This is a genomic window from Vibrio sp. Isolate23 (assembly GCF_022398095.1).
GTDB classification, from domain to species: domain Bacteria; phylum Pseudomonadota; class Gammaproteobacteria; order Enterobacterales; family Vibrionaceae; genus Vibrio; species Vibrio coralliilyticus_A.
This window is the reverse complement of the sequence record NZ_JAKEUV010000006.1, coordinates 173014-230684: the sequence shown is the minus strand read 5'-3', so window position 1 is coordinate 230684 and position 57671 is coordinate 173014. Positions and strand designations below refer to the sequence as shown.

Sequence of the window (57671 nt, the reverse complement as noted above, 5' to 3'; positions counted from 1 at the left end):
TGCGCAGTAATCTGCTGCGTAGTAAGCACTTGGGCGTAAGTTACCCGAAGCACCTGGACCACCGAATGGTGCATCACCGCTTGCGCCAGTTAGCTGACGGTTGCGATTGACGATACCTGCGCGAATGTGGTCAACAAAGTAATCCCACTCACTGTCATCGGTTGAAACCAGCCCCGCCGATAAGCCAAAGCGCGTATCGTTTGCCAGTTCAACGGCTTTCTCTAAGCCTTGGTAACGCACCACTTGCAGTAGTGGTCCAAAATACTCTTCATCTGGCAGATCAGCGATTGGTGTTACATCAATGATGCCAGGAGAAACGAACGCTGCTTCACCCGCTTTCGCTTCTAGCAAGCTCACACCGCCAAGGCTTTGCAAGTTTGTTTGCGCATTAAGAATAAAGTCAGCCGCTGCTTTAGAAATCTGAGGGCCCATAAATGGCGCAGGCTCAGCAAATGGCTGATCAACACGAATCTTTTGTGTTGCTTCAACCAGCTTGCTCACCAGTTGATCACCTTTCTCACCAACAGGTACGTACAGGCGACGGGCACAAGTACAACGTTGACCAGCACTGATGAAAGCAGACTGAATAATGGTATACACGGTTGCATCCAACTCGCCATAGTTCTCAGAGATCACCATAGGGTTGTTACCACCCATTTCTAGCGCCAACATTTTACCCGGCTGCCCTGCAAACTGACGGTGCAGGATATGACCTGTGTTTGCACTACCCGTGAACAATACGCCATCAATGCCTTTCGAATCCGCCAGCGCAACACCGGTTTCCTTCGCGCCCTGAACAAGGTTAATAACGCCCGCTGGTAAGCCCGCTTGCTGCCATAGTTTCATTGCGAACTCGCCAGTGAGTGGCGTTTGCTCTGAAGGCTTAAACACAACCGTGTTACCAGCAAGCAGTGCCGGAACAATGTGACCATTTGGCAAATGGCCTGGGAAGTTATAAGGGCCGAATACTGCCATCACACCTAGAGGACGATGACGTAGAACAATCTGGTTGCCTGCCGCTTCACATGTTGCTTCACCCGTACGCTCATGGTAAGCACGGATAGAAATCCCGATCTTACCCGCCATCGCAGCCGCTTCTGTGCGTGTTTCCCAAATAGGCTTTCCGGTTTCTTTTGCAATGATTTCAGCGATTTGCTCGCTGTTTTCTTTAACTTTTTCGGCAAAGGCCAGAACAATAGCCTCACGCTCAGCATAAGTCATTTTCTTCCAGCTAAGGAAGGCGCTGCGTGCTGCACTGACGGCCGCTTCAACCTGCGCAGGTGACGCACTGTCACCTTGCCAGATTACTTCATTGTTGTATGGGCTGGTCGAGTTCATCGCTTCGCCTTGCCCTGCAAGCCACTCGCCTGCAATCCAATGTGTCATGTTTCTATTCCTTTCGATTACTGAGCTAGCATGCGAACGTATTCGCCTTCGTTGACTTCCAATGCTTTGGCAACATCCGGTGATAGAATCACAGACTCAGAAGCTTGGTCATACGCGGCTTTAGCAGCCACGGCACGGAAGTTTTCAAACGACGTGTTTGAGATAAGGTAATCTTGCGAGCTGGTGTGCTCGGCAATGGTGATTTTCGCGCGGAATGAGTGGCGGACCGACTCGATATTACGCACATCACACTCTACCGATGGGCCGCCATCAAAGATGTCGACGTAGTTACGGCAAGTGAAGCCTTCTTTCTCAAGCAAACGCAATGCAGGCTTGGTATTTTCATGTACCTGACCAATCACCGCCTGAGCTTCTTTGCTCAGCAAGTTGATATAAATCGGCAACTTAGGCATTAGGTCGGCGATAAAGCCTTTCTTGCCGATACCCGTCAGGTAATCGGCCATAGTGAAATCAATCGAGAAGAAATGCTCTTGCAACCACTGCCAGAATGGCGAGTTACCATTTTCATCGGACACGCCGCGCATCTCAGCAAACACCGTTTTAGAGAAACGATGTGGGTGCTCTGCCATCATGAGAAAACGACATTTAGACATCAAACGGCCATTTAAGCCACCACGGAAATTCGGGCGCAAGAACAAAGTACAGATCTCACTGCAACCCGTGTAGTTATTACCGAAGGTCAACAGTTTAACCACATTATTCACCCCCAATTTTGGCGATGAATGCACTATGGTACTGATGTGGTAAGAATAAAATGGAACATCCCAACCAATTGAAGCTTCAATACCAGTACAACCAGCCACTTCACCAGTTTCACTATCGAAACCGACCATTAAGTAACCTTCGTCACCCGGTTCCGTTACATTAGGCTTGGCAAAGCTGTACTCAGAGTGAGTAATACGGTTGGTTAACAGTTCCTCGTTAACCGGAAGAGATGTGAATCCATGACCCGACTCAACTGCACAAGTGTGCAGCGCATCGTAGTCCGACATTGCTATAGGGCGAACAACCAGCATCGATACTCCCTCCTGATGCAGGATACCAATGCTATCGGTCATCTATTTGTTGTTGCTGGCAAATCGCTAATCACTACGTTGTAGTTTTTGAAGTTAGGCTCGCTAGCTTGCTGCAAGCTACGCCTTGTTCTAAGCAATTTTTCCTGAGTAACTACCCAAACACATGACCGATAGCACTGGTATTGGGAGAACTGTTGCGATACAGCTCTCCCAGTTTGTTTATTTATTATTTAACTAGAGTGGCGAGTGCTTTATCTAGTTTTGCTAATCCTTCTGCGATTTCTTCTTTGGTGATAACCAGTGAAGGCGTAAAGCGAACCACATTTGCGCCAGCCACTAGCACCATCAGGCCTTCTTTGCCTGCTGCAACCAGTACATCACGCGCGCGGCCCTGCCATTCATCATTCAGAGCAGCACCAAGTAGAAGACCTTTACCACGTACTTCAGCGAAGATTTGGTATTTATCATTAAGTTTAGTTAATCCGTCACGGAACAGCGCTTCACGCTCTGCAACACCCGCTAGAGTTTCTGGTGTGCTGACAACATCAACAACCGCTTCAGCAACCGCACACGCGAGTGGGTTACCACCGTACGTTGAGCCGTGCGTACCAATTTTCAGATGTTTAGCCAGCTCTGTAGTTGTCAACATCGCGCCGATAGGGAAACCACCACCGAGCGATTTCGCTGTGCTCAGAATATCTGGTGTGACACCCAGACCTTGGTAAGCATAGAAGTGACCAGTACGACCGTTACCCGTCTGAACTTCGTCAAAGATAAGCAGCGCGTTGTGCTTATCACACAATTCACGAACCGTTTGAACGAACTCATCAGTTGGAGAGATGATACCGCCTTCACCTTGAAGCGGTTCCATCATGATCGCACAAGTACGGTCAGAAATGTGCGCGCGTAGTGCTTCCACATCATTGTATGGCAGATGAGTAACATCGCCAGGCTTAGGACCAAAACCGTCCGAGTAAGCCTCTTGGCCACCCACTGTGACAGTAAAGAAAGTACGACCGTGGAAGCCTTGCTTGAACGCGATGATTTCAGATTTCTCAGGACCAAACTTGTCAGCCGCATAGCGACGTGCCAGCTTTAGAGCCGCTTCGTTTGCTTCTGCGCCTGAATTAGCGAAGAACACTTTTTCTGCAAAGCTCACCTCTGTCAGCTTCTTCGCCAAGCGAAGCGCAGGTTCGTTTGTCATGACATTACTGAGATGCCACAGTTTTTTGCCTTGCTCCGTCAGAGCGTTAACCATTGCAGGGTGACAATGACCCAGACAGCTCACGGCTATACCACCAGCAAAGTCGATGTACTCTTTGCCTTCCTGATCCCAAACACGAGCGCCTTCGCCCTTGACTGGAACCATTTCCATTGGGTTATAACAAGGGACCATCACCTCATCAAACAAACCGCGTTCTACTTTATTTTCGACTGTCATTGCACATTCCCTCTCGATACCGCATGCCAGGTAATTTTTGCATCCTTGCTTTCATTTAACGAAAGCACATATTGTTTTGCATTTCAGCAATTGCGGCATTGTATTTACATTTAATTAACCATTTCAATAGTGAATTATTCTTTTTACTTCACCACTAAAAGCCTGTTCTGCATCAGCGTTGAGTATTTATGCATTAAGCCACTGCTTTTATGAAGCAATATATTCTTATAACAAAGATAAGCTGTAGTTAAGCATAGTAATAACAAGGGCGCAGAGTCAGACAGGACAATGCCTGCGAATAGTTTTTCACATAATATCCGTGCGCAAAAATATGAAAGAAATGTTAAAAAAAGTGATCTCAATCAGAGTTTATTGAGTCAAAAAGAGAGGGTTAGCGACATAAAAAGTTAGCAAGTAGCTCATGCCCTTGCTCGGTTTTGATCGATTCAGGGTGAAATTGCACCGCATCAATAGGTAATGTCTTATGCTGATAGCCCATAATTTCGTCCATCGAGCCATCTTCTCGTTCCGTCCAAGCGGTGAGCTCAAAACACTCGGGTAGCGTACCGTTTTGTACCACCAGCGAATGATAGCGCGTAACTGTGAGAGGGTTCTTCAAACCAGTAAAGACGCTACGGCCGTTGTGTCGAATTGGGGAAGTTTTTCCATGCATCACCTGACGAGCTCGCACCACTTTACCACCAAACACCTGAGCAATCGCCTGATGGCCTAAACACACACCAAGTATCGGCAGCTTACCGGCAAAGTGTTCAATCACTTTCAGGGTGATCCCTGCTTCATTGGGAGTACACGGCCCTGGTGAGATCACTAGATGAGTCGGCTGCATCGCTTCAATCGCCGCAATGTCTATTTCATCGTTACGCACAACTTTTACCTCTACACCCAACTCGCAAAAGTACTGGTACAGGTTATAAGTAAAGGAATCGTAGTTATCGATGATTAACAGCATGGGTCTGGATTGGTAGTAATACAATTGGCTCGTCAGGGGCGGTATTGTGCAATACTAAGACGGAAAGGCAAGCAATAACTCCGCAAACGATAAAAATAACGCCAGCGTAAGCTGGCGTTATGGGTTTACAGTCATATTGGCTAGCGATCTATTTTATCGTTGCTCCTTTAGCAATAAAAACACCTGATGCCAAAGCAAAGCTAGATAATACAGCAAGGGCTAAGAATGCGATCCCGCGTATCATTTTATTATTCACCCTTAATACCAACATAAATAGGACCAGGTGCACCGCCATAACGAGGAAGGTTGCTACAAGTATATTTATCACCACTGTAATAAGTTATAATAGTCTTACCTGTTGATTGCGCTGTCAGTAATACGCTTAACATCCCTTGACATGCTTCAGGGCTGACCCCTTTCCAATGTTTCTCGATATTACACATCACGGTATAATCACCCCGATATGACGTATACACATTGATATTACCGTTAGCATATTGAAGAACATTCTTAACGGTTCCATAACAAGTAATATCTGCCATGGAATGAGTACTAAATAGAATTGCTGTTAGTAACAGTATTTTTTTCATTATTGTTTCCTAGTTTACCGGCGGTGGGTTTCCAAGCGTGATGTACCTTGCTTTATAGTTGCCAGCGTATTTAACAGAGTCGTCAAAAGAGACCGATACCTCTTTACCTGCCATAAACGCGCCTAAAATCATTGAATAAGCAGAACTGTCGGTCGCTGCAAATAACACCGTATTACTAGAAGGCCGTACATAACACTCTCCTGCTTTATCTGCGCCTTTTAACGTAAACCAGAATGCGGGTGGCTTCCATGAAGGGATTGCATCGCCATCATGAGTGCGAATATATTCGATTTCACCCTTTACAAATCCTCGCTCTGCATTCGCTAACACAGAGAAAAATACTAAAGGGACAAGAAAAATTAACTTATATAATGTTTTCATATTTTCACTTAAGGGGTTAATAAATTATTACTTAATTATATCTGAATGTTTTTATGCTTACTTCCCCCTACCATCAATAAAGCTTATTTTTGAGAAGAAAAAGCAATAGTTGCCAACATCATTAATCATTAAATAACTAATTCTCATCATTGATTCCACTGGGTAGAATACCCAGGAACAGTGTCCTTAGAATGGTTAGCCGATACACCATTCAACACGTTAGGGATTAAACTGGCAGGGCTCGATACAATAGTCGTATTGGGACGAACTATCGACATTAGGGCAGTGCCACAAATTAAGTCCAGAGAGGCACAGGACCCACGGCTCCCTGCAGCCGGATAGGCAAATCCCGGCAGTGAAAGAAGATAAGAAGACTTAATATAGCCATGCCGCTGTAAATTATTGGTTCTCCAAGCGCCTAACGAATGACCAATCAAGTGACCGTTTTTTGTCCCTTCTCTAACAATTTGAGATGAGACCGCGTCCAGTAAACCTTGAACGTTTAGTAGTGAGTCATTGATATCCCAAAACACACCTAATCCTGGCTTAATAAACCGGCTCGTAAAGCCTTCTACATGTGATTTATTACTGTATGAGCCTCCGGCAATAGACAAGCCCGCTTTCGAATTTAGTCCAAGAATTAAATTAAACTCTTCTAAGCTCATTCCCCAACGAGCCGCATGCCGTTGTAGCTCTGCTTGAGCTAAGTATTGCAACGAACTACCCACGCCATTTTGAACCATGGTCCCGATGCTTGCTCCCCAGTTACCCTGAAGAAACATTAAGGCTTGCCCTAACTTTGGATCTTGCGAGCCAGCGACCATAGTGCCCGCTTTTATCGCAGCTTGTTGTACTGTTAAATCCGCACCTGAGCTACCGAAAACCCATTGCGCACCTCCGGCTACGGCTGCCGATTTAAGTGAATCTGAAGAGGAAACACCATGAGCTCTATTAACTTCATAAGTCCCAACTGCTGCACATGCTGGTGCCCATGGCCCGCAGAATGCAGAGCCAGCAGTAATAATGGCTCTAGCAATGCCATAATCTATTTTCTTAATCACTCTCCTTACTATTTTTTTCAAGGATTTGAAAAAGTAGCCACTTGGATCGGTATAACTCAGCGGATTATTAAGCACATAGCTATATCGATTGAAACTGCCAACTGTATAAAGCTGTTGAACAAATGGGTCCGGGCTAATAAATCGACCCAACTCTTGATCGTAGACTCGTCCATTCATATGAACTAAACCAACTTCGGTAATGTCTTCATGTCCGGTATAACCGCGGTTGGTAATGGCGTTTTGTACCACCTCCAACGGCCCGTTATCAGACCACGCGACGTTACGCTGCTTACCCCAAGTATCGTAACTACGGCGCTCTACCACTAAACCGTAACCATCGGTGATCATATCGACTGAGTTCAACGCATCGTAATGCAGGTAGCGGACTTGTTTATCTTTAAGCTGGCTCTCACCATCGTCAGTGTGAGTATTCAGAGCAATCAACTTGCCATCGGCATAAACAAAGTGTTTGTGTTGAACAACCCCTGTATTGGTATCCTTGACTCGCTCATAGCTCTTGCCAAAGTAGAAGGTTTCAATGCCGTCGCTGTTCTTCTTCAGATAACGATTATGGTTAGCATCATAGAAAAACTCGACGGTTTTACCGTTGCGGGTGATCTTGTTTGGTTTGTTGAATTCCGTCCATTCCAGCTCTCGTTCGTTGGTCGAGTTGCCATCCGCCCATGCGCGCAGCATGTTACCGTTATCGTCATATTGGTAATTTAGCCCATTGGCTTTTGTCACGGCGTGTGGCCCTGCCTGCTGGCCGCTGTAGTGGTAGTCTCCAATGTCGGATTTATGGATCAGATTGCCCAGCTTGTCATAACGATAATGAAACGGCCCCGCTAAGTCTGGGTTGTCTACACCGTGTTGTGTTTTATTCGCCAAACTGATGGTATTGCTGGTGACGCGATCTAAACCATCGTACGTCCAAGTATCGGTGATGCCCAACTGCTCATCGTATCGGTAGGTCACGTTGTTGTGATTGTCATAGCGATACTGAATAAAGCGGACATTACGCCCTTGGCTGGTACTTGCAGAGAGGCGTGGATCAAACAACACATTCGCTTTATGGGTGGTAATATAATTCGGTCGACCGGTATTGGTATCATGGCTGTAGGTGTTAACCAATCCATTACCCAGTGTTTCCGACAACGTATGATCATAAGCATCGGTTTCACGACGTTGCCAATAGTAAAGGTAGGCAGGGTTATCTAATGACGCTTCCATTTCTGACTGAGTCAGAATCATATTGAGGTGATCAGCTTGGCTAGATTGCTGCGTGTTCTCACAATGATTACGAGAAGAGGCCTCTAGCTGATCCCCGCCTAACTGATTCGCATATTCACAGTTCAAACCACTCAACTCTGCCACTTTTTCTGACAGGCTAATCAACTGGCTTGCAAGGTCGGTGTAGAACTTATAGCGAGTGTTTGCCACTGTTTCAGCTTCAGATAAGTCATCAGCAGCAAACAACAGTTCGCCACGTGTTTCACTATCCGCCTGAGCAATATAGATATCATTATTGCTCATTAAATCTTTCTGACCGTTACTGTCATAGTCAGTCAGTAAGAAGTCATGTGAGGCACTCAAGCTTTGCGCATTAAACTCCGAAGCTGGCACCGTATGGACGGTCGCATTGTAGTTACGCACTCCCGGTTGGGTGTTGGCTAAGGTGGTCGTCAGGCGATAAATTGCGCCTTCCAACGTAATATCCAGCGGGATAGACACATCATCATGAAGCAGTACCCAAGTTGCTGGACGTAAATAACATTCGCCTTGGTCGTTACACCACTGCTTATAGCGATAACCATCACCCAACAAGGCTTGTGAGGAGGCATCCAGATTGTGCACATTGACGGTTTTGCTGTTGTACTCAGCCGCCTTAGTGGTAAAGAAGCTTTCCTGAGTAGCGTAGCGTTCTGCCTTAGTGAGGTAAACATTGGCTTGTGCAATTGCATCATTCAGCAGCTCACGAATACCTTCACGGAAACTGGCACTGGTAAAGACTTCATCTGCATAATTTCGCGGACTGCGTACCCCTGCGACGTAGCCATAAGGGTTATAAACATATTCAACCGCTAGGCGATCATTGCTGTTGGTGCTGCTCAATAACTTGGCCGCACCGGCAAGCGTGGTATCGATGCCGTTTGGTCGAACTTCCCTAGCAACACGCTCGAACTTATCGTAGAAATAATGGGTACTGAACTTCTCGTCACCAACTTGAACGGCGACTTCTTCAGTAAGACCTGCAGAGTTGTAGTAATAGTCCGTTTCACTGCCATTGCCAGTAAAGCCTGATAGGGTGCCAAGCGCTCCGCGTTCATCATAGCGCCAGGTAGATACATTACTCCCTTCGGTCTGCTTCACTTTTCGGCCAAGACTATCGTACTCAATCGTGGTGATCGTTCCTTTCGCATCACGCTTATAAACCAGCTCACCCGCGGCGTTGTAGTTGTAAGTCCACTGGCCCATATCTGGGTCATCCAACGAATGACGATGACCTAAATTATCATAGCGAATTTGGGTCGTGTTACCTGCGGAATCCGTGCTTGAACGTAGTTTTCCATCCGGATAGTACTGATAGGTTTGGTAGGCACTATCTGGCTCTTCTTTACGTAAAATATGACCCATCACATTCGTTACTGTCGTATGAATAAAGCCTCGTGCATCTTTAACACTGGTCGTGTATCCATCATAACTTGTGTCGAAAGTGGCGATTCCCCCAGCATTGGCAGGCTCTTGCTTTTGAATTTCTCGGTTTAAGGCATCATAAGTAAAAGCCACTCGAGGTGCCGAGGCTTTGCTACCAACAAACTGAGGTCGAGAAAGGCTAACTTTTCGACCATTGCGATCCCACCGAGTATCGACCACGACTAACTGACCGCTAAAGCCAGTGTGCAGTTTACGAATTTTTCGGCCTGCATAGTCAAAAAATGTCATCACCTGGCCACCAGAAGCGGGGTTAAGAGTAACGCAGCTCACCGTCTGACTTGTTGAGTGCGGACCACATTGCTCCCCCAGTTGGTATTGGGTGTGATTGGTATTCCCCGTACCGGGCAGAGATTCACTAATTACACGACCAAAAGCGTCATAAGTAAGGCTCTTGGTACGGCCTTTCAATGCACCAATTGATTGGCTCAGCAAGCCTTGAGCATTAAATTGAGTAAATGAGACATGCCCTAACGCATTGGCAGATTCTGTAACGTATAACCCTTGACTGTCATATTGAGTGGTTGAGATTCGCGCAACAAGGTCAGAGCCTTCTACGCTTTGCGACACAACATTGCCCCATTGATCATTATGATAGCGATTAGTAACGCTTTTACCGCCTGACGTAGTATCACTGCTTGACTCATAGTCAGAGCTATTCACAGAACTGGAAATCAAAAAGCCATGGTTATCGTAGTGATAACTATTACTGGTCGTACGGTTCAGTTGAGTTGTATCGTCGGTTATCGTAGCTGTTGACGTGACCACAGCGCCAATTTTCCAAAAGCTATCACCCGTTTCCGTGACCAGTTCAGTACGTGTCGTCCTTGAGGTAGTGAACTCCATATTTCCATCACCGTCAAAATCACCAATCACGTAGCTACCACATGATTTCGGGTTAGCGGTATTAAAATCTGCGGCGGAAGAGTGAATTAACGTTCCAGCGTACACCGTGAGCCCATCTAGATCAGTGCTAGATTCTGTGACTTGATACTTAAAGTAAGAGTCATAACGTTGTAGCACTAAAGGAATATCGACATCACTATGAATGAGCACGATATGATCATTGGCTTTAAAGTAAACGTCACCGTTCGCGGCACAATAACGCCCAAGCCCTGCTTTAAAAGAGCTCAGCACGGCCGCTAGATTATCGATGTTGCTGACTGCCGAAATATCATAGATATGATGATTGTTGTTCACACCAGTTGAGAGGTAATCAAGCTTATTCGTTCGAGTAAATTGACCTGCGCCATCAAGCTCACTTGAAATAACGGTTGTCTCTTCAAGCAAATTCCCAAAGCGGTCCATGATACTGCTCATGGTCTCTTTTCTTTCGACCACATCACTGTTCAAGCCAAACTGACTTTTAACAACTTTGTCTGCGTACACTTGGTAGTACTTAGCGTTATAGCCTTGACGAGTATGCAATTTGTATTGGTAACGATTCTCAGCGACTTTCTTACTATTTTTAAAGATTTCGACCTCAAGTGGCTTGCTGGCTATCGCAAGATCTTCTTGCTCAAACGTGGTTTTAGTGGTCGTGATAACATCCGCATTTTCTGTTTCAGTCATCATTTTAAAACCTAAGAAGCCTCCTCCATTAAGATGCGTCTTCGCGTCTTGATATTGGTAGCGATGGTGAGTCGTAGCATAGCCTTTTGGCGCTTTAACCATACTCGCGACTAAATAGCGCCTTGGCGTTATCACTTGAAATGGGTACGAGCTGGTATTAGAAGCCGTGTAAACACTGTTGTCACTGGCAGCTTTGTAAGTCACCGTATAATCAACACCTACTTCAGAAAAATGCGTAATTTTGTCTTGGGCATGCTGCGAGGAATAGCGAATATGAGCTTTAGCATTGTTACCATCAGCACGAGTTAATACATCCGGCCAGCCATCGCCATTCACATCTTGAACCGAATAAATCTTTTCGCTGGCATCGAGAAATACGCTGGTCGAAAACTGGTTATTCTGAGTGTTTTGGTAGAAGTAACGGCCATAGCCCAATTCTGGGTAACCGTCATTATTTAAGTCGGAGAAGTAGATACTCTCATCGTGTGAGACGCTATGACTAATAGCAAAAGGAGAATTAAATGATTTACCATTAAACAGGTGAATGTAGAGTTTACCTTTCGATGTTCCTGAGCCCATCACCACATCAAGATAACCATCAGCATTCACATCAGCAAACGACTTTAAAACTCGTCCCTCCGCAGAGGACAACGTTTGCCAAGCCCCTCCCGTTATTCGATAACGATATCCGCCATTTGCCACATCAAACTTATGTAAGTCATCAATCCCATCACCATTGATATCAATGGTTGCGTAACCTTTTTGATAGGTCTCAACACCATCACCATTAAAGTCACCATAATTCACGCCATTGGAAGCATATTTGCAGCTATCACCTGAACAGGTATTAAACTGACAATAGTGACCTAATTGACCATTCCCCTTGTTATACGAACTTGCGGTATTGATACTACATTGGTTCAAAGCAACACTAGGCGAGATGACACTACCACTCAAGCTGTATGACTTCACATTGGTATGTGTTACACCGTTTAAACCTCTAACTGACATGGTGCCATTGCTGTTACGGCTCAACTCACCGTACGTTTTTACTTGCCCATTTACCTCCAAGTATCTGGGGCTATTAAAACCTGTACTTGTCGCCCCACCTAGCCCCGGATGACTTCGACCAGTCCAAGTAAAGCGAATATCACTAGAGCACTGGCCTTCAGCACAGTAATTAATCTTGGTCAGTTGGCTGCGAGAAGTCGTAGGAGACGTCTGATAAATGAGATCATATGTGCCAATTTTCTCCCCTTTGCTGTCAAAGGTTTCGAGCTGCTTTAGTCGCTCTGTTCTATTAAGTTGCTTACCGCCAAGATAGTGAGAAGTTGTATCTGAGCGGTTTTCATAAACAAGGTTAACTTTTCCCCCTACGTAGGTGATCTGTGTGAGCTTATGTTTACCCGCCCCATTGTCTTCGCTGTAAACAAAATCGATATGATTTGCCTTACTGGCATCCGTGATTCGATTCAGCGCCCATTTATATACATCGAGTTGTGTGGGGAGTTCGACTCGCGAGTCTTCCGTTACACCATATTCATAAATAGAGCCGTCCTTGTACCAAACCTTAAAGCTCGATGGCCCCTTTCCTACGCGACCAAACGACACAATCTTGGCATAGCCATTATTTTCCACTCGATATTCCGTCAGGTCTTCGCCGTCCCTACCTGAAATCGCGATCAACCTTTGTCCATCAAGGCAGAATCGGTCATTGTCATCAAAATTCACCCCGCCCCGACGACCGTCTTTATATAAGCTCTTACCACAACGAGAAATCGAAGATAACCCGCCTAAGCTCCACCCAATTCCAAGCATGCCATTAGGGGAATCACTGCGATACTCGATACTTAACCTAGGTTGATGGCCCGCTCGGCCCGGTGCTACTGAGATGGGCAATGAGTAGCTTGCTTGGCTGCCTGAGACCGAAAAGTCACCTGATAGTTTGATGCTTTTTCCAGCCTCTAAGGTGAGAGCCAAAGCAGAATAAGAAAAGACGACTGCTAGAAGTAAAACTACATGTACTGCATAAATATGAGGAAAACGATTCGATTTCATATAAGCCACTGCGGTTATTTTCTTGATTTGGATTTGTTGACCACTCTAAAAACTCAGAAAGCTATCAATTTGAGCTGTGTATGAGGCATTTCTGAAGCAAACGGTAAGGAAAATCACTGCATTTTATTTTGGGGACGGCTTTCGACGGTTTTTATTCAAGCCCAAGCCATAAATTGACGATAAAAATAAAGGCGCTGAGTGTATGGTGTGTAAGGCAGTGGTAATAAAAACGAGTAAAACCACGATAGTGAGATAGTGTATTTGAGTCATCATTGATTTCACTCTGGTGAAAAGTGGAAATGGGCTACACTTCCACCCCATATTGTTATCTAATTAGCAGGAAAAATCATAATACTCATGAATAATAATCAACCTTTAAATAGATTCAAATCGAAAAAACATAGATACGATTCAAATCACAACGAATATGAAAAAATGGTACTTTGGTTTAGTGAGTCAAATAAATCCCGTTAAGATCTGTGCTCTACTCTATAAAATGCTTTAATTTGATACTCGCTGTTGAATACTCAGGCAGGAACCAGCGTAACCGACCTGTTAATTCAAATAAGAAATGGAAAAGCGGTATGGTTACCACAAGTTCGCTCTGAAACAGCCTTATACAACCTGAAGCACCTGTTAGGCGGGAAAGCTTAAATTGATGATCTCAGCTCCATGGTTAAAGAGCTGGCTATGCATTGTTCATCATCCAGCTTGTCGTTACTCATATTTTCAGATAATGACATGTAAACATTGTTCAAGCCCCAAGCTATAACTTGGGGGTTGTGTATAAGAGGCAAATTACTCAGCTTCCATTTGAATGACATAATCCATGCGAAAGTGCCCGCTATCTTGACAAACTCCACGCGCTTTTATTGCCTTACCAGTAGCCTGAGATGCCAGAACAAGACTCAGCACCGCGTCTGCAGCAACGGCTTCGTTTTTATGTAAGAAGACATAAGCCGCTTTTTTACAACTCTCAGCCCCCCACCCATCGGCCACTTTAAAATAGTATGTACCATTAGTGGTGATATGGACTCGCTCTACTACATGTGGTTCTGTCCACTCTAAAGAATAAGCAACCGAACTCATTAGGGAACACACAATAAAAAATAATCGCTTCATTATATAGCCTTTAATAGTTGATTTATAAGTGGTTAACTATTTAATCTTAAATATAACCACCACTCGTAGATACAACTCAAATCACAACCAATATGAAAAAATGGTACTTTGGTTTAGTGAGTAAAATAAATTCCGTTAAGATCTGAGCTCTACTCTATGTACAACTCTTTAATCCGATACCATCCACCTTCACACCCTTCTATCACAATTTTTACCGTATCTTGCGTCGCTTTCGCTGAGAGTAATGCGGATTTAAAAATATTTTCCGATGTCCCTAACCCAGCCCATCCATTGCTGTTTGCGCACTGACCTGATGTTTTTGCATTCGGGATACCTTACTGAAGACTCACTGCAATCGTTCCATTAGGTTTAACAAAAACACCTTTTATAGTGCCAACATCCATTGAGGATCCAGCAAAAGTGGATGACGATATAAGCAAAAGAGCCAAAAGGCGTTTTTTCATAATTAATTCCTTATGTAATTTATAAAACGCTAATAAATAACCATATAATCAAGCTGACAATCGTTGGAGCCTTCAACAATACGGGCAAATACCTGTTTCTCTGATGAGTGAGCTGTGAGCAACATACTGTAAGTATTTTTAAAGTGAGGATGAGATTGTTTTAAAACGAAATAAACACCTTCTCCTAACTTACAATTAAGCTCACTGGGTACATCTCCAAACACTTTTCCTGGTGGTGGGAACTTAATACTTCCATCTCGGTGCAGGTAAATAGAGTCAATTTTTCCCACACAACCACTAGAACGACAACCTTCAAAAGGCGGCGTGCCCGCTAATGAGCTGTTAATACTGAAAAGTAAAGAGCAGAGTAAAAATAAAAATGTATAAATTTTCTTCATAGTTTCACCTTCTAGGCTAGTTTTATAAGCACTAGAAATATCAGTAAGACTTGATACTGCCCCCCTATTACGGTGTAATCTTAGATGTTAAACCTAAGTAAGATTTGGAATAGTATTTAAAACCCAAAATATCAATAATTATTATTCTCTACAGGCAATCGAATTATTAACTCCTAAAAATATAATAATAGAATAGATACAAAAAAAATAAAAATAAAACCTAAATTTTTGACTTCCAATCATATCCCCAGTAATAATCTGCTTCTTTAAGACTCTTACCAGTCTCATTAACATAAATCAAGACATCAATTTTATTATCCACAATTCTCTTATTAAACAAACCTTCTATTTCACTCTTATCACCAAAAACAATCATAATATTATCATCACTGACGTGGAAAATAGTTCTTAACTTACCATCAGAAACTATAAATTCATTTAGCAAAAGTTTAGGATATTTAAAGTACTGACTTTCATAAAATTCATCATAAGATTTAAAATTAAAATCAATCAAATCAAATCCATAACAATTAAGATAATCAGGTTCTTTTAAAATAAAGAAATCATCTGAATAAATATCATTAAATCGTTTAAAAAAATCCCCACCAAATGACACGCCCTCAATAAATATAAGTACTGAAAGGTTATTTCTATTTACCCATTCTTTGGGTATGTAGTTTTGATACGCTAAATCAATCACTGCACCACCTTCATTTTTTCTGAAGGTAAGAGCAACTAATTCCTGTAATTTTTCACACATTAATCTGATTCTTTTTTTTCATAACGAACTTTTTCTTGTTTTCCATCAGAGCTTTTTTTCGAAACTGTAGGAGGACCATTATAATCACCATCTCCCCGGCTCTTTTCTCTGTAAGTTACCATTTTCCCATCTTTTTTATCCTCAGCTATTTTCTGAACTCTACCATTTTTGCTAATGTCTTTTTCTGTTTCAGGTTTAGTAGCATCTCTAAAATCTCTATATGCATAATGGCAATGCCAATCGCACCTGTAGCAATACTAGCAGTTATACCTGTGGAATAACTGGTTAACTACACTTGTTACTTCTTCGACATGCAGGCTAATTATTTTTATTCTTCAACTCAGAATAAAAATAATCATCGGGTTCAATATCTGTTTCTTTAACTGAAATTAATAGCACCCCATCATCATCAATATATGAAAATCCTGAATAAGTCGATTTGTTAATGTTAGCCTTCATTAAAACTGTAATATTATCTAAACTTGCATTATCTAATTTTATTCGAACTTTCTCTCCTGAAAATCCCTCGCTAAACCTAGGGTTGAATTTTCCAATAAGAATCCTTAAAACAAAAGTAGCCAATCTAATTTTAGATGATGTATCTTTTAAATCATGCTCTAAGAGTTCAGGTATAGAATCAAAATTACTATTCACAGTAATCAAAACTCTTTTTTCCTCATCAATGTTAATTCTTTCGATACATAGGCTACTTTTTTTCTCAAGTTTACAACTAGGATAAAAGTCCATAACTCCTGATTTTTGTAAATCGACATCGTATGCAAATACACAAGAAGAGCCCAAAGCAAAGAAAGAGAAGAAAATACAAACTCTAAAAAAAGCATTAATCATAATCATAACTACCCAAATCCATATTACTACTAGTTTCCTTTGTACCAGCAGGCCTCACTGTAACATCAGTTTTTTCTACTTTCTCTACAACAACTTTTAGATCATGGTCTTTTTTATTTCCTGTAGAAAAGACATGTCCGGTCTTAGTATCAAGTAAACCTTCTTGGGTTGTTGTATTATAAGTTGTTTCACGAACCTCTTCACGAAGGTATTCTTCTCGATTAGAATAGTTGATACCTTGCCGAGCAGTTTCCACCGCAATTTTCTCCGGTATAGTTCTAGTAAAAAATTGCGCAGTATCAGCCAGTTTATTAGCAATATCATCAACAGAACCATCCATGGGTTTCTCTGTCACCTTTAGTACTTCTTTGACTCGATTAGATAACCGAACTATATCTACTCGCTGATATCTACCCGGAATACTATCTACGCGAGGTTTTACCTTACCTTCTCGATACTCATCGTGCTGCCAACTACCATCTTTCACTCTAACAGTATTCTCAACATTACTATCATTTTCTTTCCTATTAGGGAGCTGTGGTTCTGGAGCGAGCTTATCCTTTGCATCTACGCCTTTGTCTTCTCCATTTCTAGGACGTCTCTTTCCACCTGAACCACTTGAGTGTTCAATTCGATGAGAATGCTCATATATTTTATAGCCTGTAGGGTCTATAAACTTAATTGGGTTATTCCATACATAAGAATAACGATTGTAACTATTGGTCTCATACGGTGCCTGAATAATCGGATCCGGGCTAATAAATCGACCCAACTCTTGATCGTAGACTCGGCCATTCATATGAACTAGGTCAACTTCGGTAATTTCTTCATGTCCGGTATAACCGCGGTTAGTAATGGCGTTTTGTACCACATCCAACGGCCCGTTATCAGACCACGCGACTTTACGCTGCTTACCCCAAGTATCGTAACTGCTGCGCTCTACCACTAAACCGTAACCATCGGTGATCATATCGACCGAGTTCAAGGCATCGTAATGAAGGTAGCGAACTTGTTTGTCTTTAAGTTGCTTCTCACCATCGTCAGTTTGAGTATTCAGCGCAATCAACTTACCGTCGGCATAAATAAAGTGCTTGTGTTGAACAACTCCTGTATTGGTATCCTTCACTCGCTCATAGCTCTTGCCAAAGTAGAAGGTTTCGACACCGTCGCTGTTCTTCTTCAGGTAACGGTTATGGTTAGCATCATAGAAAAACTCGACGGTTTTACCGTTGCGGGTAATCTTGTTTGGCTTGTTAAATTCCGTCCATTCCAGCTCTCGTTCGTTGGTCGAGTTGCCATCTGCCCATGCGCGCAACATATTACCGTTATCGTCATATTGGTAATTCAGTCCATTGGCTTTTGTCACAGCATGTGGCCCTGCCTGCTGACCGCTGTAGTGGTAGTCTCCAATGTCGGATTTATGTATCAGATTACCCAGCTTGTCATACCGGTAATGGAACGGCCCCGCTAAGTCCGGATTGTTTACTCCGTGTTGCGCTTTATTAACTAGGCTGATGGTATTACTGGTAACGCGATCTAAACCATCGTACGTCCAAGTATCGGTAATGCCCAACTGCTCATCGTATCGGTAAGTCACATTATTGTGATTATCGTAGCGATACTGAATAAATCGCTTATGGCGACCAGTGTTTGTAATACCAGCAATACGTGGGTCAAACAATACATTCGCTACATGGGTAGTAATATAATTCGGGCGACCGGTATTGGCATCATGGCTGTAGGTGTTAACTAAACCATTACCCAGCGTTTCCGACAATGTATGATCGTACGCATCGGTTTCACGACGCTGCCAGTAGTAAAGGTAGGCTGGGTTATCTAATGATTCTTCCATTTTTGACTGAGTCAGAATCATATTAAGGTGATCAGCTTGGCTAGATTGCTGACTATTTGTGCAGTCCTCAGCAGAGGACTTTCTGATTTGGCTGCCACCTAGCTGATATGCATAGCCACAATACATATCACTTAAAGCTACAACCTTTTCCGATAAACTAATTAGCTGACTCGCCAACTCTGTATAAAACTTATATTGAGTATTCGCAATGACAGCAGCTTCAGATAGATCCTCAGCACTGAAAAGTAAATTTTCTCTAGTCTCACTGTCCGCCTGAGCAATATAGATATCATTACTACTCATCAGATCTTTCTGACCATTATTGTCATAATCAGCCAATAAGAAGTCATGTGAAGCATTCAAGCTTTGCGCATTAAACTCAGAAGCAGGCACCGTATGAACGGTCGCATTATAGTTGCGGATTCCCGGTTGGGTATTGGCTAAGGTGGTCGTTAGGCGATAAATCGCGCCTTCCAGCGTAATATCCAGTGGGATAGACACATCATCATGGAGTAATACCCAAGTTGCTGGACGTAAGTAACATTCGCCTTGGTCGTTACACCATTGCTTATAGCGATAGCCGTCACCCAACAAGGCTTGTGAGGAGGTATCCAAGCTGTGCACATTGACGGTTTTGCTGTTGTATTCAGCAGCCTTTCCGGCAAAGAAGCTTTCTTGTTTAGCATAACGTTCCGCTTTGACTAAGTACTCTGTTGCTTGTGCTTTTGCAGCGTCAAGTAGCTTTTCAATGTTTTCTCGGAAGCTGGCACTAGTAAAGGCTTTATCTGCATAGTTTCGCGGGCTGCGTACCCCAGCAACGTAGCCATAAGGGTTATAGACATATTCAACCGCTAGGCGATCGTTGCTGTTAATACTGCTCAATAACTTGGCCGCACCGGCAAGCGTGGTATCGATGCCGTTTGGTCGAACTTCCCTAGCAATACGCTCGAACTTATCGTAGAAGTAATGGGTACTGAACTTCTCGTCACCCACATAGACAGCCACTTCTTCAGTTAGACCAGCAGTGTTGTAGTAATAGTCCGTCTCACTGCCATTACCGGTAAAACCTGATAGGGTGCCAAGCGCGCCGCGTTCATCGTAACGCCAGGTAGACACGTTACTCCCTTCGGTCAGCTTCACTTTTCGGCCAAGACTATCGTACTCAATCGTGGTGATAGTACCCTTCGCATCGCGCTTGTAAACCAGTTCGCCCGCTGCGTTGTAGTTGTAACTCCACTGGCCCATATCTGGGTCATCCAATGAATTACGATGACCTAAATTGTCATAGCGGATATGAGTCTTGTTACCCGCGGAATCCGTGCTTGAATGTAATTTTCCATCCGGATAGTACTGATAGGTTTGGTAGGCACCATCTGGCTCATTTTTACGCAGTATATGACCCATGATATTGGTCAAAGTACTGTGTTCAAAACCTCGGGCATCAGTCACAGAAGTTAAGTAGCCTTGATAACGGGTGGTAAAGGTGGCTACACCACCGTTGCTTGCAGGCTCCGACTTAGTCAATTCACGGTTTAACTCGTCGTAGCTGAAAGTGACTATTGGCGCAGGCGATTTTTTGCTAAGGAACTGAGGTCGCGTCACGCTTACTTTACGGCCATTACGGTCCCAACGAGTATCCACTACCACAAGCTGGCCACTAAACCCTGTATGCAGTTTGCGGATTTCTCTTCCAGCGTAGTCAAAATGCGTCACTACTTTACCGCCAGTCGCAAGCGATGTCGTCACACAGCTTACGGTTTGCGACGTTCTATCTTTACATTCTCTACCCAAACCGTAGCTGGTGTGGTTGATATTGCTGGTACCCGGTAGGGTTTCTGTCAATACGCGGCTGAAAGCGTCATAGGTGTAACCTGTGGTACGGCCTTTTAGCGGACTCACAGACTGCTTAAGCCTTCCTTGAGCATCAAACTGAGTTGACGTGCGGTGACCCACAGCATTGGTGGAAGCTGTTGAGAATAAGCCTTGAGCATCAAACTGAGTGGTCGTCGTGCGTTTAGCCAAATCAGCGCCTTCTACACTTTGGCTGACAACATTGCCCCAATCATCATAGCTATATTGTGTGGTGATCGATTTCCCAGCCAAGGCAATATCACCACTTGACTCATAATCCGAACTGGTTGTTTTGTCTGAGATAAGGAAGCCATTACTACTGTAGTCATACTGGTTCGCGATGGTTCTCTTCAGGTTGGTGGTGTTATCAACAATGGTAGAGATAGAGCTGGCAACAGCGCCGATCTTCCAATAATTTTCACCCGTTTGGCCGACAGTCTGCACACGCGTCATAGACGATGTGGTGAACTCCATATTACCGTCACCATCATAGTCATTATACGAATAGCTTCCGCACGACTTAGCGTTTGAGTTGTTAAATTCGCTAGAGTTTGAGCTGGCAAGTTGGCCTTTGTAAACAGTTAAACCATCGAGGTCAACGCTGTAAGAACTGCTCTGGTATTTGAAATAACTATCGTAGCGCTCTAGAACGAGAGGAATATCAACATCACTGTGGATCAACACAATGTAGTCATTGGGCTTAAAGAACACTTCGCCGTTTTCACCACAATAGCGCCCCATACCCGCTTTATAAGTACGAAGCAGAGTGTCTAAATTGTTGACGTTACTAACGCTGGTAATGTCATAAATGTAATGGTTCTGATTAACACCCGTTGAGACGTATTGATATTGGGTGTTGCTGGTAAAGCTGCCCGCGCCTTCTAATTCACTGGATAATTCTGATTTTTCATTGATTAAGTTGCCAAAGCGATCTATTGAGCGAGTAATCACTTCCTGACGCTCAACTGCGCTGCTGCTCAAGCCGTACTTTTTCTTAACGACTTTATTAGCATAAAGCTGGTAGTACTTGGCTCCGTAACCTTGATTGGTCAACTTTTGATAGCTGTACGATGTTTCCGATACTTTCTTATTGTTTTTGAATACAGAGACAAGTTTTGGCTCACCCGCTTTTACCACATCCAGCTGTTCAAATATGGTTTCCGTGCGAGTGGTAACCTCTGCATTTTCTGTTTCGGTAATTTTTTCAAAACCAAGGAAGCCACCACCCAAATAGTGCGACTTCGCCCCTTCATACTGATAGCTGTATGAGGTGGATGCATAACCTCTAGGCTGTTTAACAACGCTAGAGACAAGGTAAGCGGTTGGGGTTGAGTTAACGTAAGGGAAACTGTAGTAACGCTTTTGTTTGTGGACGCTCTTATCAGTCGCGACTTTGTAATTAACGCGGTACTCAATCGCAAACTCTTCAATCTTGGATATTTTGTCTGTCGGGTATGCGCTGGACGTTAGCAAGTAGAGCTTGTCGTTATCATTACGAACAAAATCAACAATGCCATCGGAATTGTAATCAACCAATTGCTCAATTTTTGAAACGTTTGAACCAATGGTCTTACTGAAATTGATGTGACCGAAATTGTTTTTGTAGAAACGTCCGTTAATGTAGATTTCTGGATAGCCGTCAGCGTTGTAGTCGATGGCTTTGATTTTCTTTAGATCATCGCCATGCAAGCGCCCAGAAGTAAATCTGTGTACAAAACTATGACCATTAAATAGGTAGACGCGAATAGTGCGTTGATTACCACCTGCTGCTATCAAGTCTTTGTAACCATCGTTATTTACGTCTGCGAGAAAAGCTAAATCTGGCCGCCACTGACTTGTTTCACTACGGAACACATACTCTTTATAAGAGCGACTTGATAAATAGAAGACCAAATCACTCGTATACTTAACGTAGTAGTCATCTTTACCATCATTATCGATATCAGCAATACCAGATATAGGATAAGACGAGCCCTTTGGTGATGAGAAGAGCGTTTCTTTTCCATCTCCATTTAAATCGGCAGCGGACTGTTCTGATGTATATGTGGCTATTACCCCATTGTTGTTAGGCGAATAGGTTCTGAGTGGCTTCTTAACATCAAGGTAATGGTTGTATTTAGGTCGTTCGCGATCTGGTGGTCCAGACTCTCCGCACCATTCGCCTCTAACATAGTCATATTTTGTAGTCACTAAGTTTGGAGAATCCAAACTGCCTGAAAGAGCATAAGCAGCAATATTATTAACCGTCTCTCCCTTCAAACCTTTGGCAATTCCCGAAGGAGTCGAAGGCTTTATTCTGGTACAAATAGGGTTCTGAGCTTTTTGAGTCAATCCATATGCCTCAAAACGGCCATCTCGATTGCTATCAAAAAAGTTAACTTCTTGAAACCCTAATGAAGATGATTTTCGGCTATTGGAATGGCTATTATTCCAAGAGAAATTGATTTCTGTACTGCACTGGCCATTACTACAGTAATCTACCGTATTTAAAAGGCTTCGAGCGGTGATCCCAGAGTAAGTATATTTAAGGTTATAGCTTCCGACGGAGGCATTGCTGGCATCAAAAGTCTTGATAGTTTTTAAGCGTACATTTCGTTTTAACTGGCGACCAAACAGATATTGCGCGATTTGATCCGTTCTCGTTTCATATTCAAAGCTAACCTTACCGCCCACATAGCTAATATTTTCAATTCGATGCGTACCATTTCTATTGTCTTCACGGTAGCTGAACTGTACGTGGTTGTTTTTGCTGGTATCAGTGATCTTATTCAGTGACCATTTATAAACGTGCGACTGACCAGGCAATTCCGCTCGCGAATCGGACGTCGCACCATATTCATAAACCGAGCCGTCTTTGTACCAAACCTTGAAACTTTTAGGCCCATTTCCAGCACGGCCAAATGAGACGATCTTCGAGTAGCCGTTTGTTTCCAATCGATACTCAGTTAAGTTTTCGCCATCACGCCCAGAAACGGCAATCAAGCGTTTCCCATCAAGACAATAGCGATCATCCGCATTAAATCGAACCCCTCCCCAGCGACCATCTTTATTGAGGTTTTTACCACAACGAGAAATCGAAGAAAGCCCACCTAAGCTCCAACCCATACCGAGCATACCGTTAGGAGAGTCACTACGATATTCCAAACTCACAGAAGGTTGTAATCCTGCACGGCCCGGAGATACCGCTATGGGCAGTGAGTACGTTGCTTGACCACCAGACGCAGAAAAATCACCAGATAGCTCAATGCTTTTCCCTGCTTCTGAGGTTAAAGAAAGAGCGGGGTGTGAAAAGGCTACCGCCAGTAGTGAAACAACATACACCGCATAGGTATGAGTGAAACGATTCGATTTCATATAAGCCACTGCTGTTTATATTCTTAATTGGATTTCGCTTGTTACTCTGAAAGATCAGGTCGCGAATTGATTATTGACTGATGGATTGCAGCCTTTTTAGCCTCAGTTGCAGATTCTCAAGCTCTGCGGGGGGCTGATATTGTTCTTGGATATTGCTTTGTGAAAATTCCGCGAGATCTCCACGAAGGAGTGGGAGTTGCGCTTTCTCCACTTCAACTAGGCCATGGGCAATGGTTTGCTGAAGCTGAATCACCGGTGAAGGGAAATTGGCATCTTGACTCAATGTTATTTTTGGCAATGCATTACTACTCTTGTCACTCAGAGCAGGTACTTCATCCGTGATTGATTGAGGTGAAGGTTTGAAGAAAGTCGCATATAAGGCGCCAGCGATAGAAGCGAACAAAGCCACAACTAGGACATAGTGCTGTTTAGTCATATGAATTAAATCTCAGCCTTTAACGCGAAAACTAGGTGCGCCTACGCTTTTCGTCGTCGGACCAATGATAGACATTAAGTATAAATGAAAACTGATAATAATTAATACTTATATAAATTCAAAATATAATTTAATGGATATGAGATGAATCGCAATATAAATCAGTAAATAGCACTTTGGTTTCAGTTAGTTAAATAAGTAAAAACGAATATAAGAATCGGATAAGGGCAAGGAAAATTTGGTCGCTTAAGCCTCCATTAACTCAAGTCGTAATTGAAAATCCAAATACACTCTGATTCACACTTTCTTGCCTCTATAAAATTATCACTACACATTGATAAAACTTATAAATAAAATCCACTCTTCCTTAAGAGTTTGTCCTTAATTTCATATCAACCGAGAACAATAATGAAACTAAAACACATCGCAGTAGCGAGCCTTTCAGCGTTAGCTTTGAGCGCTTGCCAAACTACGAAGATAGAAGACTTACAACCAACAGCTAGCCAAAAAACTATTGATGTAGCAAAGGAACGGCTAAGCGAATACGAATGGTTAGAAGTCAGCGATAATGGCGTAATAAGTTATACGGAAGCATTAAGTGGCCAAGGAGGCAGATGGAAGACTTCACACGTCAAAGAGTTAGGCTATCGTTTAGCATGCGAAGAGCTACGTTGGTTTGTTGAAGCTGGAATGATCGTCCGTGTTTACTACCGCGGTTCAGGTGGCTACCTTGGTGACTATGATAAGGAACGATGTGAAACAGAAATTCCTTCTAATATATACGAATAAAAAAACCGCCACTGAATGTGGCGGTTTTTACTTGGTCTCTGTAAAAGAGTGGCTTATTTACGACGACGCCACAGTGCTAAGCCAAACAATGACATTAGCGCACCAAAACCGAACGAACCAGCCATGTTCAGTTCTAGGACTGCTGGATCGTGGTCAGAAGAGCGGAAATGATCGTTGTACTTCGGCAAATCACCTTTGTACTCATCGTTGTAATCAAATAGCGTCGATTCGCCGCCATTGATATGCCAGTCTGTCGCATCCACAAAGTGCTTCTTCAGACTTGGACTGATTAGCAGGTGGTCTAGCGCGCCCACTTCATCATTGTACGAGTAGCTCCAGCTATTTGGGTGCTTCATCGCAACGGCATTGATGTAGTTGTACCCTTCCGTAATCACCGCACCGTTGTCACCAAACTGCTCTGTGTCACCAATGAAGGTATTACGTGCCGCCTTGATCTGCTTGCCGTACTTCTCTTCACTGTAATCGGTCAGAACCAGCATCGGATCTTCCATTCCGTAAGAGTTCAAGTCACCAAGAATCACTTTATGACCTTTGATGTCTTTCAGCGCGTCGCCCAGTGCAACCGCTGCTGCAACACGGAAGTTTTCACAAGAACCTTGCTGGTCTGCATCGACACCGCCCTGACCACCTTGGTCAACAGGTGCTGCGTCTTCCCAACATTTAGAACCTTTCGATTTGAAGTGGTTAATCGCAACCGTGATCTTCTCATTGGTGCCTTTGATCTTGAACGTTGGCGCTAGAGAGTTACGCTGATAGTTCTTACCATCTTCGATCACTTTACCGTCGTCATCTAGCACTTCAGGCGCTTGCTGACTTGGCATCTCGATAACGCGTACTTCTTTTAGCTTCGCCACTTTAGAGCGGTAAATAACGCCTGTGGTGATGACGTCAGTACCAATTGAGTCGTTCTCATCCGTCACTTTATCGCCATTGCTGTCAACAGCAACGAAGTCGTAACGGTCTTTCTTCTTATCGATACGTTGGTTTAGCTGCTCAACAAGCTGACGAATAGCGCCACTATCACCAAAGCCATTGTTTTCGATTTCCATCAAACCAATGATATCAGCGTCAAGGCGTAGAATTGCGTTAACAATTTTCGCCTGCTGAACCTCGAACTCTTCATAACTGTTGGCACCACGGTTATCACCATGCTGGTTAGCGTCACCACCAAATGGGGAATTGAAGTAGTTGAGTACGTTGAATGTCGCTATACGCAGATCGCCTTCTTCCATATCGATGCCTTCAGTACGAGGATCGTTACGTACGAAGTTGTCGTTAGTTAGCGTGTTGGTGGCAATCAGACGGTAATCACCGTAGCTGTAGCTTAGGACACCTTCTAGGCCAACAATCGTATCGTCGATACGGATGTAATCTTCTGTTGAGCCATTCTGGTCCGCGTCAGTGCGGCCGAAATCTGGGTAGTAAGGAACCGTGCCATCCGCGGCCTTGGCATCAGACTCAATGAACAGGCGACGCTGTGCGTTTTCAGTGCTCTGCTGTTTCGCTTCGTCAGAACCTGCGGCAAAGTTCTGGTTAGGGTGCATGTTGATGCGGCCCTGAGCTACAACCATGTTATTACGACGCGCTGCGTAATCGTAACCAAAGGTGCGAGTCACACGCATATCCAACGCTTCAGTCGTCTTAACCAGCATGCCTTCATAGCGCTCTAGCGTCTGATCGAAGTTAGCGTCATCCGCCATCACTTCAATCGCCGTCGCCACTGGAGCAGATTGTTCGCCTTGCTTAACCCAGTTGTTGTTTTCCGCTTTTAGTTGCGTCAGGTTGTAGTTCTCTTGAACTTTACCTTTCACACAAACCACATCGCCAGGCTGAAGATCAGAGCTTGACTGGTTAGTGTGGACGAATAAACCTTCCGATGTTTTCGGGTTGTAGTCATCTTCCAGTGCTTGTAGATAGAAGCCCTTTGTTAGACCTGTAGTCACTGCACTAACCACACCTTTGACGAAGAAGTCTTCATCTGTGATGTATGGGTAGCCATTGATGAATGGAGACGTATCACCTTCACCTTGAATTTCTTGAATCGATGTAAAGACAGGTTCAGCACCATCTTGAGTACAAGCAAACGGCTCTGGTGTCTCACCGCCATCTAGTACACCTAGACCTTCGATGCTGTTTTTTGCCAGCGATGACCATTGAGAAGCGTCATAAGTAGAAGAAGGCGTCATCGCATCAACATTACGTACCAGAGTGACATCTTTTGCGAAATCTGAGCCGCCCATGTTACCCAAGATGTCATGTACGTTGCCGTCTTTCAGTAGCGCAATCGGATCATTACCGTTAAATCCGATCACTGAACCATTTAGGATGTCGCTTACTGCTTTGATTTCATCACTTGAACTTGTGTGTGCAACAACCAGAACGCTTTGTGCTTCCAGTACACGGCCACCTAGAGCCAGTTTGCTGCCCCACTCACCGCCGCCGTTGGTCGATTTCGCTAGCTCATAGCCATCCAGCGTCACTGCTGAATCACCAGTGTTGGCAATCTCAATAGCTTTATTGTTACTGCTACCTTCAACGTACTGAGAAATTACGATATCCGCCATTGCTGGAGCGGAGAGAGCACTTGCGACCACTGCTGCAAGTAAGGTTGGGGTTAGTTTTTGTTTCATTCTGTCCACCTTGCATCGCTTTCCGTGTTGTATAGGGTTGAGAAAGCGTGTTCCAAATCACCTTTTCTATTGAGAAAAGACTTATAAAGCACGACAAGTGTTTATCTTTTTCATGAAACTAAAAACAACATTCAGTGACAGTGAGATTTTGATCTCATAGATATGCTGAATATTTGAAGAGACTTCAAAGTTTAAACATAAGGTGAAACGTTTGTTGCACAAATGAGAATAGATCGCTGATTTAGTTTAGCTTTTGCTTATAAATAGAATTAAAGCTCTAGAGGCAAATACAAATAAAGGCGCTGTGACTGCGCCTTTATTTATCAGGTGTTCGCGAGGTTTTGTCCGTTAATTGAGGCGATTATTATCGTCTCCATCCTTACGTTCATATTCCCCTTCAAACGTATTACCGTCTTTAGGTTGGTGATTAAACGGGTCTTGATCAAAAGGGCCTTGTTGGAAGTTTCCAGAACCGAAGCCGCCTTGAAAACCACCACCGACAGACTGCACCGTCATCTTACTCATAAGGTATTTTGCCATCGCAGCGCGTGGTGCCGGTAATAGCACCAACATGCCAAGCGCATCGGTCATAAAGCCCGGTGTCAGCAGTAGTACCCCTGAGACGGCTAGCATCACGCCTTCAAGAATTTGCTGAGCAGGCAGCTCGCCTTGCTGCAAGCGGTTTTGCACTGACATCAAGGTCTGCAAACCTTGGCTGCGTACCAAAGACGCACCGGCAAACGCGGTGATCAGTACCAGTGCGATCGTCGGCCACAATCCTAAGTAACCGCCGACCGAAATAAACAGGCCTATTTCAATAATAGGAACGAAAATAAACATCAATAATAAGATAGGAAACACACGCCCTCCTTTGTTAAGCCCAGTGTAAGCCCAAAGCTAATTCAAGCTCAAATTAAAGCTGTAAAAAAGAGTGATAGAAATCCCAACAAACCACTACTACTTTGTAGTTATTAATACCCTGTTCATATCTTGCAAAAGTTTAACTAAACAAAAGCAAAAAAGGTGATCAAGCTACTATTTTTATCTGCTGGGTACAGTATTATGAGCCCCATAAGTCAGGACGGATTTTACAGCCAAAAATTCTGACGAAAGGATTCTTACACTGCAGAATGGCTAGCATTTTACTTTATCATCAGAATAATTATCTAAGGATCCTGTGATGGCTACCCTAACTGATACTCCTAGCACTACCGCTGCCACTCGTATCGAAGAAGACCTACTTGGCGAACGCCACGTTCCTGCCGATGCTTACTACGGCATCCACACACTACGTGCTATCGAAAACTTCAACATCTCTAATGTCACGATTTCAGATGTCCCTGAATTTGTCCGTGGCATGGTGATGACCAAGAAAGCCGCGGCGTTAGCAAACAAAGAGCTAGGCGTTATTCCTAAAGATGTCGCGAAATACGTAGTCGAAGCGTGTGATTTGATCCTTGAAACAGGTAAGTGCATGGATCAATTCCCTTCAGACGTCTTCCAAGGCGGTGCTGGCACATCAGTCAACATGAATACTAACGAAGTGATCGCCAACGTCGCACTTGAGCTGATGGGCAAGGAAAAAGGTCAGTACGAATTCATTAACCCAAATGACCATGTTAATAAGAGCCAGTCGACCAACTGTGCTTACCCAACGGGTTTCCGTATCGCCGTTTACAATAGCGTTCACACTCTGATTGAAGCGATTGAATACCTGAAAGGTGCGTTTGAACTTAAAAGCCAAGAGTTCAAAGACGTGCTTAAAATGGGTCGTACTCAGCTTCAAGACGCGGTACCAATGACAGTTGGCCAAGAATTCCACGCATGGGCGGTGACTCTGAATGAAGAAATCCGTGCCCTTGAGTACACTTCAAAACTACTGCTAGAAATCAACTTAGGTGCCACTGCGATCGGTACTGGTTTGAACGCAGCTGAAGGCTATCAGAAACTGGCAGTGAAACACTTAGCTGACGTGACAGGCCTAGATGTAGTCCCAGCAGAAGATCTGATTGAAGCGACATCAGACTGTGGTGCTTATGTAATGACACATGGTGCACTGAAGCGTTTGGCAGTCAAACTATCTAAGATCTGTAATGACCTGCGCCTGCTATCTTCTGGCCCACGTTCAGGTCTAAACGAACTTAATCTCCCAGAGCTTCAAGCAGGCTCTTCTATCATGCCAGCTAAGGTTAACCCTGTGGTACCAGAAGTGGTCAACCAAGTCTGTTTCAAAGTACTGGGTAATGACAACACTATCTCATTTGCCGCAGAAGGTGGTCAGCTACAGCTAAACGTGATGGAACCTGTCATCGCGCAAAGCATGTTCGAGTCCATTTCTCTACTGTCTAACGCGTGTGTCAACCTGCGTGATAAATGTATCGATGGCATCACAGTCAACAAAGAAATCTGTGAAGGCTACGTGTACAACTCAATCGGTATCGTGACTTACCTGAACCCATACATTGGTCACCACGAAGGTGACATCGTTGGTAAGATCTGTGCGGAAACCGGTAAGAGCGTCCGTGAAGTAGTGCTAGAACGTGGCTTGCTGACCGAAGAAGAGTTGGACGATATCTTGAACGTGGAAAACTTTATGCATCCTAAGTATAAAGCGAAACGCTACGAATAAGATTGCTACCAAGGAGGGCCCAATAGGGCCCTTTTTTAGGCACTAATACGGTTAACCACAACTTTATCAGGGTTAACTCATTCAGTGGCTCCCTCCTTCCATTATCTAAACGTTTAGACACTGAGTGTTTAGATAATCGAATTTAAGTTAACAATATGAGGTATCTATTATGGTAGCGGTCGAACTGTTAGTCGTTCTGCTCTTTATCTTTTTAGGAGCGAGAATCGGCGGTATTGGCATCGGCTTTGCGGGCGGTGCAGGCGTTATCGCATTGTCATTAATTCTTGGCGTACCGACCAGTCAGGCATACATTCCTGTGGATGTAATTCTGATCATCATGTCGGTCATCACAGCGATTGCCGCGATGCAGGTCGCCGGTGGTATGGATTGGTTAGTACAACTGGCAGAAAACTTCTTGCGCAAAAACCCAGAGCGCATCACCTTTTATGCGCCTATCGTCACTTTCCTTATGACATTAATGGCAGGTACGGGGCACACAGCATTTTCAACACTGCCTGTTATTGCGGAAGTCGCAAAAGGTCAAGGGGTGCGCCCATCGCGCCCTCTCTCTATTGCTGTGGTCGCATCGCAAATCGCGATTACCGCTTCCCCAATCTCAGCAGCCGTCGTGGCATTCGCTGCGATGCTGGCACCAATGGGGGTTGATTACCTGACACTACTTGCTGTGTGCATCCCAACCACCTTCATTGCTTGTATGATTGGCGCATTCGTCGCTAACTTTATGGGTAGTGAATTAAAAGATGACCCTATTTATCAGGAGCGCTTGGAGAAAGGTCTGATCAAACTCGCAACGGAAAAGCAGCGTGACATTCTTCCAACAGCGAAAAAAGCCACATATATCTTCCTTGCAGCAATTGGTTTCGTGGTTTGCTACGCGGCGGCCATCTCTAAATCCGTAGGCCTGATTGTTGATCCAGCACTTGGCCGTAACGAAGCCATCATGACAGTGATGCTGGCCGCAGCGGCAGCGATCGTTTTATTCACTAAGATTGATGCAGCAAAAATTCCTAACGCCTCAACGTTCCGTTCTGGCATGACCGCTTGTGTGTGTGTTCTAGGTGTGGCTTGGTTAGGTTCAACCTTCGTCAACGCGCATGTGGATGGCATTAAAGAAGTCGCAGGCGCGCTGCTGTCTGATTACCCATGGCTACTGGCGATGGTACTGTTCTTTGCTTCTATGCTGCTTTATTCGCAAGGAGCAACCACAGTAGCTCTGATGCCAGCAGCACTTGCAATTGGTGTGGCTCCGCTAACGGCAGTCGCGTCTTTCGCCGCAGTAAGCGCACTATTCGTTCTACCTACTTACCCAACTCTGCTTGCCGCAGTGGAAATGGATGACACAGGTTCAACTCGCATCGGCAGCTATGTATTTAACCACCCATTCTTTATTCCGGGTGTGGTGACAATTGCTTCAGCGGTTGGATTAGGTTTCACTTTTGGTGGTTTACTTATCTAACCAAAGGGAAGAACGAACCTCCCGACATATTCAAAAGAATAAAAAAATCCCCAAGCTAAGCTTGGGGATTTTTATTATCTTCTTAGTTCGCGATTACTCGTCAGCAGAGAAACCTGCGTTTAGCAATGCTGCAAGATTGTCAGTGGCTTGCTCTGCTGAAGGACCTTCTTGTTCTTCAGTGCGCTTAGCTTGACGATCTTGGTGGTAAGCGAAACCTGTACCTGCTGGGATTAGACGACCAACAATGACGTTTTCTTTCAGACCACGTAACTCATCACGTTTACCAGAAACTGCTGCTTCTGTTAGTACGCGAGTTGTCTCCTGGAACGATGCCGCAGAGATGAACGATTCAGTCGCTAGAGATGCCTTAGTAATACCAAGTAGCTCACGCTCGAAACGTACTAACTCTTTGCCTTCAGCTTCTAGCTGACGGTTAGCAATCTTAACGTTCGCGTATTCAACCTGTTCACCAACTAGGAACTCTGTAGAGTCACCTGCGTGAGTGATTGTACACTTACGTAGCATCTGACGAACGATAGTCTCAATGTGCTTATCATTAATCTTAACGCCTTGCAGACGGTATACTTCTTGAACTTCGTTCGCGATGTACTGAGTCACAGCGTGGATGCCACGTAGACGAAGAATGTCATGTGGAGACTCTGGACCATCTGCGATCACGTCACCACGTTCAACTTTCTCGCCTTCGAATACGTTAAGCTGACGATGCTTAGGAATCATCTCTTCGTAAGCGTCACCGCCTTCACGAGTGATTACTAGACGACGCTTACCTTTCGTTTCTTTACCAAAGCTCACAGTACCTGTGTGCTCAGCAAGGATCGCAGGCTCTTTAGGCTTACGAGCTTCGAATAGGTCAGCTACGCGTGGTAGACCACCGGTGATATCTTTGTTACCGCCAGATTTCTGAGGGATACGAGATAGCGTATCACCCACGCCTACTTCTGCGCCATCTTCGATGTTTACAATCGCTTTACCAGGTAAGAAGTAGTGAGCTGGCATATCTGTACCAGGGATCATTACATCGTTACCTTGCTCATCAACAAGTTTGATAGCTGGACGCATATCTTTACCTGCTGCTGGGCGAGCGGCAGCTTCTGTAACTTCGCTTGAAGATAGACCCGTTAGATCATCGGTTTGACGAGAAACTGTCACACCATCGATCATGTCTACAAACTGGATGCGACCTGCCACTTCAGTAATGATTGGCATGGTGTGCGCTTCCCAGTTCGCTACTGTTTCACCAGCTTCAACGGCATCGTTGTCGCCTTTAGAAAGTAGAGAACCGTATGGCAGTTTGTGCTTCTCTTTAGTACGGCCAAATTCGTCAATGATGGTTAGCTCTGATGCACGAGAAGTGATCACTAGCTTCTTATCTTTGTTGATAACGAATTTAGCGTTGTGTAGCTTAACTGTACCAGTCGTCTTAGCTTGGATGCTGTTCTCTGCTGCTGCAGTAGATGCCGCACCACCGATGTGGAACGTACGCATCGTAAGCTGTGTACCCGGCTCACCGATAGACTGAGCAGCGATAACGCCCACAGCTTCACCTTGGTTCACTAGGTGACCACGTGCTAGGTCACGACCGTAACACTGAGCACAACAACCGAAGTCTGCATCACAGGTAACTACAGAGCGCACTTTCATGCGGTCAACTGAGTTCTCTTCCATGATCTGACACCACTTCTCATCAATTAGAGTGTTACGTGGGATCAGTACATCTTCAGTACCTGGCTTCAGTACGTCTTCTGCAACTACACGACCAAGAGCCAGCTCAGAAAGTGCAACTTTAACGTCACCACCTTCGATGTGCGGCATCATGTCAACACCTTCATGGGTGCCACAGTCATGCTCGTGTACAACAACGTCTTGAGCAACGTCTACTAGACGACGAGTTAGGTAACCCGAGTTCGCTGTTTTCAGTGCCGTATCCGCAAGACCCTTACGAGCACCGTGCGTTGAGATAAAGTACTGAAGTACGTTTAGACCTTCTTTAAAGTTCGCAGTGATCGGTGTTTCGATGATTGAACCATCTGGACGTGCCATCAGACCACGCATACCTGCAAGCTGACGAATCTGAGCCGCAGAACCACGAGCGCCCGAGTCAGCCATCATATAGATGCTGTTGAACGATTCTTGCTGCTCTTCTTCACCGTCGCGGTTAACAACAGCTTCAGAAGAGAGGTTTTCCATCATCAACTTCGCTACGCGATCGTTGGTCGATGCCCAAATATCGATCACTTTATTGTAGCGCTCGCCCGCTGTTACAAGACCAGATTGGTACTGCTCTTGAATTTCGCGAACTTCTGCTTCTGCTTCTTCGATCTCAGTGTATTTCGCGTCTGGCACAACCATATCGTCGATACCAACCGAGACACCAGAAAGTGCTGCGTAAGCAAAACCTGTGTACATGATTTGGTCAGCGAAGATAACCGTATCTTTCAGACCTAGCTTACGGTACGCCTCGTTAAGTAGATGAGAGATTTGTTTCTTACCTAGCTTCTGGTTAACGATGCTGAACGGAAGACCAGATGGCACGATTTGCCATAGCATTGCACGACCGATAGTAGTATCAACTAGCTTAGTCTCTGTAGTGCTGTTGCCATCTTCATCTTTCACTGTCTCAGTGATGCGAACTTTAACGCGAGCGTGCAGCTCTGCAGACTTAGTACGGTATGCTTTCTCAGCTTCAGCTGGGCTAGCAAGGTACATACCTTCGCCTTTGACGTTGATCTTGTCACGAGTCATGTAGTAAAGACCCAATACAACGTCCTGAGAAGGTACGATGATCGGATCACCTGACGCTGGCGACAGAATGTTGTTTGTCGACATCATCAGAGTACGAGCTTCAAGCTGTGCTTCTAGAGTTAGAGGCACGTGAACCGCCATTTGGTCACCATCGAAGTCCGCGTTGTACGCCGCACACACAAGTGGGTGTAGCTGAATCGCTTTACCTTCGATCAGTACTGGTTCGAACGCCTGGATACCTAGACGGTGAAGTGTAGGTGCACGGTTCAATAGTACTGGGTGTTCACGGATTACTTCGTCTAGGATGTCCCAAACGACCGCTTCTTCACGCTCTACCATCTTCTTAGCCGCTTTGATTGTCGTTGCTAGGCCACGAGTCTCAAGCTTGCTGTAGATAAATGGTTTGAATAGCTCAAGTGCCATCTTCTTAGGAAGACCACACTGGTGTAGACGCAGGTATGGACCAACTGTGATTACAGAACGGCCAGAGTAGTCTACACGTTTACCTAGAAGGTTCTGACGGAAACGACCTTGTTTACCCTTGATCATATCAGCAAGAGATTTCAGAGGACGCTTGTTCGAACCTGTGATCGCACGACCACGACGACCGTTGTCTAGTAGCGCATCAACAGACTCTTGCAGCATACGTTTTTCGTTACGTACGATGATGTCCGGAGCAGCAAGCTCTAGTAGACGCTTCAAACGGTTGTTACGGTTGATTACGCGACGGTATAGATCGTTCAGATCAGAAGTCGCGAAGCGACCGCCATCTAGTGGTACTAGAGGACGTAGATCTGGCGGAAGTACCGGAAGCACAGTTAGGATCATCCACTCTGGGTTGTTACCAGATTGAACGAACGCTTCAACTAGCTTCAGACGCTTAGTGATCTTCTTACGCTTAGTCTCTGAGTTAGTAGACTGAAGCTCTTCACGCATTTCTTCGATTTCAGCAGGCAGATCCATAGACGCAAGTAGGTCTTTGATCGCTTCTGCACCCATCTTAGCCGTGAATTCATCGCCCCACTCTTCTAGACGATCCAGATACTCTTCTTCAGTCAGCATCTGCGATTTTTCTAGATCCGTCATACCTGGTTCAGTTACTACATACATTTCGAAGTAAAGAACACGTTCGATATCACGTAGAGGGATATCCATTAGTAGACCGATACGAGACGGTAGCGATTTTAGGAACCAGATGTGAGCAACTGGTGAAGCAAGCTCGATGTGGCCCATACGGTCACGACGAACTTTAGTTTGTGTAACTTCAACGCCACACTTCTCACAAATAACACCACGGTGTTTCAGACGCTTATATTTGCCACAAAGACATTCGTAGTCTTTAACTGGACCAAAAATACGCGCACAGAACAGACCATCACGTTCAGGTTTGAACGTACGATAGTTGATCGTTTCAGGTTTTTTAACTTCACCGAAAGACCATGAACGGATCATGTCCGGTGAAGATAGACCGATTTTGATTGCATCAAATTCTTCGGTCTTATGCTGTGCTTTTAGAAAGTTTAATAAGTCTTTCACAATCAGCTCCTGTAAGGAGTTAAAAGGAGCCCACCCGCAAAACTAGGTGAGCACCTTCAACCAAATAACCCCGTGGGGATTACTCTTCGTCTTCTAGCTCGATGTTGATACCTAGCGAGCGAATCTCTTTCAACAGTACGTTGAACGATTCTGGCATGCCAGGTTCCATGCTGTGGTTACCGTCTACGATGTTCTTGTACATCTTAGTACGGCCGTTAACGTCATCCGACTTAACCGTTAGCATTTCTTGAAGCGTGTAAGCAGCACCATATGCTTCTAGTGCCCATACTTCCATCTCACCGAAACGCTGACCACCGAACTGAGCTTTACCACCAAGTGGTTGCTGAGTTACTAGGCTGTACGAACCAGTAGAACGAGCGTGCATCTTGTCATCAACAAGGTGGTTCAGTTTCAGCATGTACATGTAACCAACCGTTACAGGACGCTCAAACGCATCACCTGTGCGACCATCAAACAGCGTTAACTGACCAGATTCTGGCAAGTCACCGAGTTTGAGAAGCTCTTTGATTGACGTTTCATTCGCACCATCAAATACTGGTGTCGCGATCGGCAGACCACCACGCAGGTTGTTGATCAGCGTACGAACTTCATCATCAGAAAGCGATGCAATATCGACTTGCTGACGAGTTTCGCCAAGATCGTAAACTTTCTGTAGGAAGTCACGGAACTTAGCCAGTTCTTGCTGCTCTTTCACCATTTGGTTGATCTTGTCACCGATGCCTTTCGCTGCCAGACCTAAGTGAACTTCTAGGATCTGACCGATGTTCATACGCGAAGGTACACCCAGTGGGTTCAGTACGATGTCAACCGGCTGGCCTTTCTCATCGTAAGGCATGTCTTCAACAGGGTTGATCTTAGAGATTACACCCTTGTTACCGTGACGACCCGCCATCTTATCACCAGGCTGGATACGACGTTTAACCGCAAGGTAAACCTTAACGATCTTCAGTACGCCAGGTGCGAGATCATCACCTTGTGTGATCTTACGACGCTTGGTTTCAAACTTCTTATCGAAATCAGCACGTAGCTCGTCATACTGCTCAGCAAGCTGTTCAAGTTGAGTCTGTTGAGCATCATCCTCAAGCGTTAACTCTAGCCACTTCTTACGATCGATAGTGTCTAGTTTCGCTTCAGTGTAACCACCATCGATGAGTACAGCTTTAACGCGGTTTAGAAGGCCACCCTCAAGAATCTGGAATTCTTCAGTCAGGTCTTTCTTCGCTTCTTTTAGCTGCATCTGTTCAATTTCAAGTGCACGTTTGTCTTTTTCGACACCGTCACGAGTAAATACTTGAACGTCGATGATCGTACCGGATACAGAGTTTGGTACGCGTAGAGACGTGTCTTTAACGTCTGATGCTTTCTCACCGAAGATAGCACGTAGTAGCTTCTCTTCAGGCGTTAGCTGAGTTTCACCTTTAGGCGTTACTTTACCTACAAGGATATCACCGCCTTTCACTTCCGCACCGATGTAAACGATACCTGACTCGTCTAGTTTAGACAGAGCAGATTCACCAACGTTTGGAATGTCAGCTGTGATTTCTTCAGCACCAAGCTTAGTATCACGCGCCACACAAGATAGCTCTTGAATGTGGATAGTCGTGAAACGGTCTTCTTGAACTACGCGCTCAGATACTAAAATCGAGTCTTCGAAGTTGTAACCGTTCCAAGGCATAAACGCGATACGCATGTTCTGACCAAGAGCTAGTTCACCAAGGTCTGTTGAAGGACCGTCAGCAAGAACGTCGCCACGTGCTACAGGTTCACCCGGCATCACACATGGACGCTGGTTGATACACGTGTTTTGGTTAGAACGAGTGTATTTAGTTAGGTTGTAGATATCGATACCTGCTTCACCAGGGATCAGCTCATCTTCGTTTACTTTAACAACGATACGAGAAGCATCTACAGACTGGATTACACCACCACGTTTCGCTACCGCTGTAACACCAGAGTCAACGGCGATGTTACGCTCAATACCAGTACCAACTAGAGGCTTGTCAGCCTTAAGTGTTGGAACGGCCTGACGTTGCATGTTCGCACCCATCAATGCACGGTTCGCATCATCGTGTTCTAGGAACGGGATAAGCGATGCAGCGATAGATACAACCTGGTTAGTTGCAACGTCCATGTAGTCAACATGTTCGCGTGGGTGTAGGCCAGATTCACCTTTCTGACGAGCTGTGATTAGCTCTTCAGCAAATGTACCTTGCTCAGAAAGTACCGTGTTCGCCTGAGCGATAACGTACTGACCTTCCTGAATAGCAGATAGGTAATCAACTTCGTCTGTTACTACACCATCTACTACGCGACGGTATGGAGTCTCAAGGAAACCGTACTCGTTACAACGTGCAAACGCAGATAGGGAGTTGATCAGACCGATGTTTGGACCTTCAGGCGTTTCGATAGGACACAGACGACCGTAGTGAGTTACGTGTACGTCACGTACTTCGAAGCCAGCACGTTCACGAGTAAGACCACCAGGACCCAAAGCAGAGATACGACGCTTGTGCGTAACTTCTGATAGAGGGTTGTTTTGGTCCATGAACTGTGACAGCTGTGAAGAGCCAAAGAATTCTTTAACCGCAGCAGAGATAGGCTTAGCGTTGATTAGATCTTGAGGCATGATTGCATCAAGATCACCAAGGCTTAGACGCTCTTTAACAGCACGTTCAACACGTACTAGACCAACGCGGAATTGGTTTTCTGCCATTTCGCCAACAGAACGGATACGACGGTTACCTAGGTGGTCGATATCGTCCACTTCACCGATGCCGTTACGGATAGCGATAAGCTTCTTCATCACTTCAACGATATCAGTTTCGTCAAGTGTGCCTTGCTCTTGAGCATCTTCACGTTCGATAGAGCTGTTAAACTTCATACGACCAACAGTCGATAGATCGTAACGCTCTTCTGAGAAGAATAGGCTTTCGAATAGTGCTTCAGCAGCTTCTTTCGTTGGTGGCTCACCAGGGCGCATCATGCGGTAGATTTCTACCAATGCAGAAATACGATCAACAGTGCTGTCGATACGTAGTGTGTCTGACATGAATGGACCGTGATCTAGGTCGTTCGTAAATAGAACTTCTAGAGCTTTATGGCCTGCCTGAGATAGGTTCGCTAGTGCTTCAAGACTGATTTCTTGGTTAGCCGCAACGATGATCTCGCCAGTCGCTTCGTTGATGTAGTCTTTCGAAGACACTTTGCCTACGATGTACTCTACTGGTACTTCGATGTGCTCAACGCCATCTTTTTCAAGCTGACGAATGTGGCGTGCCGTTACACGACGACCTGTTTCAACGTAAGTTTTGCCGTTTGCTTCGATATCGAATGACGCAGTTTCACCACGTAGACGATCAGGAACCAACTCCATAAGTAGAGTTTGATCTTTAACCTCGAAGTTCACCTTCTCAAAGAAGATGTCTAGGATCTCTTCTGTCGTCTTACCTAGTGCGCGAAGAATGATAGATGCTGGTAGCTTACGACGGCGGTCAATACGTACGTATAGGTTGTCCTTAGGATCAAACTCGAAATCAAGCCATGAACCACGGTAAGGAATGATACGTGCGTTATATAGAACTTTACCTGAAGAGTGGGTCTTACCTTTATCGCTGTCGAAGAATACACCTGGGCTTCTGTGCAGCTGGGATACGATAACCCTCTCGGTACCATTGATAACGAAGGTACCATTGTCTGTCATAAGCGGAATTTCGCCCATGTAGACTTCTTGTTCTTTAATGTCTTTTACAGTACCTGCTGGCGCGTCTTTATCAAAAATAACTAGGCGTAGTTTTACGCGAAGTGGTTTTGAGTAAGTTACGCCGCGAATTTGACATTCTTTAACGTCAAAAACTGGCTCACCAAGACGGTAGCTAACGTATTGCAGCTCGGAATTGCCGTTGTAGCTCTGAATTGGAAATACAGAACGGAAAGCAGCTTCAAGACCGTATTGACCTTCAGGATCCTGTTCGATGAATTTTTCGAACGAATCGAGCTGGATCGATAGCAGGTATGGAATGTCCAACACTTGTGGACGAGTACCAAAGTCCTTACGGATGCGCTTTTTCTCGGTATAAGAGTAAACCATGGGGTTCCTCAGCTCGCTGATAAGTGACCCAAACTGTCTCCAATCATTTTATGAGACAGTGACTAACACCTGTTTGAATGTAGTGACATTTCATTAAGCTGTAATGAAATGTTTTTTGCTAGAAACTTGGGTGCTCAAACAGCGGAAAAATCACCCAACCCCTACAGCGCAAAAAGGCCGGTGGTTATAAAACCACCAGCCATTAGCCGTTAGGCTAAGAAACTATGCAATAATTACTTAACAGTAACACTTGCACCAGCTTCTTCTAGCTGAGCTTTAAGAGCTTCAGCTTCATCTTTCTCGATGCCTTCTTTTAGAGGTGCAGGTGCGCCGTCTACTAGAGCTTTAGCTTCTTTAAGACCTAGGCCAGTTGCGCCACGTACTGCTTTGATTACAGCAACTTTGTTACCGCCAGCAGATTCTAGGATTACGTCGAATTCAGTTTGCTCAGCAGCAGCTTCGCCACCAGCAGCGCCGCCAGCTACAACAGCAGCAGCAGCAGAAACACCGAATTTCTCTTCCATTGCTTCGATTAGTTCAACAACTTGCATTACAGACATTTCTGCAACTGCGTCTAGGATTTGCTCGTTAGTGATAGACATAACAATTCTCTTTTAAAATCAACAATAAGTTTAATTAGCAACCAGTAAAAAGCAAGGCTTACGCCGCAGCTTCTTCTTTTTGATCGCGTAGTGCAGCGATAGTGCGAACCAGCTTGCCTGCAGAAGCTTCTTTCATGCACATCATTAGGCGTGCAATTGCTTCGTCGTAAGTTGGTAGTGTCGCTAGTACTTCAGCGTCAGTTAGCGCGCCTTCAAATGCAGCAGCTTTGATCTCGAAGTCAGTGTTCTCTTTAGCGAAGTCTTTGAAAAGACGCGCTGCAGCACCTGGGTGCTCGTTAGAGAATGCGATTAGAGTAGGACCAGTGAAAGTGTCAGTTAGACACTCGTAGTCAGTACCTTCAACCGCACGACGCATAAGTGTGTTACGAACAACTCGTACATAAACACCCGCTTCACGAGCTTGTTTACGTAGAGAAGTCATCGCGCCCACTTCAACGCCACGAGAGTCAGCTACAACTGCAGAAAGTGCACCACTGGCAGCTTCGTTGACTTCAGCAACAATTGCTTTTTTGTCTTGAAGGTTTAAAGCCATCTTGGATTTACTCCTGGTTGTCGTTACACCACTCACTATCATCACGACAGTGAGAGTTATTGAGGTGCTTCCCAGAAGAAAGGTAACTATTTACATAGAGCTTTCTGTCAGTTCGGGCACCATCTACGTAGGATGATTAAGTCATCATTTGTTAAACAAACTCAGACACCTACGGTCTTGGACGGAGACTGGGTCTTAATTCTTACAGAACCAAAGTTCAGCCCCAACCACAAATATTAGGCGCGAAATTATACACAAATTTCGCGCCTAAGCAAATATATTAGCTTGCTAGAGTGTTCAGGCTAGCCTGATCAACAGCAACACCAGCACCCATAGTAGTAGAGATGCTTACTTTCTGCAGGAATGTACCCTTAGCAGAAGACGGCTTAGCTTTCTTCAGAGCCACTAGAAGTGCTTCTAGGTTCTCTTTGATCTGCTCAGCAGAGAAATTTGCTTTACCGATAGTAGTGTGGATGATGCCGTTCTTGTCGTTACGGTAACGAACCTGACCAGCTTTAGCGTTCTTAACTGCTTCAGCAACGTTAGGAGTTACAGTACCAACTTTAGGGTTTGGCATTAGACCGCGAGGACCTAGGATAGTACCTAGTTGACCTACAACGCGCATTGCATCTGGAGAAGCAACAACTACGTCAAAGTTCATTTCGCCTTTCTTCACTTGCTCAGCAAGATCTTCCATACCAACGATGTCTGCGCCAGCTTCTTTAGCTGCTTCAGCGTTTGCACCTTGAGTGAACACTGCAACGCGGATTTCGCGGCCAGTACCGTGAGGTAGTACAGTTGCACCACGTACGTTCTGGTCAGATTTACGAGCATCGATGCCTAGGTTAACAGCAACGTCTACAGACTCAACGAATTTAGCAGTTGCTAGTTCTTGAAGAAGAGCTACAGCTTCGTTGATTTCGTATTCTTTAGTTACGTCAACTTTTTCGCGGATAACGCGCATACGCTTAGTTAGTTTTGCCATGATCTTAACCCTCTACCACTAGGCCCATTGAACGAGCAGTACCAGCGATAGAACGCTTCATTGCTTCGATGTCAGCACCAGTCATATCTGCAGCTTTAGTTTCTGCGATTTCCTGAAGTTGAGCGTCAGTTACAGTACCCACTTTCTCAGTGTTTGGACGACCTGAACCAGACTTAACGCCAGCCGCTTTCTTAAGAAGAACTGCAGCAGGTGGAGTCTTAGTTACGAACGTGAAAGAACGGTCGTTGTATACTGTGATAACAACTGGAGTTGGTAGACCTTTCTCAACAGATTCTGTTTTTGCGTTAAACGCTTTACAGAATTCCATGATGTTCACACCGTGTTGACCTAGAGCAGGACCAACTGGTGGACTCGGGTTCGCCATACCAGCAGCAACTTGTAGCTTGATGTAAGCTTCAACTTTCTTAGCCATGATTTTTCCTAATTTTGGGTACTAACGCTAATCGACCGATCAGCTCCCCGTTTACGTAAATAACTTTTTACTTCGACAGAAGCAAAAAGGCGCGAAATTATAGTCATAATTCGCGCCTTAAACAACCCTAAAAAGTTGTTTTTTTAATCAAGTTTTTCAACCTGACCAAACTCAAGCTCAACTGGTGTTGCACGTCCAAAGATCGATACAGACACTTTCAGGCGGCTCTTCTCGTAATCCACTTCTTCAACGGTACCGTTGAAGTCAGCAAATGGACCGTCAGTAACACGTACCACTTCACCCGCTTCGTACATAGTACGTGGACGAGGTGATTCACTCGCTTTCTCAAGACGGTTAAGGATAGCATCAGCTTCTTTATCAGTGATAGGAGCTGGACGGTCAGAGGTACCACCAATGAAGCCCATGACACGCGGCACGCTGCGTACTAAGTGCCATGATTCATCGTTCATAATCATCTGAACGAGGACGTAACCTGGGAAGAATTTACGCTCAGACTTACGACGTTGACCTGCACGCATTTCCACTACTTCTTCAGTAGGAACAAGAACTTCACCAAACAGCTCTTCCATGCCATGCATTTTGATATGCTCGCGAAGAGACTGAGCTACACGGCCTTCAAATCCAGAGAAGGCTTGAACCACATACCAGCGTTTTTTAGGAGCTTCACTCATGAATTAAAACCCTCTATACCCCAGTCACAAAGTTGACAAGACGAACCATAATGCCGTCAATGCCCCAAAGTGCTAGAGCCATTACAATACTTACAGCTAAAACGATCAAAGTAGTTTGCATAGTTTCTTGACGTGTAGGCCAAACCACTTTACGAACTTCCATACGAGATTCTTTAGCGAACTCGATCGCAGCTTTACCTTTTGTTGTTGTAGCAGCAACACCTAGTGCCGCAGCAATCAATACAACAACACCTGCAGCGCGAATCACTACAGACATTTCACCATACAGGTAATTACCCACAACAGCGGCAGTCAGCAGAACGAAAGTGACAATCCACTTGAAGATATCTGCGCCATTTGAGCTTTCAGGAGTTTCAGCATTATTTGCTTTCATAAAACCAAACCTGTCACAAGTCTTAATATAGACGACAACAACCCCGCTGTTGCAGGGCAAATCCATGAGACGCTAACCTTACTCGATTGGCGAACTCTCTTAATGACCAAGAAGCAACATCTTGGGCAAAAAATCCTGCTTAATATTTGCTTGGATAAGAAATTAGCAAACATTATATTTGGTGCAGAAAAAGGGCATCAAATGATGCCCTTTTTGCTACTGGTTCGTCAAATCTTATTCAAAGATTTTTCAGAAGTCTTCAGCAATTCCTAAGAATTAGTCGAAGATCTTAGCAACAACACCAGCACCTACTGTACGGCCACCTTCACGGATCGCGAAACGAAGACCTTCGTCCATTGCGATTGGTGCGATTAGCTCTACAGTCATCTTGATGTTATCGCCTGGCATTACCATTTCTACGCCTTCTGGTAGCTCGATGTTACCAGTTACGTCAGTTGTACGGAAGTAGAACTGTGGACGGTAGCCTTTGAAGAACGGAGTATGACGGCCGCCTTCGTCTCTTTGATACCTACGATTTCTACTTCATCACCTACTGTTAGGATACCACGCTCGATACGACCAGTTACTACTGTACCACGACCTTGGATTGAGAATACGTCTTCGATAGGCATTAGGAATGGCTGATCGATTGCACGCTCTGGCTCTGGGATGTAGTTGTCTAGTGCTTCTGCTAGTTCAACGATTTTCGCTTCCCACTGCTCTTCGCCGTTTAGGGCGCCTAGTGCAGAACCTTGGATAACTGGTAGGTCATCACCTGGGAAATCGTACTCAGATAGAAGTTCACGAACTTCCATTTCTACTAGCTCAAGTAGCTCTTCATCGTCAACCATGTCACATTTGTTCATGAATACGATGATGTATGGGATACCAACCTGACGGCCTAGTAGGATGTGCTCACGAGTTTGTGGCATTGGGCCATCTGTCGCAGCAACAACTAGGATACCACCGTCCATCTGTGCAGCACCTGTGATCATGTTCTTAACATAATCCGCGTGTCCTGGACAGTCTACGTGTGCGTAGTGACGAGTTGGAGTGTCGTACTCAACGTGAGATGTTGCGATTGTGATACCGCGCTCACGCTCTTCTGGAGCGTTATCGATTGATGCGAAGTCTTTCGCTTCACCGCCGTACACTTTAGATAGAGTTGTACAGATTGCAGCAGTTAGAGTTGTTTTACCGTGGTCAACGTGGCCGATAGTACCAACGTTNATTGTGATACCGCGCTCACGCTCTTCTGGAGCGTTATCGATTGATGCGAAGTCTTTCGCTTCACCGCCGTACACTTTAGATAGAGTTGTACAGATTGCAGCAGTTAGAGTTGTTTTACCGTGGTCAACGTGGCCGATAGTACCAACGTTTACGTGCGGTTTCGTACGTTCAAATTTTTCTTTAGACATGAGTTGTCCCTCTAGGTACGGATTTAGGTGGCTTTGATGACCACGCAACCAAAAAGTCTTGGTGATAAACTTCTCTTAATCACTAAACGTAGTTTAGTTAAAAGAAAGTATCAAAAGGAAACATTGCTTAGAGCTGGTGCTGATAGGCAGACTCGAACTGCCGACCTCATCCTTACCAAGGATGCGCTCTACCACCTGAGCTATATCAGCACTCAAATTAGAGTGGAGCGGGCAGCGGGAATCGAACCCGCATCATCAGCTTGGAAGGCTGAGGTAATAGCCATTATACGATGCCCGCAACACGTAACTCTGAGAGCTATTTCCTTAAGAATATGGTGGAGGGGGACGGATTCGAACCATCGAAGGCAGTGCCAGCAGATTTACAGTCTGATCCCTTTGGCCACTCGGGAACCCCTCCAAATTTTTCATCCATTTCTCTCATAAAAGGAGAAATGGTGCCGACTACCGGAATCGAACTGGTGACCTACTGATTACAAGTCAGTTGCTCTACCTACTGAGCTAAGTCGGCATAAGTGGTGCGCATTCTATTGAAGGATTATCGACCTTGCAATAGCTAAATTAAAAAAAAACCAGATTTTATCCACTTTCGGTTTGTTTGCTGAAAAATCGCACAAAATCATCGACAAAACGGCCTCTTCCTTGCCTTGTCATTTGGCAATTTGCACAGGTTGTTGTATTTTCGCAGCTCTTATCGCGAATCTCAGTTAGGAAGACTATGACGCCATATCTCTCTTTTAACCGTCAACAATGGGCAGAACTACGTAATTCTGTCCCTATGACGCTATCCGAAGAGGATCTTATCGAGCTACAAGGCGTCAATGAAAGCCTGACGATGGAAGAAGCTGTTGAGATCTATCTGCCATTGGCGCGACTTCTCAACTTATATATCGCAGCGAGGCAAAGTCGCAATTCTGTACTGAACAACTTTCTCGGCAATCAAGAAAGTGCGCCACCTTTCATCATTGGTATTGCAGGCAGTGTCGCGGTCGGTAAGAGCACTACGGCTCGCTTATTAAAAGCTTTGCTATCCCGTTGGGAAAACCACCCCAAAGTCGAACTGGTGACGACAGATGGTTTTCTGTACCCGAAAAAAATTCTCAATGATCGCGGGATCATGCATCGTAAAGGTTTCCCAGAGTCTTATGACATCAAGCGTTTGGTAGAGTTTGTTTCTGATGTAAAAGCCGGAAAGCCCAACCTCGAAGTTCCGGTCTACTCGCATATTACTTATGACATTACCGATGAGGTAAAGGTCGTTGACCGACCTGATGTGTTGATCATTGAAGGGTTGAATGTACTTCAAAGTGGGATGGACTACCCTCATGATCCCCATCGTGTATTTGTTTCCGATTTCTTAGATTTCTCTTTGTACGTTGATGCAAAAAGTGATGTGATTGAGCAGTGGTACGTAGAACGGTTCTTAAAGTTCCGTTTCGGCGCATTTACCAAACCTGGTTCTTACTTTAGCCACTACACAGAACTCACAGAAAAAGCAGCGATAGAAAAAGCACATTCAATCTGGCAATCCATCAATGGCATTAACCTAACAGCCAATATATTGCCGACCAAAGGGCGTGCTCAGCTGATTTTGAAAAAAGGCCAAGATCACAGAGTAGAAGAAATACTACTCAGAAAATAGCACACTGTAATGGCTGATGTGAGTTAATGCAGCGAGCCTTTATTCTCAGTTACACCCGATTGAGGACTGCCCTGAGCTTGAGCGGTTTGACTGGCTTAGGAATAAAGCTAAATCCGTTAGATTTAATCCCCTCCATCATGTCGTTGGTTCGATCAGCACTGATGATCACACCTTTAAAACTATCTCCTAAACGCAGTCGACATTGCTGTAAAACTTCAAGCCCAGTGCGACCATTATCCAAGCGGTAATCAGAGAGAATTACATCAGGCAGCCACTCTTCGTCTAGACACTTCAAACTCGTTACCAAGTCAGTCGCCGTGCGTACATCACATCCCCAGCGCGCCAGCAAGTTTTCCATCCCGACCAAGATTTCTGGCTCATTGTCGACACAGAGTACATTAAGGTGACTAAGATCCGAGACGGCAGCTGAAGGCGCTGCTTGCGGCTGTACCAAAGCTTCATTGCTACGATTGAGCGTAATTGAGAACACGCTACCTTTACCTGGCCAAGATCGCATGGCAATCTGATGACCCAGCACGTGGGCGATGCCTTTCGAAATCGCTAAACCAAGTCCAAGCCCTTGATCCGAACGCACCTGACTACCTCGGGTAAACTCTTCAAAAATTTCCTGCTGTTTGTCTTCGTCGATACCGGTGCCGTTATCCCACACTTCAATCCTCGCCTGTTGACCTACCCGCCTTACCCCAAGCACCACCTTGCCTTTGGGATTGTAACGGAAAGCATTGGTCAGGAAGTTCTGCACCACCCTGCGCAGCAGTTTCGGGTCAGATTGAACAATCAGCTGGCTTGGCACCATCTCAAACTCAATCCCCTGCTGTTTTGCCAATGCACTGAATTCAGCGTTTAGATTAGAGAGAACATCATTAATTGCAAAGCCATGCACATTAATATCAAGCTTGCCAGATTCCAACCGAGAGATATCAAGCAAGTCACCGATCAGATCTTCAGCGGCCTCCAAAGCGCTTTCAATATGCTTGGAGAGGCGCTTGGTTTCCTCTTCTTGTGCCACCTCAGACAATGATGAAGCAAATAAGCGTGCGGCATTGAGCGGTTGCATCAGATCATGACTGACCGCCGCAAGAAAGCGCGATTTCGATTGAGATTCATGCTCGGAACGTTGAGTGGCAGAGACCAGCTGTTTGTTCAGTTGCTCCAGCTCTTGAGTTCGTTCATGCACCCGTTCTTCCAAACTTTCGTTAGCGTCTTTCAGTGCCTGCTCCGCATCACGGAACACCGTAATGTCAGTAAAACTCATCACAAAACCACCGCCGGGCATCGGGTTGCCCTGCACTTCAATAACCCGACCATCAGGCCGAACTCGTGAAGAAGTATGACGGGTGCCTTGTTCAAGGTGATAGATACGACGGCGGACATGATCTTCTGGATCACCGGGGCCACATAGCCCCTGCTCAGCATTATGACGAATCACATCCGCGATCGGCCTGCCCACCTGAATCAACCCTTGAGGAAAAACAAACAGCTCCAGATATCGTTGGTTCCATGCCACCAGGCGAAGCTGCTTATCCACCACAGCAATGCCTTGGCCAATATGCTCAATCGCCCCTTGGAGAAGCCCGCGGCTAAAGTCATACAATTCAGAGGCTTCGTCAACAATAGTCGCAACTTCTTCCAGTTGCATGTTGCGCCCTTGCAGGGCAGAGGTCAGGACCAACTTTGCTGAAGAGGCGCCAAAGACGCCAGCCAACACTCGCTCCGTGTGGCGGATTAAACTGGCAGGTGCCTGCTGGTTTGGCAACATAGTTCCGTGTTGTTGGGCCCAGTACTGCTCAAAGGCGTTTCGAACCCTTTGCCGGCCCACGAATCTCGATGCCAGCATTTCCAACTCCCCTACCGTCACACGGCTTTGATAGAGGCTGATGTTCTCACTTTCTGGCATTGGTGTACCGACAAAAGACGCCGACTGCAAACGCTCACTCAGACTTGAACGCGTCATTAATGAGACCAGTACATAGCACAGCGCGTTGACCGTCACACTGAGGACAATTCCCCAGTCAGAACCTTTAATACCAGCTGCCTGCAAAGCCTCTGGCGGTGTCACTAGCCACAGAAGGAAATTACTGTTGGCATCGCCGGCCAGCATATCGGTCTGACTCATTAGGGTAATAAGCCATAAGCCAAAGCCAAACGCGAGGCCAACATAGACCCCTTTCCGGTTACCATTTCGCCAATACATTCCCCCCAGTAGAGCAGGAGCAAACTGTGTAATCGCCGCAAATGAAAGAAAGCCAATTGCCGATAGAGAGTGAATGTTGCCCAGTGCCTGATAGAAGCCCCATGCACCAAGTAACAGCAGTAAAATCAAGCCCCGTCGAATAACCAACAATAGGCCGGAAAAGTGGCGGTGATTTCGCTGAGCAAGCTTCATCCGGCGCAGCAACAGCGGCATCACCAAATCATTCGACACCATAATGGCTAACGCAATGGTCGAGACAATAACCATGCCGCTAGCGGCAGACGTTCCACCAAGAAATGCCAGCAAAGCAATATCCTGCGCACCTACGGCCATCGGTAAGCTAATCACATACGTATCAGGGCTCGCACTACTCAATAGCCCCTGCCCTACCCAAGCAATAGGCAGAACAAAGATCCCCATCAAAACCAGATACACAGGAAATAACCAACGCGCTGTATGCAAGTCCTGCGCGCGCTCGTTTTCCACTACCATGGTATGGAACTGACGCGGCAGACAAACAATCGCCATCATGGTCAGCACAGTATGAATTAATAATGTCGGCAGGTTTGGTGACTGATAGGTATCAGAGGCAATCGACATCAGCTCGATGTCGCTGCGATTGAGTGCCAAATAGAGGATGAAACACCCAACGGCGAGGAATGCCACCAGCTTGACGATCGACTCAAATGCTATCGCCATCATCATTCCGCGATGGTGCTCTGTGTTGTCGATGTGGCGCGTACCGAACAGCATGGTAAATATCGCCAATGCACCAACCACAAACCAAGATACATCCATGCCCTGAGCGTTAAATGCTTCCGGTAATTCCGGAGAGACGATCTCCAGCCCCATGGTAATGCCACGCAGCTGTAAGGCGATGTAAGGCAAGATCCCCGCCACCGCTATCAATGTAACCACCACAGCTAGGCCTTGAGATTTACCATAGCGAGCAGCGATAAAGTCGGCAATCGATGTGATGTGTTCTCGTTTCGCAGTGATCACCAAACGTGCCAGTACACGCCAACCAAGAGTAAACACCAGTATCGGCGCAATATAAATCGGCAGGAAGGACCACGGATTATCACTAGCTTGGCCCACCGTGCCGTAGAAAGTCCATGAAGTACAATAGACCGCAATCGACAAACTGTAGATCCAAGGCCGCCAGCGAGCTAGCCAACGATACTGCTTATCGCCATACCAAGCGATGAAAAAGAGGAGTCCGAGGTACATCAGTGATACGGCGATCACTAGCCAGCCTTGCATCTGATTTCCTTATCGTATTGAAGTCTGCTGCGTTATTTATACAAACAAAAACCTCTCCATATTGGAGAGGTTTCATTTAACTAAGGAAGCGAATCGAACTCAAACAATTCCGCTTAATTCTGTGCTTTAACGTCGATAACCGAGGCACGTTCGCGTTTTGGTTCAACACGAATCAACAGTGCCAGAATGCCCATCACCGCCATCGCCCAAAAAACGTTCGCGCCCCAATTCTCATACCCCCAGCCACTCAAGGCGGTCATCAGAGCGATAAACGCACCGAGCGGAATGGCATTGTATAACGCTTGCAAAGCGACCATTTTTCTTGGCTCCGAATGCTGGATGTATTGAATAGCAGCGATGTGGGCGACGGCAAACGTCACACCATGGAGCAATTGGATTAAGACAAGCCCTATCAGTACCGTTGTCGAAGCGGTCAACCCCCAGCGAACCACGACTCCAATAGCCGCGACTAAAAACAGTGCACGTAACGACCAACCGGCAAACAGGCGTTTACTTAAGGCGAAAACTGCCACTTCCGCCACCACGCCTAAGCTCCATAAATAGCCGATGATATCTTCAGAATGCCCGGCTTCTTTCCAGTATATTGAGCTAAAACTGTAGTAAGCGGCATGACTGCCCTGAATCAAAGCCGCCAGAGCGAGGAACTTCAGAACGGAAGACTCCTTTAGTAGCTCGGTCAGTTTCGGTCTTTCTGCCTGCTCTTCTTCCGTCGTGACAGGCATCGGATTGGTGTTGCGCATCCCAACTAAAATGGCAAAAAATACCCCCGCTAGCGCGGTATACAAAATCATATCAGTGCCGAATTTGGCCACCAGATAGCCGACCACCGTAGAACCTGCAATAAAGGCCACAGATCCCCACAGTCGAGCACGCCCATAGTCGAGCATCTTCAGCCGCGCATAGTAGTTCGCCATCGCATCAGACAGCGGCACAATCGGCCCGCAGCAAAGGTTAAACAGCACAGTGGCACCCGCCATCAACCAAAAGCTACCGCCCGCAAAGAAGTGAAAACCGATAAAAATTAGGGCTGCAATGCTCAACCAGCGCAGCGCGGGCATCAGGTGCTCAACTTTATGGATACGCGGCGTTAGTACCATATTTGCGACACAACGAGTCGCAAAACCAATTCCAACTAATAAGCCGATATCTGTGGCTGAAACACCCTGTTCCTCAAACCACAACGCCCAGAATGGCAGATAGACACCATAGGCAAAAAAGAATCCGATAAAGTATTGAGATATCCAGCCATAGGGAGACGGATTGAGCATTTTGACCTCTGAATGCGATATGAGAGCGGATGCCGCATTATCTCTGCTTACTTGCTGAATAAAAAGGGAAGATTACTCACCAATCTGTTTCCGCACAGCCATCCTAAATTAGAGTAATTCGACCAAAGTCGTCTGGCACTTAAAAGGAAACTTGTCACACTTAAAGCATGGTTTCTTTTCTCACGCGGATCCGGTATGCCAGATAAATTCAACATGCACTCTCCACCGTTTGATCGTCTCGACGAAAGACAGCAGAACAAGCTACGTGCTTCGCTGGATGTGGCGTACTACCGAGATAAAGAAGTTTTGCTGGCAACCGGTGGGGATAGCCAGCACCTGCATATTCTGATTAAAGGCGCTGTTGAGGAGCGCAGTGCTAATGGAGAGGAAGTATTCGCCCATTACGCCAATGATGACTTGTTTGACGTACGCGCGCTGTTTGAAGGTAAAGTCCGCCACCACTACGTCGCGCTGGAAGATACACTCACGTATCTGCTGCCTAAAGCGGTCTTTCTTGAGCTATACAACGAAAATGGCCAGTTTGCGGCCTATTTCGATAACAATCTCGCCAAACGACAACAATTGATTGAAGCCGCCCAACAACAACAGAATCTGGCCGAGTTTATTCTCACTAAAGTTGACCGCGATATCTATCACCCTCCGATGATTCTTAGCCCTGAGCAGCCACTTAATGAGGTCACTCAGGTATTAAAGCAGAATGGAATTGATGCCGCTTTGGTCAGGCTTCATGACGACGACCCACGCTTGACCAACAGTCCAAATCAGCTGCCTTTCGCTATCGTCACCCGAACCAACATGCTGCATGCCGTAATGCTTGACGGTCATCCGCTGGATACTCAGGTCAGCGCGATTGCAACCTTTCCGGTGGTTCACGTCGACGATGGCGATTTTCTATTTAACGCGATGATAAAGATGACACGTCAGCGTATGAAGCGGGTCATGGTGGCGGACGGTAAAGAAGCGGTCGGTATGCTGGATATGACCCAGATTCTCAGTGCCTTTTCGACCCATTCTCATGTATTAACCTTGAGCATAGCCCGCGCTTCCAGCATCGAAGAACTGGCATTAGCATCCAATCGCCAACGTCAGTTAGTCGATAGCCTGCTAGGAAACGGCATTCGTACACGCTTTATCATGGAGTTGATTTCCGCGGTCAACGAACAAATTATCGAAAAAGCGTTTGAACTGATTGTTCCTCCTGCCCTTCACGATCATTGCTGTCTGATCGTTTTAGGCTCAGAAGGGCGCGGGGAACAGATCTTAAAAACCGACCAAGACAATGCATTGATTATCAGAGACGGATTGGACTGGCCTCAGTGCGACACAGTTATGGCTCAACTGACCCACACTTTACAACAACTAGGCTACCCACTTTGCCCAGGTAATGTGATGGTCAACAACCCGAAATGGGTGAAAAGTCAGTGTGACTGGCAGACAACATTAACACGTTGGTCTAAGCCTTCTTCTGCTGAGCACGTGATGGATCTGGCCATTTTCACCGATGCTCACGCTGTCGCTGGCAACAAGACGTTACTCACTCCTGTGCGACAACACCTCAAAGGGCTGATGCTGAATAATATGCTGGCGCTACAGGACTTCACTCGACCCGCGTTGCAGTTCTCTCTGCCACTGACTCTGTTTGGCAACGTCAAATCGGACAAACAAGGAGTCGATCTGAAAAGTGGCGGTATTTTCCCAATCGTTCACGGGATTCGCACCCTAGCGCTGGAATATGGCCTAGAGGAAAACAACACCTTTGACCGGATTGAAGCGTTGCGTAACAAACGCATCTTAGAGCCAGAAACTGCGGACAACCTCAATGAAGCTTTGAAGCTGTTCTTCAAACTCCGCCTTAGCCAACAGGTCGCTAATCAACATAGCCACAACCGCATCGACCTCAAACTGCTTGAACGCACGGAACGTGACTTACTGCGCCACAGCCTGCACGTGGTCAAAAAATTCAAACAGTTCCTTAGCTACCACTATCAAATTCGGGACTAATGATGAACTGGATTCAGCGCCGCTACTGGTATCACAAATTGAAGGGCTCTCCTTATCAGCCCCTGTTTGACTCAGTCCAAAAGGGTGAGTATGTTTCGCTCGATTGTGAAACCACCAGCTTAGATCCAAAGCGCGCCGAATTGGTCACCATCGCAGCGACCAAAATCATAGATAATCGCATCATCACCAGCCAACCTTTCGAAGTGAGATTAAGAGCTCCCCAATCGCTGGATTCTAATTCGGTCAAGATCCATCAGATTCGCCATTCAGACCTAGCCGATGGTATTGATGAAAAACAGGCACTGACCCAGTTACTGGCTTTTGTCGGCAACCGACCACTGGTGGGATACCACATTCGCTACGACAAGAAGATTCTTGATCTGGCGTGTAAACGTCACCTGGGGTTTCCTCTGCCTAACCCTTTAATTGAGGTCAGCCAGATTTACCACGACAAACTGGAGAAACACTTACCCAACGCCTATTTCGATCTGAGTCTGGAAGCCATTTGCAAACATCTCGATTTACCGATGCAGAGTAAACACGACGCTTTGCAAGACGCTATATCTGCTGCTTTAGTGTTTGTTCGCCTCACTAAGGGAGATCTACCCAGTTTAAATTTCCCCTACACTCGCTAATCATTCCGTCGATCCAAATCGCAAAATCAAACATAACAGCGTCATTAATAAGCAGAATCAGCTCTCTCATCCTAAAGTCTAATTGTCGAATCAAGCTGGGTGCTAGAAAGTGATAGATATAGGGATTTTCGACAAACGTGAAAACGTTTTAAACGAGCACTTGCTTGATTCGAGCAGAATTAAGCTCAAGGAGAGAAACAATGAGTGAAGCCCATATTTATCCGGTAAAGGACAATATCAAAACAAATACCCATGCGGATAATGATACCTACCTCGCCATGTACCAACAGTCTGTCTCTGACCCAGAAGGATTCTGGAGTGAGCACGGTAAGATTGTTGATTGGATAAAACCCTTCACCAAAGTTAAAAACACGTCATTTGACACAGGCCATGTCGATATTCGCTGGTTTGAAGATGGTACGCTCAACGTATCTGCAAACTGTATTGACCGCCACCTAGCTGAGCGCGGTGACGATGTAGCAATCATCTGGGAAGGTGATGACCCAGCAGACGATAAAACACTGACATTCAACGAACTGCACAAAGAAGTGTGCCGTTTCTCTAACGCTCTAAAAGAGCAAGGGGTACGTAAAGGCGACGTCGTGTGTCTTTACATGCCAATGGTACCTGAAGCAGCCGTTGCTATGCTGGCTTGTACTCGTATCGGTGCAGTCCACACGGTTGTTTTCGGTGGTTTCTCTCCAGAAGCACTATCGGGACGTATCATTGACTCAGATGCCAAAGTCGTTGTCACAGCCGATGAAGGCGTGCGTGGTGGCCGAGCGGTTCCTCTGAAAAAGAACGTCGATGAAGCATTGACCAACCCAGAAGTGAAAACGATCGATAAAGTACTAGTGCTGAAGCGCACTGGTGGTGATATTGACTGGCATGAGCATCGTGATGTTTGGTGGCATGAAGCAACAGCATCTGTTTCAGATGATTGCCCACCAGAAGAAATGAAAGCGGAAGATCCACTTTTCATCCTCTACACATCAGGTTCAACCGGTAAACCTAAAGGTGTCCTTCACACCACAGGCGGTTACCTAGTTTACGCCACCATGACCTTCAAATATGTCTTCGACTATCAACCGGGTGAAACCTTCTGGTGTACCGCTGACGTAGGTTGGATAACCGGCCACACTTACCTCATCTATGGTCCTCTAGCTAATGGTGCAAAAACCATTCTGTTCGAAGGGGTACCAAACTACCCGAACACCAACCGCATGAGTGAAGTCGTTGATAAGCACCAAGTCAATATTCTTTACACTGCGCCAACCGCGATTCGCGCATTGATGGCAAAAGGCAATGAAGCGGTAGATGGCACTACTCGTGATAGCCTACGCATCATGGGCTCTGTGGGTGAGCCGATTAACCCAGAAGCATGGGAGTGGTACTACAAGACGATTGGTAATGAGAAATCTCCGATTGTCGATACTTGGTGGCAAACCGAAACTGGTGGCATCCTCATCACTCCACTACCAGGCGCTACGGCACTAAAACCTGGCTCGGCCACTCGTCCATTCTTTGGCGTACAACCTGCGTTAGTCGATAACATGGGTAACATCATTGAAGAGACCGCAGCTGAAGGTAACTTGGTTATCCTTGATTCATGGCCAGGCCAAATGCGTACCGTTTACGGCGACCATGAGCGCTTTGAGCAAACGTACTTCTCTACGTTCAAAGGCATGTACTTCACCAGTGATGGTGCTCGTCGTGACGAAGACGGCTACTACTGGATCACAGGCCGTGTTGATGACGTACTCAACGTCTCCGGTCACCGTATGGGGACCGCAGAAATTGAATCGGCTTTGGTTGCCCACGATAAGATTGCAGAAGCAGCAATTGTCGGCATCCCGCATGACATCAAAGGTCAAGCCATTTACGCTTACGTTACACTTAATGATGGTGAGTTCCCATCAGCAGAGCTGCACAAAGAAGTGAAGGACTGGGTACGTAAAGAAATTGGACCAATCGCTACGCCGGACGTGCTGCACTGGACAGACTCACTGCCGAAAACTCGCTCCGGTAAAATCATGCGTCGTATCCTACGCAAGATAGCCACTGGTGATACCAGCAACTTAGGTGACACCTCAACACTGGCTGATCCAAGCGTTGTTGATAAGTTAATCGCCGAAAAAGCCGAACTTGCGTAGAAATAGTAAGCAAGACTAAGCCGTCACATTTGTGGCGGCTTTTTTATTGTTTGGAGCATATCTAGCGACCTAAAGTCCAAGGTAAAGCGGTCAAATTTGTTACCTTGGTAGCAGTTTTTCATCTCAGAAACGGGAGATTAGACCAGTAAATTGCTGCTAAATGCGCTGAATTGGCTATAATCTGGGTCTATTTTAAAGATCCAGCGTAAAATTTGACAATATAATCACGCTGAATCGGCAATATTATGGGAAGATTCCATTTCATATCATGAAGTAGGAAGATGGCAGCACAATGACAGCTAAATCACGCATTCTTGTCTTAAATGGTCCAAATTTAAATCTGTTGGGTCTACGCGAACCGGGTCACTATGGTTCTCAAACCCTACCACAGATTATCGACACTTTAACCGAGCAAGCCCACAAAGCTGGTGTTGAACTAGAGCATCTGCAATCAAATCGCGAATATGAACTGATTGAGAAAATCCACGAATCTTTTGGCAAAGTTGATTTCATTATCATCAACCCAGCAGCCTTCACACATACTAGTGTTGCTCTGCGGGATGCCCTACTCGGCGTCTCAATCCCATTTATTGAAGTACATTTATCTAACGTGCACGCACGCGAGTCTTTCCGCCATCACTCTTATCTATCTGATAAGGCGCAAGGTGTGATTTGCGGTCTAGGTGCACAAGGTTACGAATTCGCTTTGTCTGCTGCCGTAAACACATTGCAGGCACAGTAGCTTATTACTATCACAGTAAATGAACACACTCTGCAGCTCACTAGAGCTGTCTTATTCACAAGATAAAAGAGAAAGAAAAGATGGATATCCGTAAAATCAAAAAGCTTATCGAGTTAGTTGAAGAATCTGGCATTGCTGAGCTAGAAATCTCTGAAGGTGAAGAGTCGGTACGAATCAGCCGTAACGGTTCAGCGGCACCAGCTCCAATTCAATATGCAGCAGCACCAGTTGCAGCGGCACCAGCAGCAGCTCCTGCGGCGGCACCGGCAGCAGCTCCAGCGGCAGAAGCAGCAGCGCCAGCAGTACCAGCGGGTCATCAAGTTCTTTCTCCAATGGTCGGTACTTTCTACCGTGCTCCAAGCCCTGAT

The 57671-nt window shown here is 45.5% G+C and carries 37 protein-coding genes, 4 tRNA genes and 2 pseudogenes (2 of these 43 only partly in view); 10 read left to right on the top strand and 33 right to left on the bottom strand.

Annotation, left to right across the window (positions count from 1 at the left end; genetic code table 11):
* From astD to L1D31_RS15790, 15 genes are all read right to left on the bottom strand, one after another.
* Positions 1 to 1386 carry the 5' portion of a succinylglutamate-semialdehyde dehydrogenase gene (astD, locus tag L1D31_RS15850; protein ID WP_239838060.1) on the bottom strand. Its footprint begins 72 nt before the window's first position, so 1386 of the gene's 1458 nt are visible here — the first part of the coding sequence; it begins with the start codon at positions 1384 to 1386; its stop codon lies off the left edge, out of view.
* A gap of 17 nt (positions 1387 to 1403) precedes the next feature.
* Complete coding sequence (gene astA / locus L1D31_RS15845; protein WP_239838083.1) at positions 1404 to 2423, bottom strand: arginine N-succinyltransferase; 1020 nt, start codon at positions 2421 to 2423, stop codon at positions 1404 to 1406.
* A 226-nt stretch (positions 2424 to 2649) separates the two neighbouring features.
* A complete protein-coding gene (locus L1D31_RS15840; protein ID WP_239838059.1) occupies positions 2650 to 3864 on the bottom strand; it encodes an aspartate aminotransferase family protein in 1215 nt (404 codons plus the stop codon).
* A 391-nt stretch (positions 3865 to 4255) separates the two neighbouring features.
* Entirely contained in the window at positions 4256 to 4834 is a 579-nt protein-coding gene (locus L1D31_RS15835; RefSeq protein ID WP_239838058.1) for an aminodeoxychorismate/anthranilate synthase component II, read from the bottom strand.
* Positions 4835 to 5082: 248 nt separating this feature from the next.
* Entirely contained in the window at positions 5083 to 5424 is a 342-nt protein-coding gene (locus L1D31_RS15830; protein ID WP_239838057.1) for a hypothetical protein, read from the bottom strand.
* Between the two features lie 9 nt (positions 5425 to 5433).
* Positions 5434 to 5805, bottom strand: a complete 372-nt coding sequence (locus L1D31_RS15825) for a hypothetical protein (protein ID WP_239838056.1) — start codon at positions 5803 to 5805, stop codon at positions 5434 to 5436.
* Positions 5806 to 5951: 146 nt separating this feature from the next.
* Positions 5952 to 13208 carry an RHS repeat-associated core domain-containing protein gene (locus L1D31_RS15820; protein ID WP_239838055.1) on the bottom strand — a complete coding sequence of 2419 codons (7257 nt, stop codon included), beginning with the start codon at positions 13206 to 13208 and terminating at the stop codon, positions 5952 to 5954.
* A gap of 798 nt (positions 13209 to 14006) precedes the next feature.
* The gene (locus tag L1D31_RS15815) at positions 14007 to 14330 is read right to left on the bottom strand and encodes a hypothetical protein (protein ID WP_239838054.1); all 324 of its coding nucleotides are present in this window, start codon (positions 14328 to 14330) and stop codon (positions 14007 to 14009) included.
* A gap of 335 nt (positions 14331 to 14665) precedes the next feature.
* Positions 14666 to 14794, bottom strand: a complete 129-nt coding sequence (locus L1D31_RS22610) for a hypothetical protein (RefSeq protein WP_275666152.1) — start codon at positions 14792 to 14794, stop codon at positions 14666 to 14668.
* Between the two features lie 29 nt (positions 14795 to 14823).
* Positions 14824 to 15192 carry a hypothetical protein gene (locus L1D31_RS15810; RefSeq protein WP_239838053.1) on the bottom strand — a complete coding sequence of 123 codons (369 nt, stop codon included), beginning with the start codon at positions 15190 to 15192 and terminating at the stop codon, positions 14824 to 14826.
* Between the two features lie 220 nt (positions 15193 to 15412).
* On the bottom strand, positions 15413 to 15952 hold the full coding sequence (locus tag L1D31_RS15805; RefSeq protein WP_239838052.1) for a hypothetical protein: 540 nt from the start codon (positions 15950 to 15952) through the stop codon (positions 15413 to 15415).
* Positions 15952 to 16074, bottom strand: coding sequence for a hypothetical protein (locus tag L1D31_RS22605; protein WP_275666151.1), 123 nt, complete (start codon positions 16072 to 16074; stop codon positions 15952 to 15954). The genes L1D31_RS15805 and L1D31_RS22605 overlap by 1 nt, the downstream gene beginning before the upstream one ends.
* Positions 16075 to 16270: 196 nt before the next feature.
* Positions 16271 to 16807: a hypothetical protein gene (locus L1D31_RS15800; protein WP_239838051.1), complete on the bottom strand. Its 537-nt coding sequence runs from the start codon at positions 16805 to 16807 to the stop codon at positions 16271 to 16273.
* Positions 16794 to 23858, bottom strand: coding sequence for an RHS repeat-associated core domain-containing protein (locus L1D31_RS15795; protein ID WP_239838050.1), 7065 nt, complete (start codon positions 23856 to 23858; stop codon positions 16794 to 16796). The genes L1D31_RS15800 and L1D31_RS15795 overlap by 14 nt, the downstream gene beginning before the upstream one ends.
* A 70-nt stretch (positions 23859 to 23928) precedes the next feature.
* On the bottom strand, positions 23929 to 24294 hold the full coding sequence (locus L1D31_RS15790) for a hypothetical protein (protein ID WP_239838049.1): 366 nt from the start codon (positions 24292 to 24294) through the stop codon (positions 23929 to 23931).
* A gap of 408 nt (positions 24295 to 24702) precedes the next feature.
* Between L1D31_RS15790 and L1D31_RS15785 the strand changes: the two genes are divergently transcribed.
* Positions 24703 to 25083, top strand: a complete 381-nt coding sequence (locus tag L1D31_RS15785) for a hypothetical protein (protein WP_239838048.1) — start codon at positions 24703 to 24705, stop codon at positions 25081 to 25083.
* A 53-nt stretch (positions 25084 to 25136) separates the two neighbouring features.
* On the opposite strand, the gene L1D31_RS15780 is transcribed toward L1D31_RS15785, so the two are convergent.
* Entirely contained in the window at positions 25137 to 27734 is a 2598-nt protein-coding gene (locus L1D31_RS15780) for an ExeM/NucH family extracellular endonuclease (protein ID WP_239838047.1), read from the bottom strand.
* 348 nt (positions 27735 to 28082) lie between these two features.
* Positions 28083 to 28595 (bottom strand): FxsA family protein, encoded by a 513-nt coding sequence (locus L1D31_RS15775; protein ID WP_239838046.1) that lies wholly within the window; start codon positions 28593 to 28595, stop codon positions 28083 to 28085.
* A gap of 319 nt (positions 28596 to 28914) precedes the next feature.
* Between L1D31_RS15775 and aspA the strand changes: the two genes are divergently transcribed.
* Both aspA and L1D31_RS15765 read left to right on the top strand, forming a co-directional pair.
* A complete protein-coding gene (gene aspA / locus L1D31_RS15770) occupies positions 28915 to 30363 on the top strand; it encodes an aspartate ammonia-lyase (protein ID WP_239838045.1) in 1449 nt (482 codons plus the stop codon).
* A 169-nt stretch (positions 30364 to 30532) separates the two neighbouring features.
* Positions 30533 to 31840, top strand: a complete 1308-nt coding sequence (locus tag L1D31_RS15765) for an anaerobic C4-dicarboxylate transporter (RefSeq protein WP_239838044.1) — start codon at positions 30533 to 30535, stop codon at positions 31838 to 31840.
* 93 nt (positions 31841 to 31933) lie between these two features.
* On the opposite strand, the gene rpoC is transcribed toward L1D31_RS15765, so the two are convergent.
* The 8 genes from rpoC to secE form a co-directional block, all read right to left on the bottom strand.
* Positions 31934 to 36139 carry a DNA-directed RNA polymerase subunit beta' gene (gene rpoC / locus L1D31_RS15760; RefSeq protein ID WP_239838043.1) on the bottom strand — a complete coding sequence of 1402 codons (4206 nt, stop codon included), beginning with the start codon at positions 36137 to 36139 and terminating at the stop codon, positions 31934 to 31936.
* 79 nt (positions 36140 to 36218) lie between these two features.
* Positions 36219 to 40247, bottom strand: coding sequence for a DNA-directed RNA polymerase subunit beta (rpoB, locus tag L1D31_RS15755; protein WP_239838042.1), 4029 nt, complete (start codon positions 40245 to 40247; stop codon positions 36219 to 36221).
* Positions 40248 to 40480: 233 nt separating this feature from the next.
* Positions 40481 to 40849 carry a 50S ribosomal protein L7/L12 gene (gene rplL / locus L1D31_RS15750; RefSeq protein WP_006957113.1) on the bottom strand — a complete coding sequence of 123 codons (369 nt, stop codon included), beginning with the start codon at positions 40847 to 40849 and terminating at the stop codon, positions 40481 to 40483.
* Between the two features lie 58 nt (positions 40850 to 40907).
* A complete protein-coding gene (gene rplJ / locus L1D31_RS15745) occupies positions 40908 to 41402 on the bottom strand; it encodes a 50S ribosomal protein L10 (protein ID WP_045975435.1) in 495 nt (164 codons plus the stop codon).
* A 280-nt stretch (positions 41403 to 41682) separates the two neighbouring features.
* Positions 41683 to 42387 carry a 50S ribosomal protein L1 gene (rplA, locus tag L1D31_RS15740; protein WP_045975434.1) on the bottom strand — a complete coding sequence of 235 codons (705 nt, stop codon included), beginning with the start codon at positions 42385 to 42387 and terminating at the stop codon, positions 41683 to 41685.
* A gap of 4 nt (positions 42388 to 42391) precedes the next feature.
* Complete coding sequence (gene rplK / locus L1D31_RS15735) at positions 42392 to 42820, bottom strand: 50S ribosomal protein L11 (RefSeq protein WP_004747601.1); 429 nt, start codon at positions 42818 to 42820, stop codon at positions 42392 to 42394.
* A 143-nt stretch (positions 42821 to 42963) separates the two neighbouring features.
* On the bottom strand, positions 42964 to 43512 hold the full coding sequence (gene nusG / locus L1D31_RS15730; RefSeq protein WP_239838041.1) for a transcription termination/antitermination protein NusG: 549 nt from the start codon (positions 43510 to 43512) through the stop codon (positions 42964 to 42966).
* Positions 43513 to 43525: 13 nt separating this feature from the next.
* Positions 43526 to 43906: a preprotein translocase subunit SecE gene (secE, locus tag L1D31_RS15725; protein WP_239838038.1), complete on the bottom strand. Its 381-nt coding sequence runs from the start codon at positions 43904 to 43906 to the stop codon at positions 43526 to 43528.
* A 102-nt stretch (positions 43907 to 44008) separates the two neighbouring features.
* On the opposite strand from secE, the gene L1D31_RS15720 reads away from it, so the two are divergent.
* Positions 44009 to 44179, top strand: coding sequence for a hypothetical protein (locus L1D31_RS15720; protein WP_239838036.1), 171 nt, complete (start codon positions 44009 to 44011; stop codon positions 44177 to 44179).
* 3 nt (positions 44180 to 44182) lie between these two features.
* Here L1D31_RS15720 and L1D31_RS15715 read toward each other — a convergent pair.
* The 6 genes and pseudogenes from L1D31_RS15715 to L1D31_RS15690 all read right to left on the bottom strand — a co-directional run bounded on the left by L1D31_RS15715 (position 44183) and on the right by L1D31_RS15690 (position 45853).
* A pseudogene (locus L1D31_RS15715) lies at positions 44183 to 45144 on the bottom strand (GTP-binding protein).
* A gap of 45 nt (positions 45145 to 45189) precedes the next feature.
* Positions 45190 to 45324, bottom strand: a pseudogene (locus L1D31_RS15710) (GTP-binding protein); the annotation flags it as partial.
* A gap of 134 nt (positions 45325 to 45458) precedes the next feature.
* Positions 45459 to 45534, bottom strand: a tRNA-Thr gene (locus L1D31_RS15705).
* Between the two features lie 13 nt (positions 45535 to 45547).
* Positions 45548 to 45622: transfer RNA gene (locus L1D31_RS15700), tRNA-Gly, on the bottom strand.
* Positions 45623 to 45657: 35 nt separating this feature from the next.
* Positions 45658 to 45742 (bottom strand) — tRNA-Tyr (locus L1D31_RS15695).
* Between the two features lie 35 nt (positions 45743 to 45777).
* Positions 45778 to 45853: transfer RNA gene (locus L1D31_RS15690), tRNA-Thr, on the bottom strand.
* A gap of 207 nt (positions 45854 to 46060) precedes the next feature.
* Here L1D31_RS15690 and coaA point away from each other — a divergent pair.
* Positions 46061 to 46984 (top strand): type I pantothenate kinase, encoded by a 924-nt coding sequence (gene coaA / locus L1D31_RS15685; protein ID WP_239838035.1) that lies wholly within the window; start codon positions 46061 to 46063, stop codon positions 46982 to 46984.
* A gap of 49 nt (positions 46985 to 47033) precedes the next feature.
* Here the strand turns inward: coaA and L1D31_RS15680 are convergent, their stop codons facing one another.
* The gene (locus L1D31_RS15680; protein ID WP_239838033.1) at positions 47034 to 50462 is read right to left on the bottom strand and encodes a PAS domain-containing hybrid sensor histidine kinase/response regulator; all 3429 of its coding nucleotides are present in this window, start codon (positions 50460 to 50462) and stop codon (positions 47034 to 47036) included.
* 113 nt (positions 50463 to 50575) lie between these two features.
* Positions 50576 to 51751, bottom strand: a complete 1176-nt coding sequence (locus L1D31_RS15675; protein WP_239838032.1) for a 3-phenylpropionate MFS transporter — start codon at positions 51749 to 51751, stop codon at positions 50576 to 50578.
* A gap of 195 nt (positions 51752 to 51946) precedes the next feature.
* Between L1D31_RS15675 and L1D31_RS15670 the strand changes: the two genes are divergently transcribed.
* The 5 genes from L1D31_RS15670 to accB all read left to right on the top strand — a co-directional run.
* Positions 51947 to 53773, top strand: coding sequence for a DUF294 nucleotidyltransferase-like domain-containing protein (locus tag L1D31_RS15670; RefSeq protein WP_239838030.1), 1827 nt, complete (start codon positions 51947 to 51949; stop codon positions 53771 to 53773).
* 2 nt (positions 53774 to 53775) lie between these two features.
* Positions 53776 to 54408, top strand: coding sequence for a 3'-5' exonuclease (locus L1D31_RS15665; RefSeq protein WP_239838082.1), 633 nt, complete (start codon positions 53776 to 53778; stop codon positions 54406 to 54408).
* A 200-nt stretch (positions 54409 to 54608) separates the two neighbouring features.
* Positions 54609 to 56561, top strand: a complete 1953-nt coding sequence (gene acs / locus L1D31_RS15660; RefSeq protein ID WP_239838029.1) for an acetate--CoA ligase — start codon at positions 54609 to 54611, stop codon at positions 56559 to 56561.
* A 292-nt stretch (positions 56562 to 56853) separates the two neighbouring features.
* Positions 56854 to 57303: a type II 3-dehydroquinate dehydratase gene (gene aroQ / locus L1D31_RS15655; protein ID WP_045985423.1), complete on the top strand. Its 450-nt coding sequence runs from the start codon at positions 56854 to 56856 to the stop codon at positions 57301 to 57303.
* A gap of 80 nt (positions 57304 to 57383) precedes the next feature.
* Positions 57384 to 57671, top strand: partial view of an acetyl-CoA carboxylase biotin carboxyl carrier protein gene (gene accB, locus L1D31_RS15650; RefSeq protein WP_239838027.1) — the 5' portion only. 177 nt of this gene lie beyond the right edge of the window; only the first 288 of its 465 coding nucleotides appear in the window; its start codon is at positions 57384 to 57386; its stop codon lies beyond the right edge, outside the window.

Bases quoted from the DNA above. Each gene is read 5' to 3' on its own strand.
- astA (WP_239838083.1), bottom strand. From the start codon at position 2,423: ATGCTGGTTGTTCGCCCTATAGCAATGTCGGACTACGATGCGCTGCAC.
- L1D31_RS15840 (WP_239838059.1), bottom strand. From the start codon at position 3,864: ATGACAGTCGAAAATAAAGTAGAACGCGGTTTGTTTGATGAGGTGATG.
- L1D31_RS15835 (WP_239838058.1), bottom strand. From the start codon at position 4,834: ATGCTGTTAATCATCGATAACTACGATTCCTTTACTTATAACCTGTAC.
- L1D31_RS15830 (WP_239838057.1), bottom strand. From the start codon at position 5,424: ATGAAAAAAATACTGTTACTAACAGCAATTCTATTTAGTACTCATTCC.
- L1D31_RS15825 (WP_239838056.1), bottom strand. From the start codon at position 5,805: ATGAAAACATTATATAAGTTAATTTTTCTTGTCCCTTTAGTATTTTTC.
- L1D31_RS15820 (WP_239838055.1), bottom strand. From the start codon at position 13,208: ATGAAATCGAATCGTTTTCCTCATATTTATGCAGTACATGTAGTTTTA.
- L1D31_RS15815 (WP_239838054.1), bottom strand. From the start codon at position 14,330: ATGAAGCGATTATTTTTTATTGTGTGTTCCCTAATGAGTTCGGTTGCT.
- L1D31_RS22610 (WP_275666152.1), bottom strand. From the start codon at position 14,794: ATGAAAAAACGCCTTTTGGCTCTTTTGCTTATATCGTCATCCACTTTT.
- L1D31_RS15810 (WP_239838053.1), bottom strand. From the start codon at position 15,192: ATGAAGAAAATTTATACATTTTTATTTTTACTCTGCTCTTTACTTTTC.
- L1D31_RS15805 (WP_239838052.1), bottom strand. From the start codon at position 15,952: ATGTGTGAAAAATTACAGGAATTAGTTGCTCTTACCTTCAGAAAAAAT.
- L1D31_RS22605 (WP_275666151.1), bottom strand. From the start codon at position 16,074: ATGGTAACTTACAGAGAAAAGAGCCGGGGAGATGGTGATTATAATGGT.
- L1D31_RS15800 (WP_239838051.1), bottom strand. From the start codon at position 16,807: ATGATTATGATTAATGCTTTTTTTAGAGTTTGTATTTTCTTCTCTTTC.
- L1D31_RS15795 (WP_239838050.1), bottom strand. From the start codon at position 23,858: ATGAAATCGAATCGTTTCACTCATACCTATGCGGTGTATGTTGTTTCA.
- L1D31_RS15790 (WP_239838049.1), bottom strand. From the start codon at position 24,294: ATGACTAAACAGCACTATGTCCTAGTTGTGGCTTTGTTCGCTTCTATC.
- L1D31_RS15785 (WP_239838048.1), top strand. From the start codon at position 24,703: ATGAAACTAAAACACATCGCAGTAGCGAGCCTTTCAGCGTTAGCTTTG.
- L1D31_RS15780 (WP_239838047.1), bottom strand. From the start codon at position 27,734: ATGAAACAAAAACTAACCCCAACCTTACTTGCAGCAGTGGTCGCAAGT.
- aspA (WP_239838045.1), top strand. From the start codon at position 28,915: ATGGCTACCCTAACTGATACTCCTAGCACTACCGCTGCCACTCGTATC.
- L1D31_RS15765 (WP_239838044.1), top strand. From the start codon at position 30,533: ATGGTAGCGGTCGAACTGTTAGTCGTTCTGCTCTTTATCTTTTTAGGA.
- rpoB (WP_239838042.1), bottom strand. From the start codon at position 40,247: ATGGTTTACTCTTATACCGAGAAAAAGCGCATCCGTAAGGACTTTGGT.
- rplL (WP_006957113.1), bottom strand. From the start codon at position 40,849: ATGTCTATCACTAACGAGCAAATCCTAGACGCAGTTGCAGAAATGTCT.
- rplJ (WP_045975435.1), bottom strand. From the start codon at position 41,402: ATGGCTTTAAACCTTCAAGACAAAAAAGCAATTGTTGCTGAAGTCAAC.
- rplA (WP_045975434.1), bottom strand. From the start codon at position 42,387: ATGGCAAAACTAACTAAGCGTATGCGCGTTATCCGCGAAAAAGTTGAC.
- rplK (WP_004747601.1), bottom strand. From the start codon at position 42,820: ATGGCTAAGAAAGTTGAAGCTTACATCAAGCTACAAGTTGCTGCTGGT.
- nusG (WP_239838041.1), bottom strand. From the start codon at position 43,512: ATGAGTGAAGCTCCTAAAAAACGCTGGTATGTGGTTCAAGCCTTCTCT.
- secE (WP_239838038.1), bottom strand. From the start codon at position 43,906: ATGAAAGCAAATAATGCTGAAACTCCTGAAAGCTCAAATGGCGCAGAT.
- L1D31_RS15720 (WP_239838036.1), top strand. From the start codon at position 44,009: ATGACCAAGAAGCAACATCTTGGGCAAAAAATCCTGCTTAATATTTGC.
- coaA (WP_239838035.1), top strand. From the start codon at position 46,061: ATGACGCCATATCTCTCTTTTAACCGTCAACAATGGGCAGAACTACGT.
- L1D31_RS15680 (WP_239838033.1), bottom strand. From the start codon at position 50,462: ATGCAAGGCTGGCTAGTGATCGCCGTATCACTGATGTACCTCGGACTC.
- L1D31_RS15675 (WP_239838032.1), bottom strand. From the start codon at position 51,751: ATGCTCAATCCGTCTCCCTATGGCTGGATATCTCAATACTTTATCGGA.
- L1D31_RS15670 (WP_239838030.1), top strand. From the start codon at position 51,947: ATGCCAGATAAATTCAACATGCACTCTCCACCGTTTGATCGTCTCGAC.
- L1D31_RS15665 (WP_239838082.1), top strand. From the start codon at position 53,776: ATGAACTGGATTCAGCGCCGCTACTGGTATCACAAATTGAAGGGCTCT.
- acs (WP_239838029.1), top strand. From the start codon at position 54,609: ATGAGTGAAGCCCATATTTATCCGGTAAAGGACAATATCAAAACAAAT.
- aroQ (WP_045985423.1), top strand. From the start codon at position 56,854: ATGACAGCTAAATCACGCATTCTTGTCTTAAATGGTCCAAATTTAAAT.